We start from the raw sequence: 57,671 nt of genomic DNA on the forward strand, positions 1-57,671 counted from the left end.
CCTTGACTGGCGTGGTCAGGTCCAGGGTGTGCAGGGGCAGTTCATCGGCCAGTACCTGCCGGATCGCCTCGACCACCACCGGGTGGTTGTGGCCCAGCGCCAGGGTGCCGGCGCCGGCCAGGCAATCGATGAACTGCCGGCCTTCGACATCTTCCACATGGATGCCACGGGCGCGTTTGAGCGCCAGCGGAATGCGGCGCGGGTAACTGCGGGCGTTGGACTCCTGTTGCTGCTGGCGTTGCAGCAAGGGTGAATCGGTGAACTCGTACAAGACACGCGGCGTGTTGGCCGGCGGGACCTTGGCAAGGCAGGAAGCGGTGGGCATGGGTGAATCCTCGCAAGCAAGCGAAAGTGCGGGTGTTCGTCGCTTGGGAAACGCTTGAGTGCGGGGAGGATTTAGCGGTTATTACTGTATTTTACTCTGCCTGCGCCGGCCCTTTCGCGGGCTTGCCCGCTCCCACAGGGATCGCATGCATCTCAGACCCTGTGCAGTACCTGTGGGAGCGGGCAAGCCCGCGAAAGGGCCGGCACAGACAGTGAAGATTAGCTGGCCGAACGCGCCGGCACCTGCAACAACACCCGCAACCCGTCACTGCGGCTGTCAAACTTCAGGCTGCCAGCACAACGCTGCACGATCGCCTGCACGATCGCCAGCCCCAACCCGCAACCACCACTCTGCCCGTTACGCCAAAAGCGCTCGGTCAGATGCTCAAGGTCCGCCTCGGCAATCCCCGGGCCGTGGTCACGTACCATGAAGCCGACCTGGCCGTCAGCCATCTGCACCTCAAGCTCCACCGCCTCATCACCGCCATGGCGCAGGGCGTTGTCCAGCAGGTTGCGCAGCGCTGCCACCGCCAACGGTGCCGGCATGCCCAGGTAAATCTGCGTGGCCTCTTCCGGCAAGCGCAGCACGATGCGCCGGTTGTCGCCGCCACCGGCATCCTGCACCGCCTGGCGGGCCACCTGCTCGGCGCTGCACTGCACGCCATCCTCGAACGACAGGCTGCCCTCCACCCGCGCCAGCATCAACAACTGCTCCAGCGTGCGGTGCATGCGATCGGCGCCCTGCTCGGCATGCTCCAGCGCCTGCTCGCGTACGGCGCCATCGGTCATCCGCGCTACCTGCAGATGGGTCTTGATCGCCGTCAGCGGGCTGCGCAGTTCATGCGCGGCATCATCGGTCAGGCGCCGTTCACGCTCGATGGTCTGGGCAATGCGCAGGAACAGCTGGTTCTGGGTTTCCAGCAACGGTTGCAGTTCGCTGGGCATGCCCGCCACCTGCAGCGGCTCGACACTGTCCGCGCGCCGGCGGCGCAGGGCATCACGCATGCGGTTGAGCGGCTCCAGGCCTTTGCCCAGGCCGATCCACAACAACCCCAGGCTGCCAAGCAGGGCCATCAGCACCGGCGCCGAGGCCGCCAGCAGGATCGACTGGTTCAGCGCCTCGCGCTCCATGTGCCGGTCGGCGGTGGTAATGCGCACATCGCCATGGTTGTAGGTGAAGGTGCGCCACAGCGCGTCGTCGATGGTCTGGTCACGGAAACCGCTGCGCTCATCGTCCATGGCGCCATCGTGCTTGTGGTTGCTGGCAAGGATCTCGCCACGCAGGGAGCTGACCTGGCAGGCCATGCCATCCGGCACGCTGAACTGGTCGGCGGAAAAGTGCGCCTCCCCGCCCTTGGCGGTCAGCGGCTGCGGCAGCTGGTCGATCAACCCGGCGACCATGCGCGCCGAAGCCACCAGGCGCTGGTCGAGAGAGAACATCATCTGTTGGCGCAGGTCGCGCAGCATCCACGCCGCGGCCAGCACCCAGATGATCACGAAGGCACTGCCCAGGATCAGGCTCAGGCGTACCCGCAGGCTCATGGTGCAGCCCCCTCCGGCGCCTGCGCCGGGCCCAGGCGGTAACCCAGGCCGCGCACGGTCTCGACGATGCCATTGCCCAGCTTGCGCCGCAGATGGTGGATATGCACGTTCAGGGCATTGCTCTCGACTTCGTCGCTGAAGCCGTACACGCAGTCTTTGAGTTGCTCGCCGGACAACACTCGCCCCGGGTTCTGCAGCAGCGCCTGCAACAGGGCCTGTTCACGGCGCGACAGGTCGACCGGCTGCCCTGCCAGCGTTGCCTCGCAGCTACTCGGGTCGTAACGCAGCGGGCCGTGTTCGATCACGTTCACCGCCCGACCGGCCACCCGCCGCAGCAGGGTGTGCAGGCGTGCGGCCAGCTCGCGCAGGTCGAACGGCTTGAGCAGGTAGTCGTCGGCGCCGGCCTGCAGGCCATCGACCCGGTCGGTGACCGCGTCACGGGCGGTGAGCACCAGCACTGGCAGTGTCTCGCCTTTCTCGCGCAGGCGGCGCAATAGCTTCAGGCCGTCTTCGTCGGGCAGGCCAAGGTCGAGGATCATCACGTCGAATTGCGCTGCCTGCAGCATCGCCCGCGCATCGGCGGCGTTGCCCACCCGGTCCACGGTCAGGCCCTGGGCGGTAAGGCCGGCGCAGATGCCGGCGGCGATCAGGTCGTCGTCCTCGCAGAGCAGAACGTGCATGGTGGGGCTCCCGGAGTGGTCTCGCTGGCATTGCACTATGGGGGGATTAAGGGGGGATTATGGACCTATTGTGGGGTGGATTGGGGTGTTCGTCTTGGGGGTGGTGGCGAACACCAGGGCCTAAAGCAACCCCTGCGGCGTATCTACATCCAGCAACACCCCAGCATCCTCCACTTCAACCACCAAGCAACAATCCCGGTGCGCCCGCACCACCGCGCGCGCCCCTTCATCCCCGGCCAATTGCTCCAGTGCCGGCCAGAAATCGCGCCCGAAGATCACTGGATGCCCCTGCTTCCCCGCATGCCGCGGTAACACGATGCTCGATGTACTGGCGGCTTCCGCCAACTGACGCAAGCTTGCCGCTTCGATCCAGGGCATATCACCCAGCAAGATCGCCACCGCCTGCGCCTTGCTGTCAGCTAACGACCTGGCGCCGGCGGCCAGGCTGTGCCCCATGCCCGACGCTGCATCCGGGCTGACGATAATCCGGCAATCGGCAGGCAAGCCAAAATCCTCGCACCACTCGCCCGCGCGCAACACCACGCGCACATCATCGAATACTGCCCGAGCCCGTTCCACACTATGGGCCAGCAGGCTGCGACCATCAGCCAAGGTCGCCCGGCGCTTGTCGGCACCGAAACGCCGGCCGCTTCCTGCCGCCAGCACCAGCGCGACCACGCTCACAGCGCTACCCGACGCTTGATGGAGGTAGCACTGGCGCCCATTACACCTGTAAGGACAATCTCAGCAAGCATGGTCAGGCCAACGATTTTTCCGAATCATGAGCCAATGCAACCATTGCCATGTCGGCATGGCAAGCCCCATTGGCGATGACGCCAAGTGAGGCTGTCGCGGCTGGCCTGGCATCGCGTAGCGTTCCACAGCGCTGCCCTTTGCAGGAAGTGTTTAACCTTGGGTTAATCGACCCAAGCCAGCATGACACCTTTCAATGTGCTGCCAAGGCGAAGACATGCGCATCCTCCTGCTCTTCCTGACACTGCTGCTGGCCGGCCCGTTGCAGGCCAACCCGTTCGCTGTCAAACCCGACTTCCTGCCGGTCAACCAGGCCTTCGTGCTGACCCACGACCGCCAGGCCGATGGCCAGATACGCCTGTTCTTCCAGATCCAGCCAGGCTACTACCTGTATCAGAAACGCCTGAAATTCGACGGTCTGCCTGCCGAACACCACCCGCAACTGCCAGCCGCCCTCAACCATCACGACGAGTTCTTCGGCGACAGTGCGGTGTACCGCGACCAACTCGAACTGCTGCTTCCGGCCGATGCCCAGGGCCAGCTGCGCCTGGGCTGGCAGGGCTGTGCCGACGCTGGCTTGTGCTACCCGCCGCAAACCACGCTGATCGAGCTGGGTGGCAGTGTGGCGCCGGCGGCCGAACAAGCCAGTGATCAGGCATTGGCCAGCGACCTGCAACAAGGCCACCTGGCCTGGAGCCTGCTGGCGTTCTTCGGCCTGGGCCTGTTGCTGGCCTTTACCCCCTGCACGCTGCCGATGCTGCCGATCCTCGCCGGGCTGGTGCTGGGCAATGGCGCCAGTGCCCGGCGCGGCTGGGTGCTGGCGGGGGTCTATGTACTGAGCATGGCCCTGGTTTATGCCGCCCTCGGCGTGGTCGCCGCGCTGCTGGGTGCCAGCCTGCAGGCCTGGCTGCAGCAACCCTGGCTGCTGGGCAGCCTGGCGGGGCTGTTCGTGCTGCTGGCCCTGCCGATGTTCGGCGCCTTCGAACTGCAACTGCCTGCCGCCCTGCGTGACCGCCTGGACCGTGCCGGGCAAGGCACCCGTGGCGGCAACCTGTATGGCGCAGCACTGCTCGGCGCGCTGTCTGGCCTGCTGATGGGCCCGTGCATGACCGCGCCGTTGGCCGGCGCGTTGCTGTACATCGCCCAGAGCGGCGACGTGCTGCAGGGCGCGCTGGTGCTGTTCAGCCTCGGCTTGGGCATGGGCGTGCCGCTGCTGTTGTTGGTGACCCTGGGCAACCGCTACCTGCCCCGCCCGGGCGCCTGGATGAACCGGGTCAAGGGCGTGTTCGGCTTCGTGTTCCTGGGCATGGCGCTGTACACCGTACGCGGCCTGCTGCCCGCAGCCTTGCTGCTGGCCCTGAGCGGCGCCTTGCTGATCGCCCTGGCCTGGGCCGCCTGGCCAGCCCTGCAGCGGTTGCCGGCGTTGCGCGCAGTGCCGCTGCTGGGTGCCCTGTGGGGCGGCCTGCTGCTGGTGGGTGCTGCGGCCGGTGGCGACGACCTTTGGCAGCCGCTGCGCCCGTTCGCCGCTGGCGCGGCTGCGCCGGCCGCCGGCCTGCACGCCGAGGACGCCTTCGTCACCGTCAGCCGCCCCGAAGACCTGCAACGCGAACTGGATGCGGCCAAGGCCCGTGGCGAGTGGGTGATGCTCGACTACTATGCCGACTGGTGCGTGTCGTGCAAGGTCATGGAAAAACAGGTGTTCGCCCGCAGCGACGTGCAGGCCGGCCTGGCCGGCGTACACCTGCTGCGCCTGGACGTGACCGCCGACAGCCCGGCCAGCAAAGCCCTGCTGCAGCGCTACCAGGTTCCCGGCCCGCCCAGCATCATCTGGGTTGGCCCGGAAGGTGACGAACGCCGAGCGCGGCGCATCACCGGGGAAGTGGATGCGGCGGAGTTCCTGCAACACTGGGCCCAGACCAGGAGCCAAGGCTGATGCTGACCGTAACCCTCGGGCCACTGACCATGGCCCTCAACCACCTGCTGATGCTCACCGCCCTGGTGATCGCCAGCGTAGTCGGCTGGTGGGTCGCCCGGCGTGGCGGCGAGAGCCCGGAATCGGCCCTGTTCAACCTGTTCCTGATCGGCGTGCTGTGCGCCCGTGCCGGTTTCGTGCTGGCCTACTGGCCGATGTACCAGGACGACCCGCTACAGATCATCGATATCCGTGATGGCGGTTTCCTGTTCTGGTCGGGCCTGGCCGGTATCGTGCTCGGTGCCCTCTGGCAGGGCTGGCGCAACCCGGGCCTGCGCCGCCCGCTGGGTTGGGCGCTGTTCAGCGGCGCGCTGTTCTGGGGCCTGGCCAGCCTCGGTGGCCACCTGTACAGCAAAGGCACCGAGCTACCCGAACTGAGCCTGCGCAACGCCAGCGGCCAATCCGTAGCGTTGCACAGTTACCGCGGCAAACCGTTGGTGATCAACATCTGGGCCACCTGGTGCCCGCCCTGCCGACGCGAAATGCCGGTGCTGCAACAGGCGCAAAGCGCATACCCGCACGTGACCTTCCTGTTCGTCAACCAGGGCGAGACCCCGGAAAACGTCAGCACCTTCCTCGCCACCACCGGCCTGAGCCTGACCCACGTGCTGTTCGACGGCACCGGCCTGCTGGCCCAACGCGTCGGTTCCATGGCCCTGCCCACCACCCTTTTCTACGACGCCGACGGGCGGCTGATCGGCAGCCACCTCGGCGAGCTGTCCCGGGCCAGCCTGCGCCACGCCCTGGAGCCTTTCGACCGGGCCACCGCGCCCGCCCCTGCCGCACAAGGAAACTGACATGCGATTGACTGCACTGCTGCCCCTGTCCCTGGCCCTGCTGGCTGCCCCCGGCTTGCAGGCCGAAGAACTGCCCAAGGCGATTCAGCAACTGCAAGCCAAGGGCGCCGTGATCAAAGGCAGCTTCGACGCGCCCAATGGCCTGCGCGGGTATGCCGCCGAGTACCAGAATAACGGCCTGGCGCTGTACCTCACCCCTGACGGCAAGCATGTACTGGTCGGCAGCCTGTTCGACGAGCAGGGCAAGGACCTCAGTGCCGAGCCGCTGAAAAAGCTGGTATATGCGCCAATGAGCAAGGAAATCTGGGCGAAGATGGAGAAAACCGCCTGGATCGCCGACGGCAAGGACGATGCACCGCGCAAGGTGTACCTGTTCAGCGACCCCAACTGCCCGTACTGCAACATGTTCTGGGAGCAGGCGCGCCCGTGGGTGGAGTCGGGCAAGGTGCAGTTGCGCCATATCATGGTCGGCATCATCCGCGAGGACAGCCCGGGCAAGTCGGCGGCGCTGCTGGCGGCGCAAGACCCGGCCAAGGCGCTGCAGCAACATGAAAAGGCCGGCAAGGCCAGCACGCTGAAACCGCTGGAGCAGGTGCCGGAGGCGGTGCAGCAGAAGCTGGCAGCGAACATGGCGCTGATGGAAGAAATGGGCTTGCAGGCGACCCCGGCGATTTTCTATCAGGATGAACAGGGCAACCTGCAGAGCCAGCAAGGCGCGCCGCGGCCGGAGTTGCTTGGGAAGATTCTTGGCAAGCGCTGAAAGATGCGGCGTCTGCACCGGCCTCTTCGCGGGCTCGCCCGCTCCCACAGGTAATGCACCTGCCCTGAAGGCTGTGGTGATCCTGTGGGAGCGGGCGAGCCCGCGAAGCAGCCAGCTCGGTGCATGGCACCGGCTGCGCCGGTGTTCGCGGGTGAACCCGCTCCTACCGGGACGGTGCAGGCCTCATTTATTCAGATCACAGCCCCTCAAGCTCCGCCATCAGGTCACTGAGCCGGTCGACCTTGTCGTCATCCAGCACGCTGCCCTGCAGCCCCTGCACATACTCGGCCAGTTCCTCCACCGTGCTGCACTCGAACATCGCCCGCAGCGGCACGTTCAGCTGCAGCTGCTTCTGCACCCGCGAGGCGATCTGCGTGGCCAGCAGCGAATGCCCGCCCAGCTCGAAGAAGTTGTCGTGCACCCCCACCCGCTCGGCCTTGAGCACATCGGCCCAAATACCGGCCAGTACCTCTTCCAGCTCGTTGCGCGGCGCCTGGTAGGCCTGGCTGTGCTGGCCACCGATGTCGATCGCCGGCAGGGCCTTGCGATCAAGCTTGCCGTTGGCATTGTGCGGCAGGCTGTCGAACCAGCCCCAGTGCAGTGGGACCATGTACTCCGGCAACTCGGCACGCAGGCGTTGCTTAAGCTGCTCCAGCAACGCGGCGTCGGTAGCAACGCCCTGATGCGCCACCAGGTAACCCACCAGGTGCTTGCCATTGACGCCTTCCTGCACGCCAACGGCAGCGTCGCGGATTTCCGGCTGCTCGTGCAGGCGGGCTTCGATCTCGCCCAGTTCGATGCGGTAGCCGCGGATCTTCACCTGATGGTCGATGCGCCCGACATACTCCAGCACCCCGTCCGGGCGCTGACGCGCCAAGTCGCCGGTGCGGTACAGGCGTTCGCCCGGCGCGCCATGCGGATGGGGGATGAACGCCAGCGCCGTGCGCACCGGATCGCCGACATAGCCACGGCCCACGCCAGTGCCAGCCACGCACAGCTCGCCCACCGCACCCAGAGGCACCAGCATCTGTTCCTCGTCGAACAGGTACAGGCGGTTGTTGTCGGTCGGCGTGCCAATTGGCAGGTAGCTGCCACGGGTCGAGGCGGCATCGACGCGGAAGAACGCCACGTCATCCGAGCACTCCGCAGGGCCATAGGCGTTGACCAGGCCGATCTGCGGATAACGCTGCAGCCACTGCGCCGCCAGCTCCGGCGGCATGGCTTCGCCGGTCGGTAGCATCCAGCGCAGCCCGTCGAGCGCCTGATGGTCGTTGGCCAGCATGCCCTGGATCAGCGAGGGCACGCTTTCCAGCACAGTGATGCCGGTAGCCTGAACATGCGTCAGCAGGCCCTGCGGATCATGGGCGATGGCGTTCGGCACGATCTCCACCCTGGCGCCGAACAGCAGCGCTGCAAGGAACTGCCACACCGAAATATCGAAGCTTTGCGAGGCCGTCTGGGCGATCACGTCCTGCTCGCCGAGTGCCAGGTACGGCACCTTGCTCAGCTGGTTGTTGAGCATGCCGCGCTGCTCGACCATCACCCCCTTCGGCAGGCCGGTGGAGCCTGAGGTGTAGATCACATAAGCGAGGTTATCCGGCCCGCTGTGGATGCCTGGGTTGTGGCTGGCAACGGCACTGGCCTGGATGTCTTCCCAAACCAGCAACTGCGGCCGTGTCGCCAGCTCCAGCTCATCCAGCAACAGCTGCCCTTGCCCGGCGCAGGCCGCACTGCACACCAGCACCGGCGTGCGGCTGAGCTGGAGGATGCTTTGCAGGCGCGCCGCCGGCAGGCCCGGGTCCAGTGGCAGGTAGCCGGCGCCGGCCTTGAAGCTGCCGACGATCATGCCCAGCAACGGGAGCCCGCGTTCGGCCAGCAGTGCCACCGGCTGGTCAATGCTGACCCCGGCAGCCACCAGGGCATGGCCCAGGCGGTTGGCCGCCAGGTTCAGCCCGGCGTAGTCATAGGATGCTTCCAGGCAACGGGCCACAGTACGTTGCGGATGCGCGGCCACTTGTGCTTCGAACTGCGCGATGTAGCTCTGCTCCAGCGGATAAGACCGTTCGGTACGGTTGCAGTCTTCAAGCAGGAAGCGCTGTTCTTCGGTGCCGATCAACGGCAGTTCACCCACCTCTCCTTCAAAGCCCTGCACCAGCGCCAGCAGCAGGCGCTTGAACTCCGCCAGCAGGCGCTCGACGGTCGGGTAGTCGAAGTAGCGCTGGTCGAACGACAGGTGCAGGCCAAGGTCATCGCCCGGGTAGCACACCGCTGTCAGCGGGAAGTTGGTGTGGGTACGGCCCGAGTCGGAGCTGGCGTTCAGGTGCTGGGCATGGTCGAGCACGGCGGTTTCCACTGGCGCGTTCTCGAACACGAACAGGCTGTCGAACAGCGGCTGGCCCTTGGGCAGTTCGCTGCACTCCTGGATCGCCACCAGCGGCAGGTATTCGTACTCGCGCAGTTCCATGTTGCTTTGCAGCAGGCCCTGCAGCCATTGGCGTACGCTGCAGCACTCACCGGCAACCGGCAACTTCACGCGCAAGGCGACGCTTTTGATGAACAGGCCGACGGTACGCTGCATCTGCGGCATGCTCACCGGGCGCCCGGCCACGGTCACGCCGAAGGCCACGTCGCGGTCGCCGCTGTAGCGCGCCAATACCAGGGCCCAGGCCGCCTGGGCGAAGGTGTTGACGGTGAGCTGGTGGGCCTGGGCGAGTTCGCGCAGGCGCACACCGTCGCTCACCGCCAGGCGGGTATGGCAGTCGCCGACGACCATGCCGGTACCAGCATGGTCATGGCGCAGCGGGCGGTCGCTGGGGATGGCCGTGGCACGTTCGAAGCCGGCCAGGTTGGCCTGCCACCAGGCGCGCGCGTCGTCCAGGCCCTGGCGTTGCAGCCAGCCGATATAGTCGCGGTAGCGCGGTGGCACCGGCAGTTGGGCCTGACGGTTTTCGCCGAGTGCCTGGTAGATCTCGAAGAAGTCGTTCATCAACAACGAGCGGCACCAGGCATCGATGAGGATGTGGTGGTTGCTCATCATGAACCAGTAGCGCTGGTCGGCCACACGCACCAGGCGCAGGTGGAACGGCGCCTCGCGGAGCAGGGCGAAACCGGCCTCGCGTTCCTGCTTGTGCAGGGCCTGCAGGCGCTGCTCCTGGGCGTCGTCATCGAGGCCGCGCCAGTCCTGGTAGTCCACCGGTGTGTTGCCCGGCTTGTGGATGATCTGCAGCATCGCCTCGCCGGTGTTCCAGCTGAACGATGCGCGTAGCGCTTCGTGGCGCGCCACCACCGCCTGCCACGCCTGGGCAAAGCGTTCGGGGTCGAGCGCGCTGTTGATGCGGTAGCGGTCCTGCATGTAGTAGAGGCCGGTGCCCGGCTCCAGCAGGGTGTGTAACAGCATGCCCTCCTGCATCGGCGTCAGCGGGTAGACGTCCTCGATCTGCGCTGCCGGTACCGGCAGCGCGTCTATCTGCGCCTGGGTGAGGTGCGCCAGCGGGAAGTCCGACGGCGTGAAGCTGCCGTTGCCATCCGCCAGGCAATGCTCGACCAGCGCCAGCAGCTCCTGGCGATAGGCCTCGGCCAGGCGGGCGATGGTCCGCTCGTCGTAGCGCTCGGCACTGAAGGTCCAGCGCAGTTGCAGGGCACCGCCATACACCTGGCCATCGACACTCAGCCAGTTGGGCAACGGTGCATCGAGGTCGTGGGCCAGGCCGGCCGGAGCGTCCAACGGCTGGAACAGGGCTGTGCTGTCGAACTGCTGGTCGAACTGGCCCAGGTAGTTGAAAGTGATGCGCGCCTGCGGCAAGGCTGCCATCTGCTCGCGCCCGGCCTCATCCGCCAGGTAGCGCAACACACCGTAGCCCAGCCCTTTGTGTGGCACCTGGCGCAGCTGCTCCTTGATGCGCTTGATCGAACCCGCCCGCGCCGCGTCGTCCTCGCCTGGCAGCGGGCGCAGGCTCAGCGGGTAGGCGTTGGTGAACCAGCCGACGCTGCGGGTCAGGTCCATGTCTTCGAACAGCCCGTCACGGCCATGGCCTTCAAGCTGTACCAGCACTTCTTCGTCGCCGCTCCAGCGGCACAGGGCACGCGCCAGCGCGGTCAGCAGCAGGTCGTTGACCTGGGTGTGGTAGGCCGCCGGGGCCTGTTGCAGCAACTGCCGGGTCTGCGCGACATCCAGGCCGATGGCCAGGGTACCGGCGTGGCGATGCAGGTTGCCGCCCTGCGGGTGATCGCAGGGCAGTTCGCGGCGCACACCGCCCAACTGGCCTTGCCACCAGCCCAGTTCGTCGCGCAGCGAATCGCTGCCGGCATAGCTGGCCAGGCGTGCGGCCCAGTCGCCCATGGCGTGGGTCTTGGCCGGCAGCGGCTGGCCACGGTACAGCGCCTGCAGGTCTTCCAGCAACACGCGCCACGACACCCCATCGACCACCAGGTGATGGATCGCCAGCAACAGCCGCTGGCCGCCCTGCCCGTCATTTACCAGCAAGGCGCGCAACAGTGGGCCCTGTTCCAGGTCGAGACTGCGTTGCAGGTCGGTGTACAGCGCTTGGCAATCGGCGAAGTCGGCAACCGTGGCGGTCCACAGCAACTGCCCGGTGCCAGGCCGGGCATATTCGCCCTGCCAGCGGCCGTGGGCCTGACTGAAGTGCAGGCGCAGGCTGTCGTGGTGCTGCACCAGGCCGGCCAAGGCGCGCTCCAGTACCCCCTCATCCAGCGGCTTGCGCGCCTCCAGCAGAACAGCCTGGTTCCAGTGCTGCGGCTGTGGCACTTCACTGTCGAAGAACCAGTGCTGGATCGGCGTGAGGCCGGTCTGGCCCTGGCGCTGGCCCTGCTCGATGCTGCTGGCGGCTTCGCTGCGCTGAACGATGGCCGCCAGGGTCTGGATGGTCTGATGCTGGAACAGGTCGCGCGGGGTGAACTGCAAGCCGGCCTGACGGGCCCGGCTGACCACCTGGATCGACAGGATCGAGTCGCCGCCCAGTTCGAAGAAGTTATCCTGCACGCCAACCCGGGCCACGTTGAGCACGTCGCGCCAGATCTGCGCCAGTTGCGCTTCCACCTCGTTGCCAGGTGCCTGGTACTGCTGGCGCGCCTGCTCCAGGTCCGGCAGCGGCAGCGCACGGCGGTCGAGCTTGCCGTTGCCCATCAGCGGCAGGCTGTCGAGCAGCACCAGGTGCGCCGGCACCATGTAGTCCGGCAGGTGCTGGCGGGCATCGGCCTTCACCGCGTCGCGCAGCAGGCCCTGGGCCTCGCTGTCGGCAGTGGCCTGCCTGCACACCAGGTAACCCACCAGCTGTTTGCCGCCCGGCAGGTCGAGGGCCAGCACCACGGCCTCGTCGACATCGGCATGCGCCTGCAGGCGGCTTTCGATTTCGCCCAGTTCAATGCGGAAACCCCGAATCTTCACCTGCTGGTCGGCACGGCCGACGTACTCGACCAGGCCATCGCTGCCCAGGCGCACCAGGTCACCGGTGCGGTACAGGCGCCCGCCTTCGCTGCCGAACGGGTCGGCGACGAAGCGCTCGGCGCTGAGGCCCGGGCGGTCGTGGTAGCCCTGGGCCAGGCCGGCGCCGCCAACATACAGCTCGCCAATACCGCCTTGCGGCAACAAGGCCAGGTCTTCGTCGAGGATGTAGGCCGTGCGGCTGCCGATGACGCGGCCGATCGGTACGCTGCCCAGCTCCGCCGGTAGTGTCTGTGGTGCCAGGCAGGCCAGCGGCATGACCACGGTTTCGGTCGGCCCATAGGCGTTGAAGAATTGCTGCGGCGCGAAGGCCTGGCGGATGCGCTGCAGGTGTTCACCGGTCAGCGCTTCACCACCGGTAATGACCAGGCGCACGGGCAACTGCTCGCCCTGCCCGGCCAGGTACTGCGCCAACTGGCTACCGTAGCTAGGCGTGAAGCCGAGGATGCTCACCTGTTGCTTGCGCACCAGCTGGCAGATGTCTTCGGCGCCCCACTGCCCCTGGGCGCGCAGTACCACCCGGGCACCACACAGCAGCGGCACCCACAGGCGTTCGCTGGCGGCGTCGAAGTTGATCGAATAGAAGTGCAGCTCGCAGTCATCGCTGCGCATGCCGAACGCGGCGATCACCGCCTGGCAATGCATGGCGAACTCGCCGTGGCTGACTACCACGCCCTTGGGCTGGCCGGTGGAACCGGAGGTGTAGATCAGGTAGGCCTGATGCTGCGGCAGGTTGAGGTTGTCCAACGGCGCATCGCTGTAGGCCGACAGGCTGGCGCTGTCGTCCTCGAGGCTCCAGCACGCCACACCTTCGGGCAACTGCCCCAGGTTTTGCAGCAGCGCGCGCTGGCTGAGCAGCAGGCCGATGCGGCTGTCTTCGATCATGTAGCGCAGGCGGTCGAGCGGGTATTCGGGGTCGAGCGGCACGTAGGCGCCACCGGCCTTGAGGATGGCCAGCAGGCCGACGACCATTTCCAGCGAACGTTCCAGCGCCAGGCCCACACGCACCTGCGGGCCGACGCCACGCTCGCGCAGGGCGCGGGCCAGGCGGTTGGCCTGCTGGTCGAGTTCGGCATAGGTCATGTGCTGGCCGGCGAAGGTCAACGCGCCAGCGTGTGGCGTGCGCGCCGCCTGGGCAGCGAACAGGCCGTGCACGGTCTGGTCGTGCGCGAAAGCCTGCTCGCCCTGCAACTGGCCTGCCAGCACCTGCTGCTCGGCGCTGCTCAGCATCGGCAGCTCGCACAGGCGCTGCTGCGGGTTGTCGAGCAGGCCGGCCAGCAGGTGCTGCCAGTGCTCGGCCATGCGTGCAATGCGTGGTTCGTCGAACAGGTCACGGCTGTAAGTCAGGCAGCAACCCAGGCGGCCGTCGAGGTCGGTCACCTCCAGGTACAGGTCGAACTTGGTGGCGCTGGCGTCGTTGACCAGGTAATCCACCTGCATGCCGGCCAGCAGGCGGCTTTGCTGGAAGGCCCAGCGCTGCACGTTGCACATCACCTGGAACAGCGGGTTGTAGGCGCTGCTGCGCGGTGGCTGCAGGGCTTCTACCAGCTGGTCGAACGGCAGGTCCTGGTGCGACTGGCCTTCGATGGCAACCTGGCGCACCTGTTCCAGCAACTGTGCGGCGGTCATCTGGCCGTCCAGCTCGCAACGCAGCACCTGGGTGTTGAGGAACGCACCAATCAGGCCTTCGCTTTCCGGGCGGATGCGGTTGGCCACCGGCGCGCCAATGCGCAGGTCACGCTGGCCGCTGTAGCGATGCAGCAAGGCGGCCAGGGTGGCAGTCATGGTCATGAACAGGGTCAGGCCACGCTGGCTGTTGAACGCATGTACGCGAGCGACCAACGCCGGGTCGAGCTCGAAGCGGTACAGCTCGCCACGGTGGCTCTGCACGGCCGGGCGCGGGCGGTCCGCCGGCAATGCCAGCACCGGGTGCTCATCGCCCAGGCGATCCTTCCAATAGGCCAGCTGGCGCGCACCCTCGCCGCTTTCCAGCCATTGCCGTTGCCACACGCTGTAGTCCAGGTACTGCACCGGCAGCGGCGCCAGCGGCGATTCACGGTCATCGACGAAGGCCTCGTACAGCTCGCCCAGTTCGCGGGCGAAGATGTCCATGGCCCAGCCTTCGGTGACGATGTGGTGCAGGGTCAACACAAAGAAGTGCTCACGCTCTTCGGCTTTGACCAGACAGGCACGCAGCAACGGACCGCGCTCCAGGTCGAACGGCTGGTGCGCCTGGTCATCGGCCAGTTGGCGCAGGCGTTGTTGGCGAGCATCGGCGGGCAAGGCGCTGAAGTCTTGCCAGTCGAGGTGCAGGCTGCTGTCTTCGGCCACGCACTGGTACGGCACGCCATCAATGCTGGGAAAGGTGGTGCGCAAGGTTTCATGGCGCACCACCAGCGCCTGCAATGCGCGCTCGAAGGCATCCACATGCAGGGTGCCGCGCAGGCGCGCCATGCCGCCGACGTTGTACGCCGGGCTGTCCGGCTCCAGTTGCCAGAGGAACCACATGCGCTGCTGCGAGTACGACAGCGGCACTGCCTGACGGCGGTCGACGCGGACGATTGCGCCTTGCAGGTTCTGCTCGCCGGCCGCGCGGATACGCGCGATCTCGGCACAGAAGGCACCCAGCTCGCTGGCGTCGAACAGGGCCTTGAGCGGCAGCTCGACATCGCAGGCCTGACGCGTGCGCGACACAATCTGAGTGGCCAGCAGCGAGTGGCCGCCAAGGGCGAAGAAGTCATCCTGCAGGCCGATGCGCGGCAGGTTCAGCACCTCGCGCCAGATGGCGGCAACCTGCTGCTGCAACTCGGTTTGCGGCTCGACATGCTCACGCTGCTGCCACAGCGGGGCCGGCAATGCCTTGCGGTCGACCTTGCCGCTGGGGCCCAGTGGCATCTGCGCCAGCGGGATAAGTTGTGCCGGCACCATGTAGGCCGGCAGTTGTCCCGCCAGCACCGTCAGCAAGGCATCAGGCTGGGCACTGCCACTGTAATAGCCGACCAGTTGCGCACCGACGGTATCCTTGTGGATCAGCACCAGCGCCTGTTCGACCCCCGCTTGCGCCAGCAGGCAGGCCTGGACTTCCTCGGGTTCGACCCGGAAGCCACGCACCTTGACCTGCTGGTCGAGGCGACCAAGGTATTCCAGCGCCTCGGTCTGCACCTGCCAGCGGGCGCGGTCGCCACTGCGGTACAGGCGCTCGCCATTGCCGTCCGCACGGGGCACGAAACGCTCGGCGGTGAGCCCGGGGCGACCCAGGTAGCCACGGGCCAGGCCTGCGCCGCCGAGGTACAGTTCGCCCGGTACACCTGGGGCAGTCAGTTCCAGCTCGTCGTCCAGCACGCGGCACAGCACATTGCCCAGCGGGCGACCGATCGGCGAGCGCTCGCCATCGCTAGCCTGGCAGTGCCAGTGGGTTACGTTGATGGCGGTTTCGGTCGGGCCATAGCGGTTGTGCAGTTGCACCTGTGGCAGCACCTGCAGCACGCGGTCACGCAGCGTGGCGGACAGCGCTTCGCCACCGGAGAACAGCCGGCGCAGGCTGCTGCAGGCACCCGCCTGCGGCTCCTGGATGAATACCTGCAACAGCGGCGGCACGAAGTGCAGCGTGGTCACGCCATGGGCTTGCACCAACGCCGCGATGCGCTGTGGGTCACGGTGCTCGCCGGGGCCGGCGAGCACCAGCTTGCAGCCGGTCACCAGCGGCCAGAAGCATTCCCACACCGACACGTCGAAGCTGATCGGCGCCTTCTGCATCAGCACGTCGCTGTCGCCCAGCGCATAGGTGGCCTGCATCCATTGCAGGCGCTCGGCCAGTGCCGCGTGGGTATTGCCCACCCCCTTGGGCTGGCCGGTGGAGCCGGAGGTGTAGATCACATAGGCCAGGTTGTCGCCATGCAGGTGCAGGCGGGGGGCATGGCTCGGCCAGCTGTCCAGGTGCAACTGATCAAGGGCGATGGCGCTGACGCCCGCCACCTGTGGCAGCTTGCCCAGCAGGCTGCTGTGGCTCAGCAACAGGCCAGCCTTGCAGTCGGCGAGCATATAGGCCAGGCGCTCGGCCGGGTAATCGACGTCCAGCGGCACATAGGCACCGCCGGCCTTGAGAATGGCCAGCAGGCCGACCAACAGCTGCGGCGAACGCTCGACGGCAATGGCCACGCAGGTGTCGGGACCGACGCCTTTGTCACGCAGGTAGTGGGCCAGGCGGTTGGCTTGCTGGTGCAGCTCGGCATAATCCAGGCTGCCCCCCTCCCACACCAGAGCGGTGCGCTGCGGAGTCAGGCGTGCCTGGTCATTGAGCTGTTCGACCAGCAGGCGCTGCGGCGTCGCAGCCGGTGCCTCGCCCCAACTGAACAGTTGCATGCGGCCAGGCTCATCAAGCAATTGCACCTCGCCCAGCGCTAGCTGCGGCTCGGCGCACACTTGCTCGAGCAGGGCCAGCAGGTGCTGGGCCAGGCGCTTGACGGTGCCGGCATCGAACAGTTCGGCGGCATAGTCGAACGCGAGGCTCAGGCGGCCCTGGTGGTCTTCTTCACTGTGCAGTTGCAAGTCGAACTTGGCTTCGCGACTGTGCCACGGCAGCTCTTCGGCCAGCAGGCCCGGCAGGCGGCGCAGGGCAGACAGGTCACGCTGCTGGTGGTTGAACATGACCTGGAACAGGCCTTGCTCACGCGCCTCGGGCAAGGCTTCGAGCAGCTGTTCGAACGGCAGGTCCTGGTTGGCCTGAGCGTCCAGGGTGGCCTGGCGGACCTGGGCCAGCAGCTGAGCGAATGGCAGGCGGCCATCGAGTTGCGCACGCAGCACCTGGGTATTGATGAAGAAGCCGACCATCGCTTGGGTTTCCAGGCGCGGTCGGTTGGCGTTGGGCACGCCGACACGGATATCGGCCTGGCCGCTGTAGCGGTGCAACAGCGCCTGCCAGCCGGCCAGCAAGACCATGAACAGGCTGGCCTGCTGTTCGCGGGCCAGGCCCTTGAGTGCGTCGGTGAGCCTGGCCGGTACCTTGAGACTGAAGCGCGCGGCGCTGTAGGCGCGCTGGCTGGTGCGCGAGTGGTCGGTGCACAGGTCGAGCACCGGCAGTTCGCCACCCAGTCGCCCCTGCCAGTACTGCAACTGACGCTCGGCTTCGCCTGCGGCCAGCCACTGTCGCTGCCAGGTGCCGTAGTCGGCATAGCCCAGGGTCAGCGCTGCCAGGCTGGCCTCAAGGCCCTGGCAATGGGCGGCGTACAGTTTGGCGAATTCATCGAGCAGGATGTTCAGCGACCAACCGTCAGCGACGATATGGTGCAGGGTCACCCACAGCTGATGGTTTTCATCCTCCAGGCGCACCAGGGTCACCCGCAGCAGCGGCCCCTGGGTCAGGTTGAACGGTTGGCGGGCCTCGGTTTCCCGCTGGGCGGCGACCTGCTCGGCGGCCAGGCCTTCGAGGTCCAGGCGACGAAGGTTGAACGCCTGTTGCGGCAGGATGCGCTGCAGGGCCTGGCCGTTCTCTTCGGCAAACAGGGTACGCAGCGATTCGTGGCGAGCCACCAGCGCCTGGAAGGCCGCTTGCAGGGCACTTTCGTCCAGCTCACCGCGCAACTGCAGGCCGGCCGGAATGTTGTAGGCCGCCGACTGCGGGTCCAGCTGCCATAGCAGCCACAGGCGGTTTTGCGCCAGCGACTGGGGCAGTGCCTGGGTGCGTTCCAGGGTAGCGATGGCGCCGACCCGGCCACCGCCTTCGGCGATGATCGCGGCCACAGCCTTGGCGTAGTCAGCCAGTACCGGCGCCTCGAACAGGGTGCGCAGGCCCAGGTCGATGCCCAGCTCATCGGCCAGGCGTGCGGTGGCATGGGTGGCGGCGATGGAGTTGCCGCCCAGCAGCAAGAAGTGGTCGTCTGCCGCCACCGCTTCGACCTTGAGGCTGTCGCGCCACACAGCGGCGATGCGCGCCTGCAGTTCATCGCCGGCCGCACCCATGGCAACGGGCTCGCACACCTCAGGGAAGCGGGCATAGCAGTCCAGGCTGCCGTCGTCCATGCGCAAGCGGCACGCCGATCGCTGCAGCTTGCCGCTGGAGGTCTTGGGCAGCGCGCCCGGGTTCAGCAGCAGGACCACGGCCGGGGCCTGGCGGCAGGCGTCGGCGATCACCTGGCGCAGGGTCTTGATCAGGTCCTGGGGTTTGATCGCCTTCTGCACGTTGCGGCTGATTTCCACCGCCACGCCGATGCCCTCCTCGCCCTGGTGCTCAACGGCGAACACCGCCACCCGGCCTTTGCGCAGCACATCCACTTCGCGCTCGAGGGTTTTTTCCAGGTCCTGCGGGTACAGGTTCTGCCCACGCACGATCAGCATGTCCTTCAGGCGCCCGGTGACGAACATTTCGCCTTCGCGCATGAAGCCCAGGTCACCGGTACGCAGCCAGGTCTGGCCGTCCATCTCGACGAAGGTGCGGGCACTGGCTTCGGGGTTGCGCCAGTAACCCAAGGCGATGCTCGGGCCGCCGGCCCAGATCTCGCCCACCTGGTTGTCGCCCAGCACCTGCAGGCCTTGTGGTTCGACAATGCGCACGGCATGCCCGGGTTGCGGGTAGCCACAGCTCATCAGCACACTGCCCTTGCCAGGTTCCGCACGGTTGGCGGCGAAGGCTGCGGCGTCCAGCTCCAGCGCAGCGATGCCCTGGCCGCGGCGGCTGCCGCTGACGAACAGGGTCGCTTCGGCCAGGCCGTAGCTGGCGAAGAAGCTTTGTGGGTCGAAACCGCAAGCCTGGAACTTGTCGGCGAAGGCCGCCAGGCTGTCCTGGCGGATCGGCTCGGAACCGGAATAGGCCACCCGCCAGCGGCTGAGGTCGAGCCCGGCCAGCGAGGCCTCGCTGACCCGCTCGCTGCACAGCCGGTAGGCGAAGTCGGGGCCGCCGCTGATGGTGCCGCCGTATTCGCTGATGGCCTGCAACCAGCGCAGCGGCCGGGCCAGAAAGTAGCCCGGCGCCATCAACACACAGGGCACGCCGCTGAAGATCGGCTGCAGCAGGCCGCCGATCAGCCCCATGTCGTGGTACAGCGGCAACCAGCTGACGATCACGTCGTCGGGGTTGAGGTCGATGCCAAAGCCTTGGCGGATCAGTTGTTCGTTGGCCACCAGGTTGCCATGGCTGACCTGCACGCCCTTGGGCAGTGCGGTGGAGCCGGAGGTGTACTGCAGGAAGGCGATGTCACCCCCCTTGAGCGCGGGCTCGCGCCAGTTCGCCGCCAGCGCCGGGTCCAGGCCATCCACCGCCAGCAGCTCGGGGCCGTTGGCCGCCGTCAGGGCCTCCAGGCCCTGCAGGCTATCGTGCAGCGCCGCGACAGTCAGCAGCAGGCGCGGCTCGGCGTCGTCGATGATCGACAGCAGGCGCTGCTGATGGTGCTGACGCGCGGACTCCGGCGGGTAAGCCGGCACGGCGATCACGCCGGCATACAGGCAGCCGAAAAACGCCGCCACATAGTCTGGCCCGCTGGGGAACAACAGTACCGCACGATCACCGAAGCCGGTCCGGGCCTGCAAGGCAGCGGCGATGGTGCGTGCGCGCTGATCGAGGTCCCGGTAGCTGAGCACGGCCTGCTCGCCGGGCGCATCGGCCAGGAAGCGCAAGGCGACTTTGTCCGGGGTCTGCGCGGCGCGCTGCGCCAAGGCCTGGACCAGCGAGAGCGGGAGTTCGAAGGCGTCCGTCATGGGGTGTTCCTGCCAGTGTCTGGTTGGGTCGGGCCGGCTGCTGCGCGAACGTGGGTTGAGCGGCATGTGGCGGCCTGAGGTGTACACAGGGGAACGGATGGGCGGGGGGAGAAATTAGCGGGGTTGGGGGTTTTGGGTTGTGTGAAAGTTAGTGGGTTTATGCCTTGAGAGGTGTGGCGCCTGGCATGCACCCAGCCATCGCTGCGCCTTAGAACTGAAATCACATGAAACTAATTACATTTCGCATTTGACAACCATTATCATTCTGAATAGCTTGTCGCCCGTCGTAGGAAGCTTCCCAACTTCGGGGGCGTCCTTTCCCCTCTGTGACAAGGTGATTTCCATGGCGGAACAACTATCCACAAGTAAGTGCGATTCACCATTACTGCAGGCCTTCGTCGACAACCGCAACATCCTGGTCAAGATCGCCGCCCGCATCACCGGCTGCCGGTCGCGCGCCGAAGACGTGGTGCAGGACGCCTTTTTCCGGCTCAGCGCTGCCCCGCAGATCACCTCCTCTTTCAAGGCGCAACTGAGCTACCTGTTCCAGATCGTGCGCAACCTGGCCATCGACCACTACCGCAAGCAGGCCATGGAGTTGAAGTACTCCGGCAGCGAGGAAGAAGGCCTGAACGTGGTCGTGCAGAATGCCTCCCCCGAAGCCACCCACATCAACCTTGCGGCGCTGGATGACATTGCCGAGGCGCTGAACGAACTGCCCCAGCGCACCCGTTATGCCTTCGAGATGTACCGCCTGCATGGCGTGCCGCAGAAGGACATTGCCAAGGAGCTGGGGGTGTCGCCGACGCTGGTCAACTTCATGATCCGCGATGCGCTGGTGCATTGCCGCAAGATGGCCAGCCGGCAAGCCTGATCGAGCAGAGCCTGCTTCTTCGCGGGCACGCCCGCTCCCACAGGACAAGCACAGCCTTCAAAAGCCGAGGGGACCTGTGGGAGCGGGCGCGCCCGCGAAGAAGCCACCTCGATATCAAGCCAGTCTGCAACGCTCGAAAAACCGCTCCCGCCCCAGAATCATCAGCGCCGCGCGCTTGTGCGGGAAGTCGAACTCCTTGTCGCAGTGGAAGCACTGGTCGTGCATGTAGCCGATCATCTTGCCGTTGTCGGCACGCGGCTCGGCTACCACTCGCTGGGTACGTGGGTCATCCAGAAACAGGTAGTGCACCAGCGCCGATAACCAGCTGGCCACCTTGTGCGGCCCGCGGTGGCGCTCTTCGCCGACCAGCATGTGGATACCACGGTCGTAGTCATCAGCCGGGTAGAACGGCGCAATGCGGTCTTCCTTGGCCCAGTACGCCTCGAAGTAGGCAAACGGCTCATCATCAAAGCAACCGATCAGCGTCAGGGTATGCGGGTCGGCTTCCAGCTTGCCCAGGTATTCACGGTGCTGCGCAAGCGTGCCTCCCTCCTGCCAGAACGCTTCTACCCGCGGGTTGTTCTGCCAGCGGTTGAAGCGCTCCAGGTCGTGCTCGATCTCCAGGGTGCGCAGCGACACCCAGCTTCCCAGCCGCGCGTCGAAGCGCCGGTACACTTCACCACGGGGCTTGGGTGCGCGGCGCGGATGGCGCTTGTCGTTGCTGATGTGCATCTGCTGCGGGTACGCCCCGCTGGCCGATTCCCCCAGCCACGGCTGCGGCAACTGCCAGAACAGCGCCCGCTCGCACAGGTATTGGCCTGGCTGCTGGCCGGCCAGCAGCAGGCCACTGGTCAATGCCCGAGACAACGCCTGCGGCGGCACTTCGGGCAGGTACCAGGCCAGGCGCTGGCAGACCGTGTCGCGGGATAGCAACCAATAGCAGGCGGCCCACAAGGCCTGACAGGGGCGCTCGGGGCACAGCCGCTCAAGGTGGACCTGCAAGGGGGCGCCCAGCTCCAGGCGCAACTGGATCAGCGGACGGCCTTCGAGGGACAGGCTCAGCCAGCGGTCGCCCTCCTCGGCACTGAGGCTGCGCCAGCGTGGCACTGACTGGGGTTGCGAAGCGGCATCGAACGGCATGGACTTGACTCACGGCAATGAAGAAAAGGCTCACTGCTGAGAACGTTGCCGCCACGCCGGAATTTAGTTATGGGGTGCGGCCACCGTGATGCGGTAGGGCTCGAAGATGCGCGCCAGCTCGCCACTCTCGCGCAGGGCGCGCAGCAGCGCTGCGAACGACTGCTCGCCGATGGGTGCACCCGGGCGCAGCAAGGCGTAGTGGTGGTAGACCTGGTCAATGCGCTGCGAAGGCAACAACCGCTCCCGGCTGGCCGGATTGCGCGTCAGGAAATCGCTGAGGTAGGAACGCGTGACCAGGGCGATGTCGGCGCGGCCGGCCTGCACCATCAACAGGTTGCTGTCGTGGGAATAGGTCAGGGTCGCGTTGTAGGTCGTGCGCAGGTATTCCGGGTCGGGGTTGAAGCCGGCGAATGCATAGTGATAGCCGTTGAACAGTGCCAGGCGCTTGCCGCGCAGGTCGTCGAAGTAGCGCGGGTCACGACCGTCGGCCAGGCGGGCGACGAACACTTCGGCGTCTTCCAGGCCCATGTCCACGGTCTGGTGGGGAATCTGCTGCCAGCCCCATTGCGGGTTTTCGAAAATGGCCATGTCGGTACGGCCCTGCTGGAAGTCACCGAAACGCCGCTGGATGGACGTGGGTACCAGAACGAAGTGGTAGTGCTGCTGCATGCGGTTGAGCGCATCGACCAGCTGCGGCAGCAGGCCTGTGTCGGCGCCCTGCTCCGGGCGCACGGTGTAGGGCGGGAAATGCGCCGCGCCAATCTTCACCTCGACGGCACCAGCCGCCCATGACGGCGCCGCCAGCCAGAACACAGTCAGCAGCATCAGGGAAAACAGGGCCTTGAGGCCGGGTGCTGGAGTCAAGACGGACATTCATCACGGTTCATGCCTGGGTCCGCCTAAGCTAGGCGTTTTCCGGGCCGGACACAACTGCCGTTACGTGGCCCTTTGTGCCAAAGCCACGGGCAAATTGCCAGGGGGTGCCGGATGCCTGGAGTTTGGCTACGCTCTAGCAGGATCTGCAAGGGAGCCTGGTATGGGCCATTGGTTGGTGATCGACCTTGAAGCCACCACCGACAATGGTGGGTGGCCGGTCACAGAGATGGAAGTGATTGAAATCGGCGCAAGCCTGGTGACCCGCGAAGGCCGCGAGGTCGACCACTTCCAGCGCTTCGTGAAGCCCCGGCGGCGGCCGCAGCTGACCCCGTTCTGCCGTGAGCTGACCCACATCAGCCAGGCCAGCGTGGACAGTGCCGCGTCGTTCCGCGAGGTGTGGGCAAGCTTCGAGCGCTGGCTTGGGCACCATCGAGAGCAGCTTCAGGCCTGGGTCAGCTGGGGCGACTATGACCGCCAGCAACTGCACCAGGAATGGCAACAGCATGGCCTGGACAGCTTGTTGCGAACCCTGCCGCACATCAACCTCAAGCAACGCTTCGCCAAGGCCCGCCACCTGCAGCGCCCTGCTGGGCTCAATGGTGCACTGCAGCTGGCCGGCATGCACTTTTGCGGGCAGCAGCATCGGGCCCTGGAAGATGCGCGCAATACCGCGCGGCTGCTGCCGTTGAGCCTGCCGGCGGACGCTACCTGAAAGCAGATGACGGGGCCCGTGGCCTTGGGCATACTGGCCAGCCCTTTTTCATCCCCCTTTTCAGGAGTCGCCCATGTTCCAGGTCAACGAGTACTTCAACGGCACCGTCAAGTCGATCGCATTCGCGGGCGAAGAAGGCCCGGCCACTGTCGGTGTGATGGCCCCGGGCGAATACGAGTTCGGCACTGCCAAGCGCGAGATCATGCATGTGGTTTCGGGTGCGCTGACCGTGAAGCTGCCAGGTAGCGACAACTGGGAAACCTTCAAGGCGGGCGACAAGTTCAACGTGCCGGCTGACAGCAAGTTCCAGCTGCAGGTGAAGGTGGATACCGCTTACCTGTGCGAGTACCGCGACTAAGCGCTAGCCTGGTCCGGCCTCTTCGCGGGCTTGCCCGCTCCCACAGGTTCACTACAAGCTTGCGGGCCTGTGCAGTACCTGTGGGAGCGGGCAAGCCCGCGAAGAATCCAGCACTAATCCTTCAGGAATGCCGCAACCTTCTCAGCCGCCGCCTGCAAGTGCTGCTCATGGCTGACCCCCGAAGCCTTCAGCGGCTTCAGGTCATGGTCCCCTGCCACCAGCCAGCTCACCTCGATCGCCGGCGATAACGCGTACCCCGCCACCGCCTCGCGGTTACCCAGCGCATCCCGCTCGCCCTGCACGATCAACGTCGGTGTCTTCAATTCGGCCAGGTGCTCGACCCGTGGCTTCTCCGGCTTGCCCACCGCATAGAACGGATAGCCCAGGCACACCAGTGCATCCGCTTCCAGTTCATCGGCCAGCAGGCTGGCCATGCGCCCGCCCATGGACTTGCCACCCACCGCCAGCTTGCCCGCGACCAAAGGTCGCACCTGCCTGTACACCTCGCGCCAGCATTCCAGCAACACCTTCTGCGGGTTTGGCGGCCGCTTGCCGCCGGTAACCCTGCGCTCGGCCATGTACGGGAACTCGAAGCGCACTACCGCCACCCCAAGCGCCGCAAGCCTTTGCGCCATTTGCTCCATGAACCCGCTGTCCATCGGTGCACCTGCGCCGTGGGCCAGGATCAGGCAGCCCTTGTAGCCGTCCTTGCCCTGAACGTGCGGGGGATCGCAGCGCAAGCCTGGGACATTTCCGATCTTCGCCCATTGATCCCCGTCAATACCGGCACTTTGCCCATTAATCATGCTTGCCTCGCTGTAAAGCCTGCCAAATAACCGTGGATGGGAACCCATATGAACACAACCAGCAGTACCGCCTATAACTACAAGGTGGTCCGCCAATTCGCCATCATGACGGTGGTGTGGGGAATCGTCGGGATGGGGCTCGGCGTCTTCATCGCCGCCCAGCTCGCCTGGCCTTCCCTCAACTTCGACCTCCCCTGGACCAGCTTCGGCCGCCTGCGCCCCCTGCATACCAATGCGGTGATCTTCGCCTTCGGCGGCTGTGCGCTGTTCGCCACCTCCTATTATTCGGTGCAACGCACCTGTCAGACCACCCTGTTCGCACCGGGCCTGGCCGCGTTCACCTTCTGGGGCTGGCAACTGGTAATCCTGCTGGCGGCCATCAGCCTGCCGCTGGGCTACACCAGCTCCAAGGAGTACGCCGAACTGGAATGGCCGATCGACATCCTGATCACCATCGTCTGGGTGAGCTACGCCATCGTGTTCTTCGGCACGCTGATGAAACGCAACACCAAACACATCTACGTGGGTAACTGGTTCTTCGGCGGGTTCATCCTCACCGTGGCGATGCTGCACGTCGTCAACAACCTGGAACTGCCAGTCAGCATGACCAAGTCGTACTCGATCTATGCCGGCGCTACCGACGCCATGGTGCAGTGGTGGTACGGCCACAACGCGGTGGGCTTCTTCCTGACCGCAGGCTTCCTGGGGATGATGTATTACTACGTGCCCAAGCAGGCCGAACGCCCGGTGTATTCGTATCGCCTGTCGATCGTGCACTTCTGGGCACTGATCACCCTGTACATCTGGGCCGGCCCGCATCACCTGCACTACACCGCGCTGCCGGACTGGGCACAGTCGCTGGGCATGGTGATGTCGCTGATCCTGCTGGCACCCAGCTGGGGCGGCATGATCAACGGCATGATGACCCTCTCGGGGGCCTGGCACAAACTGCGTAGCGACCCGATCCTGCGCTTCCTGGTGGTGTCGCTGGCGTTCTACGGCATGTCCACCTTCGAAGGCCCGATGATGGCCATCAAGACGGTCAACGCGCTTTCCCACTACACCGACTGGACCATCGGCCATGTGCACGCCGGTGCCCTCGGCTGGGTTGCGATGATCTCGATCGGCGCGCTGTACCACACCATCCCGAAAGTGTTCGGCAAGGAGCGCATGTACAGCATCGGCCTGATCAACGCGCACTTCTGGCTGGCCACCATCGGCACCGTACTGTACATCGCCTCGATGTGGGTCAACGGCATCGCCCAGGGCCTTATGTGGCGCGCGGTCAACAGCGACGGCACGCTCACCTATTCGTTCGTGGAAACCCTGGTGGCCAGCCACCCAGGCTTCATCGTGCGCTTCGTTGGCGGTGCGATCTTCCTCAGCGGCATGTTCCTGATGGCCTGGAACACCTGGCGCACCGTGCGTTCGCCGGCGCTCGATGTCGCCCCTGCGAACGCCCAGCTGGCTTGAGGAGACCTGCCTGATGAAACATGAAGTCATCGAGAAAAACGTCGGCCTGCTGGCGCTGCTGATGGTGTTCGCTGTCAGTATCGGCGGCCTGACCCAGATCGTCCCGCTGTTCTTCCAGGACGTCACCAACAAACCGGTCGAAGGCATGAAGCCCTACACCGCGCTGCAGCTGGAAGGCCGTGATATCTATATCCGCGAAGGCTGCGTAGGCTGCCATTCGCAGATGATCCGCCCGTTCCGTGCCGAAACCGAACGCTACGGCCACTACTCGGTAGCCGGTGAAAGCGTGTGGGACCACCCCTTCCTGTGGGGCTCCAAGCGCACCGGGCCGGACCTGGCCCGGGTCGGTGGCCGCTACTCGGACGACTGGCACCGTGCGCACCTGTACAACCCGCGCAACGTGGTGCCGGAGTCGAAGATGCCGTCGTACCCGTGGCTGGTCGCCCAGCAGGTCGACAATAGCCACACCGATACCAAGATGCGCACCCTGCGCACTCTGGGCGTGCCGTATACCGACGACGACATCGCCGGGGCCCGCGACGCGGTCAAGGGCAAGACCGAGATGGACGCCCTGGTCGCCTACCTGCAGGTGCTCGGCACCGCGATCAAGAACAAGAGGTGAGTGCGATGGAAATCGACATCGGCATGATCCGCGGCCTGGGTACCCTGGTGGTGATGATCGCCTTCATCGGGCTCACCCTGTGGGTATTCAACCGCCGCCGCGACCATGATTTCGCCGAAGCGCGCCTGCTGCCCTTCGTCGACGACCGCCTGCCCTCTGCCGGACAGGAACCTGCTGCAAAAAGGAGTAACGGGCAATGACCACCTTCTGGAGTACGTACATCTGCGTACTGACCATCGGTAGCCTGATTGGCCTGACCTGGCTGTTGCTCGCCACCCGCAAGGGCCAGGGCAACACCACCGACCAGACCATGGGCCACAGCTTCGACGGCATCGAGGAATACGACAACCCGCTGCCCAAGTGGTGGTTCTGGCTGTTCGTCGGCACCCTGGTATTCGCGGTCGGCTACCTGATCCTCTACCCGGGCCTGGGCAACTGGAAGGGCATCCTGCCGGGCTATGAAAACGGCTGGACCGGCGCCAACGAATGGCAGAAGGAAATGGACAAGGCCGACGCGAAATTCGGCCCGATCTTCGCCAGGTACGCCGCCATGCCCGTGGAAGAAGTGGCCAAGGACCCGCAAGCACTGAAGATGGGCAGCCGCCTGTTCGCCTCCAACTGCTCGGTGTGCCACGGCTCGGATGCCAAGGGTGCCTATGGCTTCCCCAACCTCACCGACAAGGACTGGCGCTGGGGCGGCGAAGCGGAAACCATCAAGGCTTCGATCATGAACGGTCGTCACGGCGTGATGCCGGCCTGGGCTGAAGTGATCGGCGAGCAGGGCGTGGCCGATGTGGCCGCGTTCGTGCTCACCGACCTTGCAGGCCGCAGCCTGCCTGAAGGGGTCAAGGCCGACGCGGCCAAGGGCAAGGATATCTTCGCCGGCAACTGCGTGGCCTGCCACGGCCCCGAAGGCAAGGGCACTCCAGCCATGGGCGCGCCAGACCTGACCCACCCGCAGGCGTTCATCTACGGGTCGAGCTTTGCCCAGCTGCAGCAGACCATTCGTTATGGCCGCCAGGGTCAGATGCCGGCGCAGGCCGAGATCCAGGGCAACGACAAGGTGCACCTGTTGGCCGCGTATGTGTATAGCCTGTCGCAGGATCAAGCTTCGCCAGACCTGACAGCCAAGTAACACCCATTCGCGGGCTCGCCCGCTCCCACAGGTCAACCACAGATTTCAAGTATTGTGGTGAACCTGTGGGAGCGGGCAAGCCCGCGAAGGGCTGCAAAGCAGCCCCTCCCCCGCTCTACCCCTCCTTGCACCCCCTCCGAACACAACTAAGCTTGTTGCCTCAGTGGGCCTCGCTCCGAAAGGACCGAAGCAGACGCGGCGCGTAGCCTGTCGCCGTCCCGATAAAAAGCTTGACCGATCGATCAGAAAAAGACGAAAAACGGTACACATTACAAATATTTATTTGTGTACAATCGTCCAGACCCGATCGCTGCGGGACATCAGTGAACGGGCTCGGGCACGGGTCGGCGTACCAAAGTTGCGTTGCGGTAACCTCGGTGGTTATCAATACTGGCGCCGATTTTTCGACCAACAAGAACATCAAAACCGTGGAACCTTAGCAATGAGCACAGCAATCAGTCCGACTGCTTATAACTATAAGGTCGTCCGCCAGTTCGCCATCATGACGGTGGTCTGGGGGATCCTTGGCATGGGCCTCGGCGTCTTCATCGCCTCGCAGCTGGTATGGCCGCAACTGAACCTGGACCTGCCCTGGACCAGCTTCGGCCGCCTGCGTCCGCTGCACACCAACCTGGTGATCTTCGCCTTCGGGGGCTGTGCGCTGTTCGGCACCAGCTACTACGTGGTGCAGCGCACCTGCCAGACCCGGCTGATCTCCGACAGCATGGCCGCCTTCACCTTCTGGGGTTGGCAGGCGGTAATCGTCGGCGCGCTGATCACCCTGCCGATGGGCTACACCACCACCAAGGAATACGCCGAGCTCGAGTGGCCGCTGGCGATCCTGCTGGCCATCGTCTGGGTCACCTACGGGCTGGTGTTCTTCGGCACCATCGTCAAGCGCAAGACCAAGCACATCTATGTCGGCAACTGGTTCTACGGAGCCTTCATCGTGGTTACCGCGATGCTGCACATCGTCAACCACATCTCCCTGCCGGTAAGCCTGTTCAAGTCGTACTCGGCCTACTCCGGCGCCACCGACGCGATGATCCAGTGGTGGTACGGCCACAACGCCGTGGGCTTCTTCCTCACTACCGGCTTCCTGGGGATGATGTACTACTTCGTACCCAAGCAGGCCGAGCGCCCGATCTACTCGTATCGCCTGTCGATCGTGCACTTCTGGGCACTGATCACCCTGTACATCTGGGCCGGCCCGCACCACCTGCACTACACCGCCCTGCCCGACTGGGCACAGTCGCTGGGCATGGTGATGTCGATCATCCTGCTGGCACCCAGCTGGGGCGGCATGATCAACGGCATGATGACCCTCTCCGGTGCCTGGCACAAACTGCGCACAGACCCGATCCTGCGCTTCCTGGTGGTGTCGCTGGCGTTCTACGGCATGTCCACCTTCGAAGGCCCGATGATGGCGATCAAGACCGTGAACTCGCTGTCGCACTACACCGACTGGACCATCGGCCACGTCCACGCCGGTGCCCTCGGCTGGGTGGCGATGATCTCGATCGGCGCCGTGTACCACATGATCCCGCGCCTGTATGGCCGCGAGCAGATGCACAGCGTCGGCCTGATCAACGCGCACTTCTGGCTGGCCACCATCGGTACCGTGCTGTACATCGCCTCGATGTGGGTAAACGGCATCACCCAGGGCCTGATGTGGCGCGCCATCAACGATGACGGCACCCTCACCTACTCCTTCGTCGAAGCCCTGCAGGCCAGCCACCCTGGCTATATCGTCCGCGCCCTGGGCGGTGCGTTCTTCGCCAGCGGCATGCTGCTGATGGCCTACAACGTGTTCCGTACCGTACGTGCCGCCAACCCGGCACAGGCCGAGGAAGCCGCCAAGATCATCGTCGTGGGAGCGCACTGATGAAGCATGAAGCCGTCGAGAAGAACATAGGCCTGCTGGCCTTCTTCATGGTCATCGCCGTGAGCGTCGGTGGCCTGACCCAGATCGTCCCGCTGTTTTTCCAGGACGTCACCAACAAGCCCGTGGAGGGCATGAAGCCGCGCACCGCGCTGGAACTGGAAGGCCGCGATATCTACATCCGCGAAGGCTGCGTGGGCTGCCACTCGCAGATGATCCGCCCGTTCCGTGCCGAAACCGAACGCTACGGCCATTACTCGGTGGCCGGCGAGAGCGTGTGGGACCACCCGTTCCTGTGGGGCTCCAAGCGCACCGGGCCAGACCTGGCCCGGGTTGGTGGCCGCTACTCCGATGACTGGCACCGTGCGCACCTGTACAACCCGCGCAACGTGGTACCGGAATCGAAGATGCCGTCGTACCCGTGGCTGGTCGAGCACAAGCTCGACGGCCAGGACACCGCGAAGAAGATGGAAGTGCTGCGCACCCTCGGCGTGCCGTACACCGACGCCGACATCGCCGGGGCCCGCGACGCGGTCAAGGGCAAGACCGAAATGGACGCCATCGTCGCGTACCTGCAGGGTCTTGGCACCATCATCAAGAGCAAACGGTGACGCTGATGGATATCGGGATGATTCGCGGTCTGGGCACCGTCGTGGTGATGGTGGCCTTCGTGGGCCTGGCGCTGTGGGTGTTCAACCCACGGCGCAAGAAGGACTTCGACGAAGCGACCCAACTGCCTTTCGCGGATGACCCCGCAGCCTGCCGCCACGTCGAGCAAGAGCACGAAAAAGCTTCTGGGAGCAAAAAACAATGACAACCTTCTGGAGTCTGTACGTTACCGTCCTGACCCTGGGCACCATCTTCTCGTTGACCTGGCTGCTGCTGTCGACCCGCAAGGGCCAGCGCGAAGAGGTCACCGACGAAACCGTCGGGCATGCCTTCGATGGCATCGAGGAGTACGACAACCCGCTGCCTAAATGGTGGTTCTGGCTGTTCGTCGGCACCATCGTCTTCGCCCTCGGCTACCTGGTGCTGTACCCGGGCCTGGGCAACTGGAAAGGCGTCCTGCCGGGCTACGCGTACCTGGATAACGACAAGCAGACCGAGTTCTCCAACGGCCAACCGGGCTGGACCGGTGTGCATGAGTGGGAAAAGGAAATGGCCAAGGCCGACGCCCGCTTCGGGCCGATCTTCGCCAAGTTCGCCGCCATGCCTATCGAGGAAGTGGCCAAGGACCCGCAGGCACTGAAAATGGGCGCGCGGCTGTTCGCCTCGAACTGCTCGGTGTGCCACGGCTCCGACGCCAAGGGTGCCTTCGGCTTCCCCAACCTGACCGACAACGACTGGCGCTGGGGTGGCGAGCCGGACACCATCAAGACCACCATCATGGGCGGCCGCCACGGCGTGATGCCGGCCTGGGCCGAGGTGATCGGTGATCAGGGTGTGGCTGACGTGGCGGCGTTCGTGGTCAGCAAGCTGGATGGCCGTACGCTGCCGGAAGGCGCGAAGGCCGATGCCGAGAACGGGCAGAAGATCTTTGCCGCCAACTGCGTGGCCTGCCACGGACCTGAGGGCAAGGGTACGCCAGCCATGGGCGCGCCGAACCTGACCCACCCGCAGGCATTCATCTACGGTTCGAGCTTTGCCCAGTTGCAGCAGACCATTCGTTATGGTCGCCAGGGGCAGATGCCGGCCCAGGAACAGCTGCAGGGGAATGACAAGGTGCACTTGCTGGCTGCATATGTGTACAGCCTGTCGCAGCAGGCTGAGCCGGCCAAGGCCGAGTAAGCAGGCCCGGCCTCTTCGCGGGCTTGCCCGCTCCCACAGGGACTACACCCACCTCAAGACTGGTGAGGAACCTGTGGGAGCGGGCAAGCCCGCGAAGAGGCCGGTACAGCCTTGCATTTGTTGCAGGCCCCATGACCTGGATCAATTGACACCCGCCATAACACGATTCACGCCACGAACCCAACGCGACTAAAGGTCGCAGCGCGACCCCATACTGCCATCAGCGGCGTATCATGGGCCGCAGAGCGCTAGCAGATTGCGCGAGACTGCGGCCGGCACGCACTGGCTGCGGCGTTTCTCCACTGCCGTGGGACTTGATGATGAGCAAGCAAATTCCGGTACATGACGTCACCCCGCCTGCCAACAAAGGGAAGGATTCCGTCGACCTCTACGCCTCCCGGGAGAAGATCTACACACGCGCCTTCACCGGCTTGTTCCGACGCTTGCGCATGGTCGGCGGGGCGGTGCTGTTCCTGCTGTATTTCGGCACCGTGTGGTTGAACTGGGGCGGCCACCAGGCCGTGTGGTGGAACCTGCCCGAACGCAAGTTCTACATCTTCGGTGCCACCATCTGGCCGCAAGATTTCATCCTGCTGTCGGGCATCCTCATCGTCGCCGCCTTCGGCCTGTTCTTCATCACTGTGTTCGCCGGCCGGGTGTGGTGTGGCTACACCTGTCCACAAAGTGTGTGGACATGGATTTTCATGTGGTGCGAAAAAATCACCGAAGGCGACCGCAACCAGCGCATGAAGCTCGACAAAGCTCCCATGAGCGGCAACAAGTTCCTGCGCAAGTTCGCCAAGCACAGCCTGTGGCTGCTGATCGGTTTCGTCACCGGCATGACCTTCGTCGGCTATTTCTCGCCGATCCGCGAACTGGCCACCGAATTCTTCACAGGCCAAGCCGACGGCTGGGCCTACTTCTGGGTCGGCTTCTTCACCCTCGCCACCTACGGCAACGCCGGTTGGCTGCGCGAGCAGGTATGCGTGTACATGTGCCCCTACGCGCGCTTCCAGAGCGTGATGTTCGACAAGGACACGCTGATCGTTTCCTACGACCCGCGTCGTGGCGAAACCCGCGGCCCGCGTAAAAAGGACATGGACTACAAGGCCGCAGGCCTGGGCGACTGCATCGACTGCACCATGTGCGTGCAGGTCTGCCCCACCGGCATCGACATCCGTGACGGCCTGCAGATCGAGTGTATCGGCTGCGCCGCATGCATCGACGCCTGTGACAACATCATGGACAAGATGAACTACCCCAAAGGGCTGATCAGCTACACCACCGAGCACAACCTGTCCGGGCAGAAGACCCACCTGCTGCGCCCGCGCCTGATCGGCTATGCCGTGGTGCTGCTGGTGATGATGGTCGGTCTGGCCACCGCCTTCGCTACCCGTTCACTGGTCGGCTTCGACGTCAGCAAGGACCGCGTGCTGTACCGCGAGAACGCCCAGGGCCGGATCGAGAACGTGTACAGCCTGAAGGTGATGAACAAGGACCAGCGTGACCACGTCTACGTGCTGGACGCCACCGGCCTGCCGGACCTGAAGCTTGAGGGCCAGCGCGAGATCCGCGTGGACGCTGGCGATATCGTCAGCCTGCCGGTGCAATTGTCGATCGCGCCCGAGAAACTGCCGTCGACCACCAACGAAATCACCTTCATCCTCAAGAGCGCCGATGACAGCGACGCCCAGGTTGAAGCCAAGAGCCGCTTCATCGGCCCACAGATCCGCTAAGAGAGATAACCCACAATGCCTGCCACCGCCGCCAGCCCTTGGTACAAACACCTCTGGCCCTGGATCATCATCGGCATCCTCGCCACCTCGGTGTGCCTGAGCCTGACCATGGTCAGCATCGCCGTGCACAACCCGGACAACCTGGTGAACGACAACTACTACGAGGCTGGCAAGGGCATCAACCGCTCGCTGGACCGTGAACTGCTGGCACAGACGCTGGGCCTGAAGGCCGGCGTGCACCTGGATGAGCTGACCGGCGAAGTCGATGTGCGCCTGGCCGGCAACAGCGACCCGCAGAGCCTGGAACTGAACCTGATTTCGCCCACCCAGCCGGAGAAAGACCGCAAGGTGCTGCTGAGCCGGGTCGAGGCCGGGCGCTATGTGGGGCAGTTGGAGGACAAGGTTGACGGGCGTCGTTTCGTTGAATTGCTGGGTAGTGAAGGTGGCCAGGTATGGCGCTTGTTCGAGGAAGAGAAGGTCGAGCATGGTGTGACCTTGCAGTTGGGTGACGAAGCTTTGCAAGGTGCCGAGCACCAGCAGTAGCGACACCGCAAACCCCTGTGGGAGCGGGCATGCCCGCGAATGCGACAGCTCAGGCAAAGGTGTTTTCAGGCCTGACGCTTTCGCGGGCATGCCCGCTCCCACAGGGTTTCCTATGTGCCTGAGCAGTGCTTGCCTTATGACCCAGCCCACCCCCTGCTACCACTGCGCCCTGCCCGTCCCCGCCGGCAGCCGCTTCACCGCCGTGGTTCTCGGCCAGCCTCGGCAGTTCTGCTGCCCCGGCTGCCAGGCGGTGGCCGAGTCGATCGTCGCCGGCGGCCTCGAGCACTACTACCAGCACCGTAGCGACAACAGTGCCAACCCCGAGGCCCTGCCCAGGCAGCTACAGGACGAACTGGCCCTGTATGACCGCAGCGACGTGCAACAGACCTTCGTCCGCCACCAGGGCGAACTGGCCGAAACCACCCTGCTGCTCGAAGGCATCAGCTGCGCCGCCTGCGGCTGGCTGATCGAAAAGCACCTGCGCAACCTGCCCGGCGTCGCCGAAGCGCGCCTGAACCTGTCCAACCACCGTCTGCTGCTGAACTGGGACGACAAGCAACTGCCGCTCTCGCGCCTGCTCGCCGAGCTGCGCCAGATCGGCTACGCCGCCCACCCCTATCAGCCCGACCAGGCCGCCGAGCAACTGGCCCGGGAAAACCGCAGCGCCTTGCGCCGCCTGGGCGTGGCAGGGCTGCTGTGGTTCCAGGCGATGATGGCAACCATGGCTACCTGGCCGGAATTCAACATCGACCTGTCACCCGAACTGCACACCATCCTGCGCTGGGTGGCGCTGTTCCTGACAATCCCCATTGTGTTCTACAGCTGCGCACCCTTCTTCAAGGGCGCGGCACGCGACCTGCGCACCCGCCACCTGACCATGGACGTTTCGGTGTCGCTGGCCATTGGCCTGGCCTTCGGCGCCGGTATCTGGACCGCCATCACCGGCAGCGGCGAGCTGTATTTCGACACCGTGGGCATGTTCGCGCTGTTCCTGCTCACCGGCCGCTACCTGGAGCGCCGTGCCCGCGAACGCACCGCCGCGGCCACGGCGCAGCTGGTAAACCTGCTACCGGCCTCGTGCCTGCGCCTGGACGCCGTCGGCCACAGCGAACGCATCCTGCTCAGCGAACTGCAGTGTGGTGACACGGTACAGGTGCTGCCAGGCGCGGTAATACCCGCCGACGGGCGCATCGTCGAAGGCCGCTCCAGCATCGATGAATCGCTGCTGACCGGTGAATACCTGCCGCAACCGCGGCAGGTCGGCGAGCGGGTTACCGGCGGCACCCTGAATGTCGAAAGCACCCTGAACGTGCAGGTCGAAGCCCTCGGCCACGACTCGCGGTTGTCGGCCATCGTCCGCCTGCTGGAACGCGCCCAGACCGAAAAACCGCGCCTGGCCGAAATCGCCGACCGCGCCTCGCAGTGGTTCCTGCTGTTCTCGCTGCTGGCCGCCGCGGCCATCGGCCTGTGGTGGTGGTACCTGGACCCGGCGCGGGCGTTCTGGATCGTATTGGCCATGCTGGTAGCGACCTGCCCTTGCGCGCTGTCCCTGGCTACGCCAACGGCGCTGACTGCAGCCACCGGCACCTTGCACAAGCTCGGCCTGCTGGTAACCCGTGGCCATGTGCTGGAAGGCCTGAACCAGATCGACACGGTGATTTTCGACAAGACCGGCACGCTGACCGAAGGCCGCCTGACCTTGCGCAGCATCCGCCCGCTCGGCAGCCTGCCCGCCGACCGCTGCCTGGCCTTGGCTGCGGCACTGGAGAACCGCTCCGAACACCCCATCGCCCGCGCCTTCGGCCGCACCGCCACGCCTGCTGACGATGTGCAGACCGTACCGGGCCTGGGCCTGGAAGGGCTGGTCGAAGGCCAGCACCTGCGCATAGGCCAGGCCACCTTCGTCTGTGCCCTGAGCGGCGCGGAAGTCCCCGGCGTGCCGGAGCCACGCGGCCAGTGGCTGCTGCTGGGCGACGGCCAGGGCCCGCTGGCCTGGTTCGGCCTGGACGACCGCCTGCGCGACGACGCCCCTGCACTGCTGGCAGCCTGCAAGGCCCGTGGCTGGCGCACGCTGCTGCTGTCGGGCGACAGCTCGCCGATGGTTGCCGAAGTGGCCGCGCAACTGGGTATCGACCAGGCCATCGGTGGCCTGCGCCCGGACGACAAACTGGACCGGCTGAAGGCGCTGCAGGCGGCCGGGCGCAAGGTGCTGATGCTGGGCGACGGGGTCAACGACGTGCCGGTGCTGGCCGCCGCCGACATCAGCATCGCCATGGGCAGCGCCACCGACCTGGCCAAGACCAGTGCCGACGCCGTGCTGCTGTCCAACCGCCTGCAGGCGCTGGTACAGGCCTTCGCACTGGCCCGCCGCACCCACCGCAACATCCTCGAGAACCTGCTGTGGGCGACCCTGTATAATGGCCTGATGTTGCCGTTCGCCGCACTTGGCTGGATCACCCCGGTTTGGGCAGCCATCGGCATGTCGGTCAGTTCGCTGATCGTGGTACTCAACGCCCTGCGCCTGACCCGCCTGCCTCTGGCATCGGGCTTGCCAGCGAACCAAGCGCCCCTGCCCGGGAGGAAGTCGCCATGCCCGCCCTCTATGTCATGATTCCCGCGGCGCTGCTGCTGGTCGGCGTGGCCGTGTACATCTTCTTCTGGGCAGTGGACAGCGGCCAGTACGACGATCTGGATAGCCCTGCCCACAGCATCCTGTTCGACGACCAGGACCCGCGCCACCAGGCGGCGGTGAAGCCTGACGACAGCCAGGCCGACACTGACAAGGAACCCCCACCCCGTGCCTGATCTGCTGCCCCTGCTGGGCTCTGCGATGATCCTCGGCCTGCTCGGCGGCGGCCACTGCCTGGGCATGTGCGGCGGCCTGATGGGTGCGCTGACCCTGGCCATACCACCCGAACAACGTGGCCGGCGCTTGCGCCTGCTGCTGGCGTACAACCTGGGGCGTATTCTCAGTTATGCCTGTGCCGGCCTGCTGCTGGGCCTGGCCGGCTGGGCCGTGGCCAGCAGCCCGGCGGCGCTGGCACTGCGGGTGGTGGCGGCGCTGCTGTTGATCGCCATGGGGCTATACCTGGCCGGCTGGTGGAGCGGGCTGACCCGCATCGAGGCGCTGGGCCGGGGGCTGTGGCGGTATATCCAGCCAGTGGCTTCACGCTTGCTGCCGGTGTCCAGCCTGCCCCGCGCATTGCTGCTGGGGGCGCTGTGGGGGTGGTTGCCCTGCGGGTTGGTGTACAGCACCTTGCTGTGGGCGGCCAGCCAGGGTAATGCCGGGTACAGCGCGGCGCTGATGCTGGCGTTCGGGGTGGGGACATGGCCGGTGTTGCTGGCTACCGGATTAGCCGCGGAGCGGGTAAACATTTTGTTGAGACGCCGCAGTGTGCGGGTGGCTGGCGGTGTGCTGGTGATGCTTTTTGGCATCTGGACCCTGCCCGGGCCGCATCAGCACTGGTTGATGGGGCATTAATGGGGCCGCTCTGCGGCCCTTCGCGGGCATGCCCGCTCCCACAGGGCCATGCGTATACCCTGCGAAGGCTCGCAGAGCAGCCCTGATGCCCTTGATACAAATCAACACAGATTCCTACAGACGGCCATAGACTCAGGGGCACTGCTGCTCTTTCCGGGGACCGCCCTCATGCTCGACGACATTCGTTGGGATACCGACCTGATCCGCCGCTACGACCTGGCCGGGCCACGCTACACCTCCTACCCGACCGCCGTGCAACTGCACAGCGAAGTGGGCTCGTTCGACCTGCTGCACGCCCTGCGCGAGAGCCGTCGGGCCGTGCGCCCGCTGTCGCTGTACGTGCACGTGCCGTTCTGCGCCAACATCTGCTACTACTGCGCCTGCAACAAGGTCATCACCAAGGACCGCGGCCGTGCCGCGCCCTACCTGAAGCGCCTGGAGCAGGAAATCCAGCTGATCGCCTGCCACCTCGACTCCAGACAACGTGTTGAACAGCTGCATTTCGGCGGCGGCACACCGACCTTCCTCAGCCATGTGGAGTTGCGCCAGCTGATGGCCACCCTGCGCCAGCACTTCCACCTGCTGGACGACGACTCCGGCGACTATGGCATCGAGATCGACCCGCGCGAAGCCGACTGGTCGACCATGGGCCTGCTCCGCGAGCTGGGCTTCAACCGGGTCAGCCTGGGCGTGCAGGACCTCGACCCGACCGTACAGCGCGCGGTCAACCGCCTGCAGAGCCTGGAACAGACCCGAACCCTGATCGAAGCCGCGCGCACCCTGCAGTTCCGCTCGATCAACCTCGACCTGATCTACGGCCTGCCCAAGCAAACCCCGGAAGGCTTTGCCCGCACCGTCGAAGAAGTGATCCGCCTGCAACCCGACCGCCTGTCGGTGTTCAACTATGCCCACCTGCCCGAGCGCTTCATGCCGCAACGGCGTATCGACAGCAGCGACCTGCCCAGTGCGGCCGCCAAACTGGAGATGCTGCACGCCACCATCGACCAGCTGACCGCAGCTGGCTACCGCTACATCGGCATGGACCACTTCGCCCTGCCCGACGACGAGCTGGCCATCGCCCAGGAAGAAGGCACCCTGCAGCGCAACTTCCAAGGCTACACCACCCATGGGCACTGCGACCTGATCGGCCTGGGCGTGTCGGCCATCAGCCAGATCGGCGACTTGTACTGCCAGAACAGCAGCGACCTCAACAGCTACCAGGACAGCCTGTCCAACGCCCAGCTGGCGACCCAGCGCGGCCTGCTGTGCAACCACGACGATCGCATACGCCGGGCGGTGATCCAGCAGCTGATCTGCCATTTCGAGCTGGATTTCGAGCCGATCGAACAGGCCTTCAGCATCGATTTTCGTGGCTACTTCAATGACCTCTGGCCAGAACTACTGACCTTGCAGCGCGACGGCCTGATCCGCCTGGACGACAAAGGTATCCGCATCCTGCCGGCCGGCCGCCTGCTGGCGCGCTCGGTGTGCATGGTATTCGACGCCTACCTGGCAATGCACAACCGCCAGCGCTTTTCGCGAGTGATCTGATACCGGGTCATTCAACCGCATGGACAAGTTTCCTTGCCAGGCACACCATGGGCACAGCGAAGGCCCCGGCGCACCCGCCGGGGCCAGTCCAGTTCGCACCACAACAGCGCACGCTGGCCTACAACCTACGCCGTGAGTTACCCTTACGTCTTATGTGTGCTTTCCCACAAGGATCGAATGAAAATGTCCGAGCCAGTCAAACTGCGCCCACACAACCAGGCCCATTGCAAGGACTGCAGCCTGGCCCCCCTGTGCCTGCCCCTGTCACTTAACCTGGAAGACATGGATGCACTGGACGAAATCGTCAAGCGTGGGCGACCGCTGAAAAAAGGCGAGTTCCTGTTCCGCCAGGGTGACAATTTCGGCTCGGTCTACGCAGTGCGTTCCGGCGCCCTGAAAACCTTCAGCCTCAGCGACAGCGGCGAAGAGCAGATCACCGGCTTCCACCTGCCCAGCGAGCTGGTCGGCCTGTCGGGCATGGACACCGAGGCTTATCCGGTGTCGGCCCAGGCCCAGGAAACCACTTCGGTGTGCGAGATCCCGTTCGAGCGCCTTGACGAACTGTCGGTGCAGCTGCCGCAGCTACGCCGCCAGCTGATGCGAGTAATGAGCCGGGAAATCCGCGACGATCAGCAAATGATGCTGCTGCTGTCGAAAAAAACCGCCGACGAGCGTATTGCCACCTTCCTGGTCAACCTGTCGGCGCGCTTCCGCGCCCGAGGCTATTCGGCCAACCAGTTCCGCCTGAGCATGTCGCGCAACGAAATCGGCAACTACCTGGGCCTGGCGGTGGAAACCGTGTCGCGGGTGTTCACCCGCTTCCAGCAGAATGGCCTGATTCGTGCCGAAGGCAAGGAAGTGCACATTCTCGACCCGATCCAGCTATGCGCGCTGGCCGGTGGTGCAATGGAGGCCTGAGGCCGGCGTTTAGCGGGTATACTTGGCCATTCGTTTTCCCAGGATACCCGCAACAATGCACAGCGACGCCTTCGACCTCAAAGCCTTGATTCGCCCGGTAGTGGACTTCCCCAAACCGGGTGTGATCTTCCGCGATATCACCCCGCTGTTCCAGTCACCGCGCGGGCTGCGCTATGTGGCCGACCAGTTCATCGAGCGCTATGTCGAAGCCGAGTTCAGCCACATCGGCGCCATGGATGCGCGGGGCTTTCTGATTGGCTCGATCATCGCCCACCAGCTGAACAAGCCACTGATCCTGTTCCGCAAGCAGGGCAAGCTGCCGGCTGACGTGCTGAGCGAAGGTTACCAGACCGAGTACGGCGAAGCCTTCCTGGAAGTGCATGCCGACAGCCTGTGCGAAGGGGATTCGGTGTTGATCTTCGATGACTTGATTGCTACTGGCGGTACGCTGCTGGCAGCGGCCAACCTGGTGCGTCGAACCGGGGCACAGGTGTTCGAGGCGGCGGCGATCATCGATCTGCCGGAACTGGACGGGTCGCGCCGATTGCAGGCGGCCGGGGTACCGACGTTCTGCCTGACCGAGTTTTCTCTTAGCGAGTACTGAGTTGGGTTTTGGGGCTGCTTTGCGGCCCCTACAATTCTGAATCAGAGCGAAATCGGCCGCCGCCCTGCAAACGCATGGGCCAAGGTCCCACCATCCACCAGCTCCAGCTCGCCCCCCAGCGGCACACCATGGGCGATCCGCGACGCCACCAGCCCCTTCTCGCTCAGCAACTGGGCAATGTAATGCGCCGTCGCCTCCCCTTCCACCGTCGGGTTGGTCGCCAGGATCACCTCGGTGAAGGTGCCCTGCTCCTCGATCCGCGCCATCAGCTGCGGAATCCCGATCGCCTCCGGCCCCAGCCCGTCCAGTGGTGACAAGTGGCCCTTGAGCACGAAGTACCGGCCACGGTAACCGGTCTGCTCCACCGCATATACATCGGTCGGCCCCTCGACCACGCACAACTGGGTGTCGTCACGGCGCGTGTCGGCGCATTGCGGGCACAGTTCCTGCTCGGTCAGGGTGCGGCACTGGCGGCAATGCCCAACCCCTTCCATGGCCTGGGTCAAGGCCTGGGCCAGGCGCAGGCCACCACTGCGGTCACGCTCGAGCAGTTGCAGGGCCATGCGCTGGGCGGTTTTCTGGCCGACACCTGGCAGGATGCGCAGGCCGTCGATCAGTTGGCGGATGAGGGGGCTGAAGCTCATGGGAAAGGCCTGACAAATCAATAAGAGGCGGTTTATACCCAGCGGGGGCGGTGGCGTCAAATCAGCCTTGCGCGCACAAAAAAACCGCCGCTGAACATCAGCGGCGGTTTTCGGTAACGCAAATGCCCTTAGAACGGCATCTTGAAGCCCGGCGGCAGTTGCATGCCGGCGGTCATGCTGCCCATTTTGTCCTGGCTGTTCTGCTCGACCTTGCGCACGGCGTCGTTCAGCGCCGCTGCGATCAGGTCTTCCAGCACTTCCTTGTCGTCTTCATCAGTCGACATCAGGCTCTGGTCGATGCTGACACGCTTGACGTCGTGACGACCGGTCATCACCACGCTCACCAGGCCGCCACCGGACTGGCCGGTAACTTCGGCGCTGGCCAGCTCTTCCTGCATCTTCTGCATCTTTTCCTGCATCTGCTGGGCCTGCTTCATCAGGCCGGCCATGCCACCTTTCATCATGGGGGTATACCTCGATTGGGTCATGTGATGCGGCCCGGCACCTGGCCAGCCGCATGGTTATCCGTTACTGGCCCTGGTTAACCAGGGCTTCTACAGGCTCAATAGTATCCTGCCGCACCTTGGCACCGAACAGCTTGATCATCTGCTGGATCAACGGATCCTGCTCGATCGACACCACGGCCTCGTGCTGGCGCTCTCTACGCTTGCGCGCCGCGGCCTGGGCCGGGGTTTCCTGCTCGGGCAGGATCAGCTCGATACGCAGGTTCAGCGTGCGCCCCAGGTGCTGGTTGAGCGCTTCGTTCAGGCGCCGCTGCTGGGTGGCGTTGAACAGCGCACCCTGGCCAGGGTCCAGATGCAGCAGCCAGTCGTCGCCCTCAGCGGCAATCAACGTACAGTTTGCCGCGATGTTGCCTGTCATCCCGGATACAGGCAACTGTGGGAATAATTCCAGCCATTGCAAGGCCAGGCCAGTAGCGGGCTTGGCCGCTGGCAACGGTTCGGCTACCGGCTTGGGCGCGTCTTCCTGGACGTGTTCGGCCAGTTCGTCCAGGTAGCTGAAGCCGACCGGGTCGCTTTCGCCACCGTAATAGTCTTCGTCCAGCGGCGGCTCGTCGTCGCGGTCCATTCCTACGGCGGCATAGGCAGATGGGTCGAACGGCGGCTCATCATCGTGCGCCGGGGCGGCAGGCACGGGCGCAGGCGCTGGTTTCGGCGCAGGCGCAGGTACGGGCTCGGCCACTACCGGTGCAGGCGCTGCAGCGGGCTCTTCCCATGGCAGGTCAACCACCTCTGCCACCGGTTCCGGCTCTGGTTCGGGTTCGCTGACCGGGGCAGGTTCAGCTGCCACTACAGGCTGGACAACCGGCTGTGGCGCTGGCTCGACCGGCGCGGGCGCCTGTGGCGCGACAACCGGTGCAGCAGGTTCCACTGCAGCAGCGACGGGCGACGCCACGGCAACCGCCGGCGCTGCCACCGGTGTTGCAGGATCAGCTGTGGCCTGGCTGATCCCCACTGGCTTTAGTACCGGCTTCGGCGCGTCGTCGGTGTCGGCCGGGCGGAACGCCAGCATGCGCAACAGGACCATTTCGAAGCCGCCACGCGGGTCCGGCGCCAGGGGCAGGTCACGGCGGCCAATCAGGCCCATCTGGTAATAGAACTGCACGTCCTCGGCCGGCAATGCCGAGGCCAGCGCCAGCACCCGGTCGCGATCGCCTTGGCCGTTGTCCACCGCTTCCGGCAGCGCCTGGGCAATTGCCACGCGGTGCAGCACATTGAGCATCTCGGCCAGCACGCCAGCCCAGTCCGGCCCTTGCTCGGCCAGGTTGCGCACGGCTTCCAGCAAGGCCCGGGCATCGCCATCCAGCAGCGCCTGCAGCACACCATAGACCTGGCCATGGTCGAGGCTGCCGAGCATGGCCCGCACATCGGCGGCCAGCACCTTGCCTTCGCCAAAGGCGATGGCCTGGTCAGTCAGGCTCATGGCGTCGCGCATCGAGCCATCCGCCGCGCGGCCCAGCAGCCACAGGGCATCAGGCTCGAACGGCACGTTTTCGGCAGCCAGTACGTGGCTGAGGTGCTCGACCACCCGCTCCGGGCTCATGTTCTTCAGCGAGAATTGCAGGCAGCGCGACAGAATGGTAGCTGGCAGTTTCTGCGGGTCGGTGGTGGCGAGGATGAACTTGACGTAGGGTGGCGGCTCTTCCAGCGTCTTGAGCAAGGCGTTGAACGAGTGGGTCGAGAGCATGTGCACTTCGTCGATCAGGTAGACCTTGAAGCGCCCACGGCTCGGCGCGTACTGCACGTTATCGAGCAGTTCGCGGGTGTCCTCGACCTTGGTGCGGCTGGCGGCGTCGATCTCGATCAGGTCGACGAAACGGCCCTCGTCGATTTCCCGGCACACCGAGCAAGTGCCGCACGGCGTGGAAGTAATGCCGGTTTCGCAGTTCAGGCACTTGGCGATGATACGGGCGATGGTGGTCTTGCCCACGCCACGGGTACCGGTGAACAGGTAGGCATGGTGCAGGCGCTGGTTGTCCAAGGCGTTGATCAAGGCCTTGAGCACATGGGCCTGGCCGACCATTTCGCGGAACGAGCGCGGACGCCATTTACGTGCAAGAACCTGATAACTCATCGAAAAACCATCGTAGCCTGATCGAGCGGAAGATCGCTAATGCTAGCGGAGCGGGGGCAAAATTGCACCCTGCGCCGCTCGGCTAAGCTATGAAACTGTACGCTGTCCAGGGAGGATAAGCCTTGCGAAGATTACTGGCCTTGCTGTTGCTCTGGACCTCGCAGGGCATGGCCGAACAGCCGGTGCTGCGCTTTTCCGTGGCCGAGAGCTGGAGCATGCCGTTGGTGCGCATCGAAGGTGACCGGCCGGTTGAAGGCCTGCTGTACGACCTGACCCAGGCGCTAGCCAAAGAGGTGGGCGCACGCCCTGTGTACCATGTGATGGCCCGCCTGCGCCTGCAGGAGGCCATGGACCACGGAGATATCGACGTGCGCTGCTATGTCAGCAGTCAGTGGTTCGATGATCCTCCGAGGCAATTTGTCTGGAGCATTCCATTGATTCGCCAGCGCGACCTGCTGGTAGGCCGCCCGGGCGACAGCCCCCTGCTATCTCCGCAACAACTGCCACCCCAGGCGATCGGCACGGTGCTGGGCTATACCTATTCGACCCTGCAGCCTTTGCTTGACCAGGGTCGACTGCACCGTGAAGACAGCCGCAACCAGTTGCTGGTGCTACAGAAGCTGCAGGCCGGGCGGTATCGGCATGCGGTAAGCAACCAGTTGTCGTTGCAGTGGTTCAACCAGGGCTTGCCGACGGAGCAGCGCTTGCACGCGCTGGCGGTGCTGGAGGAACAGGACCTGGGGTGCATGGTGCGCAACGACCCGGCGATACCGGCACAGGAAGTGTTGCGGGCACTGGTGCGGATGAAGCAGTCGGGGGAAATCGAGCGAATGGTGCAGCGCTATGGGGGCCCGGGCTATCCGGCCACTATGTCTGTGGTTCGCCCCTGATTACCTGGCATACCGGCAGCAAGTGCAAATAACTCATTGAATTAGCAGGGACCCTGTGGGAGCGGGCAAGCCCGCGAAGGGCCGCAAAGCGGCCCCAATTTGCTTAACCGACCGACATCAGGGCAGCCCGAGAACACCGGCAAAGCCGGTGCCATCCACCGAGTTGCCGTCTTCGCGGGCATGCCCGCTCCCACAGGATTTTGCGGTGCTCTCATAATATCTATCGCAAGCTCAACATCACTGGCCTTTGCGCTCAAACGCCAGACTGACAGCATCCGCCTGCCCCCAGGCAATCTGCATGGCCCGCAACCCATGCTCCAGCAACTGCCGCGTCTCCTCGTCCTGGATACGCTCCAGCGCCCGCCGGCTGTCGCTATAAGCAAACATCAGATAGTGGGTGACATTCATCAACGCGAACTCCATCGGCACGATGCCTTCGTGGATGGCGCAGGAAAGGGATTTACCTTGGGGAAGCTCGAAGACGTGGGGTGGATCGGGGACTAGCTTTTTCATGACAGCTCCGTGTTGGCTGTGTTGTCCCTTTCTGCTTCCACACATCAGGGTGGCAACTGTACACGGAGTGGAAGACCAGGCACACGGTAGACCCGGCAGGTACGAATACCTCCCGTGCACAGCCGCCATAAAGGACAACTGTCCCGTGTGCCGCCCAGGCTTCCACACCCGATCGCTGAACCGACAGCGACCGCAAAAGCCTAGTGGGCGAGGTTTACTGGGACAATCAGACGGGAGTCGACGGAGTTCGTAGGATAATTCGTCGCACTTATCTGTCCCGTAGGAGTTTTCTCAGGCTGATGTCAGATCCATCTAAAAACTCACCGTGCCTGCAATCACCAACGCCATCACAGGCATCATGCACTTAGTCAACTCGACCTGAGCTTTCATTCATCCAGCCACAAGGAATCGCAAATGCGCCGTGCCACCCAAGCTCCCACTGAAAACATACAGAGCGAAGCCGAAATGCTCGCCGATGAGATACGCAGACTCCGAGAATCTTCCCCTTGGGAGGCTTTGATCCCGTTCAGCATCGGTGCAGGGTTTGCCTTGGTACTGCTGATTGCAGGCGTGCTGATCATGCGCTCACTCTAACCCCCGGCCCTAGGCCAGCAGAGCCGCACTCAAGTACAACCCCACACCAAACACGAAATGCGTAGCCAGGCTCTTCAGGCAGTTACGCGCAGGCGTCGGTGTCCTTGACGCAAAGAACCCCGCCCCCATCACCGGCTGCATGAAGCACAACGGCGCCACGACCGTAACCACACCCACCGCCACCGCAGGCAACAAAGTAGGCGCCAGCAACCACCCCTCCTCCACAAACCCAACCAGCAGCATCGCGAACAGCACGCCGATGGCGTAGTGAATCCCCCACCCCAACGCCAGCTCATGGCGAACCGGCTCGGCCTTGGCAATCGCCTGGTGCCGCACACGCCCGTGCAGCAAATGCCCCGCCCAACGCCCGACCATGGCGAAGTTCAGCGTGGCGACACCCAACCGCCTCAGCAGCAGCCCCCACAGGTCCATCACCATCGTGGCACCGATACCAATTGGCAAGGCAGCTGAAAACATCGCAGTAATCGTCATTGAACAAGCCCTCGAAGATTGACGGTCATCACCATGCCGCGCAGCATAGAAGTTGAAGTCAACTTCAAGTCAAGGGCCCGAAATGGACATTGCCGACGTCGCCAAACGCACAGGCGTACCTGCCTCGACGCTGCGTTACTACGAGAAGAAAGGTTTGCTCAAATCGCTCGCCGGGCACGGCCAGCGTCGGCAGTTTGCAGCCGATGTAGCAGACCGGTTGGCGCTGATCGCCCTGGGCCAGGCTGCGGGGTTTTCACTGGATGAAGTAGGGGCGATGCTGGTGGACCTGCAGGTCGACCGACAGATGCTGATGGCCAAGGCCGACGAACTGGATGCGCGGATCAAGCGCTTGCAGGCAATGAGCAAGGGCTTGCGACATGCGGCGCAGTGCCCGGAGGAAGATCATTTGGCATGCCCTAAATTCCAGCGGCTGATGAAGCTATCAGCGGCAGGAGCATTGGGCGAGAAGCAGGGCAGAACGAAGGCTTTCGCTGCAGATTGAGGTTTTCCGATCCCGGAAATGGAGGCGGCCCCACCAGCCACACCCCGGCACTCGATGTTCCCGCTATGGCTGCTCCCTTCCGGGCCTGACCAGGTTAACGGGTAATCAATGCGGGGGGACCGATGGGGCCACCACTACAAGGCTCGCTGAGCAGCGAGTGGCGCCATTGTACCGGTCTTGGGGGCAGATACAACCTCTGGAGGAGAAAAAGTCATCATTTCTCAATGACTTGTCCGGGTTGAGGGGGCAAGGGGCTGCCAACTCGCGGGTGAACCCGCTCCTGCAGGGGTAGCGCTGACAGCAAGACCAGCACAGGACCTGTGGGAGCGGGCGCGCCCGCGAAGCAGGCAACGCGGTGGATGGCACCGGCTTTGCCGGTGATCGCCGGCAAGCCAGCTCCCACAAGGACCGTGCAAGCCGCAGGACCTGGCCTTGGCCTTTTAGACAGCGATGCCCTGCTCGCCCAGGAAGGTGACGAAGGCATCTTCATCGAGTACCTTCACACCCAACTCACTGGCCTTGGCCAGCTTGGAGCCCGCCCCCGGCCCCGCCACCACGCAGTGGGTCTTGCCGGAAACCGAACCAGCCACCTTGGCCCCAAGGCTTTCCAGCTTGTCCTTGGCGATGTCGCGGCTCATGCGCTCCAGGGTCCCGGTCAGCACCCACGTCTGGCCGGCCAGCGGCAAGCCTTCGGCTACCTTCTTCTCGCTGCTCCAGTGCATGCCAAACGCCAGCAACTGCGCTTCAATGTCCCGCGCCAGCTTCTGGTTCGCTTCATCCTTGAAGAACTCGCGCACCGCGTCAGCCTGCTTGGCCGCCAGGGCCTGGCGCAGGTCGATGCCGTCGGCGGCAATGATCTTGTCCAGGCTGTCGAGCCTGGCCACCAGCTTCTCGGCACCAGTGGGGCCGACCGAGGCGATGTCGAGCTTGGCGATCATGCCGGCCAGGGTGGTGCTGGCGGCGAATTCTGCAGCCAGCTCGCCTTCGTCCTGCAATTGCATGCCGCTATCGAGCAGCTGCTGGATAACCTTCTGGTTATGCTCGTCTTCAAAGAAGTTGTGGATCTCGTAGGCAACCTCCAAGCCGATGTCCGGCAGGTAGGTGAGCACCTGCGGCAGCGCCTGCTGCACGCGCGCCAGGCTACCCAGCGAGCGGGCCAGCACCTTGGCGGTCTCCTCGCCTACGTCCGGGATGCCCAGGGCGTAGATGAAGCGCGCCAGGCTCGGGCGCTTGCTGGCTTCGATAGCATCCAGCAGCTTCTTGCTGGACACTTCGGCAAAGCCTTCCAGGCCGACGATCTGCTCGAACTCCAGCTTGTACAGGTCCGCCGGCGAGCCGATCAGGCCTTCGTCCACCAGCTGCTCGACACTCTTCTCGCCCAGGCCATCGATGTCCATGGCGCGGCGCGACACGTAGTGGATGATCGCCTGCTTGAGCTGGGCGCCACAGGCCAGGCGGCCGACGCAGCGGTACACCGCGCCCTCGCTGGTGGTTTCCTTGCCCTTGCTGCGCTTGACCAGCTGGGTACGCTCGACCTGCGAGCCGCATACCGGGCATTCGCTTGGCACCTGCACCGGGCGCGCATCCTCCGGGCGGCGCTCCAGCACTACCTGCATCACCTGCGGAATCACGTCACCGGCGCGGCGGATGATCACCGTATCGCCAATGCGCAGGCCCAGGCGGGCGATTTCGTCCATGTTGTGCAGGGTGGCGTTGGACACAGTCACACCGGCCACCTTGACCGGTTTCAGGCGTGCCACGGGCGTGACCGCACCGGTGCGGCCGACCTGGAACTCGACATCCAGCACCTCGGTCAGCTCTTCCATGGCCGGGAACTTGTGGGCAATCGCCCAGCGTGGTTCACGGGCGCGGAAGCCCAGTTCGCGCTGGGCGGCCAGGCTGTTGACCTTGAACACCACGCCGTCGATTTCGTAGGGCAGGCTGTTGCGCCGCTCGCCGATGTCGCGATAGTAGGCCAGGCATTCTTCAATGCCAGCGGCATGCTTGAGTTCGCGGCTGATCGGCAAGCCCCAGACCTTGAGCTGTTCGAGGATGCCAATGTGGCTGTCACCGATGCTCGCGGACACCTGACCGACGCCATAGCAACAGAACTCCAGCGGGCGGCTGGCGGTGATTTTGGAATCCAGCTGACGCAAGCTGCCGGCTGCGGCGTTGCGCGGGTTGGCGAAGGTCTTGCCGCCGGCTTCAGCCTGGGCGGCATTGAGCCGGTCGAAACCGGCCTTGCTCATGTACACCTCACCGCGCACCTCCAGCACTGCCGGCCAGCCCTCGCCCTGCAGCTTGAGCGGGATGCTGCGCACGGTACGCACGTTGACACTGATGTCTTCACCGGTGGTGCCGTCGCCACGGGTGGCGCCCTGCACCAGCTGGCCGTCGCGGTACAGCAAGCTTACCGCCAGGCCGTCGAGCTTGGGCTCGCAGCTGTAGTCGACCGCACCCGGCTGATCGAGCCCGTCGACCACGCGACGACCGAATTCACGCAGGTCGGCTTCATCGAAGGCGTTGCCCAGGCTGAGCATGGGCACTTCGTGGCGCACCTGGCTGAACGCGGCCAAGGCTGCACCACCCACGCGCTGGGTGGGCGAGTCCGGGGTTACCAGGTGCGGGTATTCGGCTTCCAGCGCCTTGAGCTCGTTGAACAGGCGGTCGTATTCGGCATCGGGCACGCTGGGCTCGTCGAGCACGTAATAGCGGTAGTTGTGCTGGTCGAGCTCGGCACGCAGTTCGTGGATACGGGTTTCGGCGGTCATGGGATTGTCTTCTCTTGCAAAGCAAAAGAGCAGCCTGGGGGTGGTGCCGGGGGTTTGAGGTATTTATCGCCTGTGCCGGCCTATTCGCGGGCTTGCCCGCTCCCACTGGGACACCACGAGCCTCAAGGGCAGTGATGTACCTGTGGGAGCGGGCAAGCCCGCGAAGAGGCCGGCACAGACAACTACAACACCCGAACCGACCAGCACGCCCTCAGGCTGCTCTTTCGTCTGGATCTGTCAGCGCTTCTGGGTCAGCGCACGGCGCTCGAACTCGACGATGCGCTGGCGGTAGTGCTCGATGGTCTGGGCGGTCAGCACGCTGCGCTGGTCGTCCTTGAGTTCACCGTTCAGTTCGTGGGCCAGCTTGCGCGCCGCGGCCACCATCACGTCGAAGGCCTGCTTCGGATGACGCGGGCCCGGCAGGCCGAGGAAGAAGCTCACCGCGCGGGTGCTGAAGTGGTCGATGTCGTCAAGGTCGAACACGCCAGGCTTGACGGCATTGGCCATGGAGAACAGCACTTCGCCGTGGCCGGCCATGCTCTCGTGACGGTGGAAGATGTCCATTTCGCCGAAGCGCAGGCCGCTTTCCAGAATGTTCTGCAGCAGCGCCGGGCCCTTGAAACCGCCCTCGTCGCGGGAGATCACGCTGATCACCAGCACTTCTTCGGCCGGCGGCAACTCCTTGACGCTGCTGCTGGCAGGCGCCGCACCGTTGCTGCGGGTATTTTCCGCGGCAAAGTCGTCATCGCTGTCGGCAAACAGGTCGGGTTCGCGTGGATCGGCGCTCAGGTTCAGGTCACCCTGCTGCGCATCTGCAGCAGCGGTGGCACGCTTGCCGCGCTTGTTGGCCTTGGCCGGTTTGGGCTCGCGCTCGCGATCACGCGCAGAAGCGCTGAGCGACGGCAGGTCGCTTTCGTCCAGCTCAGGCTCCTTGTGGGTATCCAGCACGCGCGACGGGCCAAGCACTTCGGCGTTGCCCTCTTCGTCCGGCAGGTTGGAATAACTGCGATCCAGACGGAATTTCAACTTGCCTTTCCCGCCGCGCATGCGGCGCCAGCCGTCGAAAAGAATCCCGGCAATGACAATGATGCCGATGACGATCAGCCACTCGCGCAGACCGATTTCCATGTAATCCCGTGCCTCTATAAAAATATGCTTGAAAACAAAGGGTTCAAAGCCCTTTAACACGTGGCGCCAACTCTATGTTCTGACAGGCGTTTTACCCACGCAAAAAACGAGTGACATTAAGCTAGCACGACCAAAGACAACTTTACACCGTCTGTCGCACATGGCGGGGGCATTTCGCTACAGAATATGCCCTTATCGTCGAGCATCAGGCGTCGACCATGGCCATGGCCTCCTCCACATCGACGGCAACCAGCCGTGAACAACCCGGTTCATGCATGGTCACCCCCATCAATTGATCCGCCATCTCCATGGCAATCTTGTTATGGGTGATGTAGATGAACTGCACGCTTTCACTCATTTCCTTGACCAAACGGGCATAACGCCCGACGTTGGCATCGTCCAGCGGCGCGTCGACCTCGTCGAGCATGCAGAACGGTGCGGGGTTCAACTTGAAGATGGCAAACACCAGCGCCAATGCGGTCAGTGCCTTCTCGCCGCCGGACAGCAGATGGATGGTGCTGTTCTTCTTGCCCGGTGGTCGCGCCATGATCGTCACCCCTGTATCGAGTAGATCTTCGCCCGTCAGTTCCAGATAAGCGCAGCCACCACCGAAAACTTTTGGGAAAAGTGCCTGTAATCCGGCATTTATCTGATCAAAGGTATCCTTGAAGCGGTTGCGGGTTTCCTTGTCGATCTTGCGAATGACGTTTTCCAGGGTCTCCAGGGCTTCGACCAGGTCGGCGTCCTGGGCGTCCAGGTAGCGCTTGCGCTCGGACTGCTGCTCGTACTCTTCGATGGCCGCCAGGTTGATCGCCCCCAGGCGCTGGATACGCGCCTCGAGCTGCTCCAGCTCCTGTTCCGTACCCTGCTCGCTGGCCTCGGCCTCGAGAGTGGCCAGCACGCCTTGCAGGTCATAGCCATCGGCCAGCAACTGTTCCTGCAAGGTCTTGCGCCGCACATCCAGGCCCTGGCACTCCAGGCGCAGTTGCTCCAGCTGGCCGCGCAGCAACTGGGCCTGCTGCTCGGCCTGGGTGCGGCGTTTCTCGGCATCACGCAGTTCGCGGTCGGCTTCGTCCATGTGCAGGCGGGCCTGGCGCATTTCCTCGTCGACGCTCATGCGCCGCTCCAGCAGCTCTTCCAGCTTCAGGCGCAGTTCTTCCTGCGGGGCCTCGCCTTCTTCCAGGTTCAGGCTCAGTTGCTCCTGGCGCTCGGTCAGGCGCGCGGCCTGCTGTTCCAGGCGCTCGAGGGCCTGCCGAGTGGAGTCGTGCTGGGCGCGCAGCGAGCCCAGGCGCACAGCCAGCTGGTGGGCGTGGTCCTTGTGCTGGCGGGCCTCCTGGCGCACGCGATCGAGGCTCTCGCGCAGGGTGTCGCGGCGGGCCATCAATTGCTCGCGCTGCTCGGTGTCCTGGGCCATAAGTTCCAGGGCTTCCTGCAGCAGCAAGCGGGCTTCGCCCAGTTGCTCGTGCTCCAGGGTACGCTGCTCTTCCAGTTCGGCCAGCTCCTCCTGCAGGCGTCGGCGGCGCAGCTCGACCTGCTCGGCACGCGCACGGCTGGCCGACAGGCTGGCTTTCAACTCGCCATGCAGGCGGTTTTCTTCCTGAGTACGACGGCGCAACTGTTCACGCTCTTCTTCCAGGTCCAGCTGCTGCTCGCGCAGGGCCTGCAGGTGCTGCTCCAACTGCTCCAGCGCCGCTTCCTGCTGCCGTTGCTCCTGGCCCAGGCGCTCGATCTCCTGGCCACGGGCCAGCATGCCGCCTTCGGCTTCGCCGCCACGACGCACCCGCAGGAAGTGGCGGCCAACCCAGTAGCCATCGCGGCTGACCAGACTCTGGCCGTCGTTGAGCGACGCCCGCTGTGCCAGCGCCTGGGCCAGGCTTTCCACGGGCTTGACCTGGCCCAGCCACGGCGCCAGGTCGACACGGCCTTCGACCTTTTCCAGCAGGCTTCCGGGCAGCGACGAGCCGCCACCACTGACCACCAGCAAGCGCAACTCGCCCTGCTCCAGGCCAGCAAAATCGAGGTTGTCGAGGTTGTCCACCAGCACAGCCTGCAGATCAGCGCCGAGCACGGTTTCTACCGCAAGCTCCCAGCCCGGCTCTACCCGCAACCCTTCAGCCAGGCGCGGCTGTTGCTCCAGGCCTTGGCCCTGCAGCCAGTCCGCAGCCCCTGCGCCCGGCTCCAGGGCGGCCTGCTGCAAGGCTTCGAGCGAGGCCAGGCGGCCGCCCAGGCGTTGCAGGTCGCCCTGCGCCTGCTGTTGAGCCTGGGTGGCCTGTTGCAGTTGCTCACGTGCGCTTTCCAGGCGCTGGACCACCTGCTCTTCAGACAACTGCAACTCTTCCAGCGACATTTCGCTGCTGGCCAGCTGCTCGGCCAGTTCGAGCATGGCCGCATCCTGCGGGTCGCTGCCTAGCAACTCGCGCTCTTCGCCCAGCTTGCGCTGGCGCTCGGCCTGGCGCTCCAGGCTGGCTTCCAGCTGCTGCAGGCGCGCCTGCTGCACTTCGGCCTGGCGGCGCGGCTCGGCGGAACGGCTGTTGAAGCTGTCCCACTGTTCCTGCCAGCCATGCATGCCCAGCTCGGCCTCTTCAAGGGCGGCGGCAGCTTCTTCGGCAGCGGCCAGGGTCATTTCCTGCTCGGGTTCGAGCATGGCCAGCTCTTCACCCAGGGTAGCCAGCAGGGTTCGGTCGTGGCCCAGGTGCGATTCGGTCTCCAGGCGCGTGCGCTCGGCTTCCTTGAAGTCATCCTGCAACTGGCGCAGGCGCTGCTGGCCATGCTGGATGCTCTGCTCGACCCGGGCGATATCACCGGCCACCGAGTAGAAGCGGCCCTGCACCTGGTTGAAGCGTTCGGACAACTCGTGATGGCCGTCGCGCAGGCGTTCGATGCTGGCGTCGGCATTGCGCTGCTCGGCCACCAGCGCCTCATGAGACACATCCTGCTCGCCGATTACCACCTCGCGCTGGCGCACCCGTTCGTCCAGATCACGCCAGCGCAACGCCGACAGGCGCGCTTTCAACTGGCGTTCATGGGCCTTGTATTCACGGTACTTTTCGGCTGCCTGGGCCTGGCGATGCAGGCGCTCCAGCTGGCGCTCCAGCTCTTCGCGCAGGTCGGTCAGGCGCGCCAGGTTTTCCTGGGTTCGGCGAATGCGGCTCTCGGTTTCACGACGGCGTTCCTTGTACTTGGAAATGCCGGCGGCTTCCTCGATGAAGTTGCGCAGTTCCTCGGGCTTGGCCTCGATCAGTTTGGAAATCATGCCCTGTTCGATGATCGAGTAGCTGCGCGGCCCCAGGCCGGTGCCGAGGAAGATGTCGGTGATATCGCGCCGACGGCACTTGGTACCGTTGAGGTAGTAGCTGTTCTGCCCGTCGCGGGTGACCTTGCGGCGGATCGAGATCTCGGCGTAGGCAGCATATTCGCCGACCAACGTGGTTTCGCTGTTGTCGAACACCAGTTCGATGCTGGCCTGGCTTACCGGCTTGCGGCCGCTGGAGCCGTTGAAGATGACGTCGGTCATCGACTCGCCGCGCAGGTTCTTCGCCGAACTTTCGCCCATCACCCAGCGTACGGCGTCGATGATGTTGGACTTGCCACAGCCATTGGGGCCGACCACGGCCGCCATGTTGCTGGGGAAGTTGACCGTGGTCGGGTCGACGAACGACTTGAACCCGGCCAGGCGAATGCACTTCAGGCGCATCGGTCAGCCTCGGGCCAATGCCGCCAGCACCAGTTCGCAGCTGCGCTGGCCATAGGCGGTGAGCACCTCGCGAATGCGCGGCAGGTCACGGGCGACCACGGCGTCGAGCAGGCGGGCGAACAGGTCCAGATAGTCGATCATGCTGGCCTGGCGCTGGTCCAGCGACAGGTAGTAGGCGCGGCTCATGGCCGGCTGCAGGTTTTCAACGGTTTCCTGCAGGAACGGGTTGTCGGCGAACGGATACGCCGCCCGCATGACCGCAAAGCTGTCGGCGACGAAAGCCTTGATGTCCAGCTGGTCATGGGCCCGCTGCAGGCGCTGCTGGATGTCCAGGAAGGGGCGCAGGTCGGCATCGGTGCGCCATTTTTGCGCAACCGCGTTACCCAGCAGGATGTAGAACTCGCTCATCAGGGCACACAGGCTGCGCACACTGCGCTCGTCGAGTTCGGTCACGTGGGCACCCCGGCGCGGCAGGATCGCCACCAGGTGGCGACGCTCGAGGATCAGCAGCGCCTCGCGCACCGAGCCACGGCTGACGTTGAGTGCCTGGGTGACCTTCTGCTCCTGGATACGCTCGCCTGGCGCCAGTTCGCCACGGATGATGCGTTCGGCCAGGTAATCGGCAATCTGCTCGGAGAGGCTGTCCGGGGCCTTGAACGTCATGGTTTTCCTTCAAAATCATTGAACTGGGCACAAGTGGCGGATTGTAGCGTACTTGCCCGGTAATCGCGCAGAGGGGCCTGGCGGTTTATTTGACCTGCAAGACAACCAGGCACCCGGCGCGATCTATGCTTGGGATATGGGCAATGTGCGCGGCCGGGCTTGTACATGAGCAATTTCTTGACCTTTGAGTCAGAAAAATATTGACCTGCTGGACAGCTCTTGCTTAGAGTCCGCCCAACAACAATAAAACCATTGCGAGGCCATCCCCGTGATCCAGTTTCTCGTCAACCAGGAGCTGCGTAATGAGCACGCCCTGGACCCGAACATGACGGTGCTGCAGTACCTGCGTGAGCACCTGGGCAAACCTGGCACCAAGGAGGGCTGCGCCAGCGGTGACTGCGGCGCGTGCACCGTGGTGGTCGGCGAACTGACCCAGGACGACCAGGGCAACGACAGCCTGCGCTACCGCAGCCTCAACTCGTGCCTGACCTTCGTTTCGTCGCTGCACGGCAAGCAACTGATCAGCGTCGAGGGGCTCAAGCACCAGGGCCAGCTGCACAGCGTGCAACAGGCCATGGCCGATTGCCATGGCTCACAGTGCGGCTTCTGCACGCCAGGCTTCGTCATGTCGCTGTTTGCCCTGCAGAAGAACAGCAGCGGCCCTGATCTGCACCAGGCCCAGGAAGCCCTGGCCGGCAACCTGTGCCGTTGCACCGGCTACCGGCCGATCCTCGATGCCGCCGAGCAGAGCTGCCGCCAGCCCTGCCGCGACCAGTTCGATGCCCAGCAGGCGCAGACCATAAGCCGCCTCAAGGCCATTGCACCCACCCAGACCGGCGAACTGAACAGCGGCGACAAGCGCTGCCTGGTGCCGCTGACCGTGGCCGACCTGGCCGACCTGTACAGCTCGCACCCCGAAGCGCGGCTGCTGGCCGGCGGTACCGACCTGGCCCTGGAAGTCACGCAGTTCCACAAGACCTTACCGGTGATGATCTACGTCGGCCACGTGGCCGAGCTCAAGCGCATCGAGAAAACCGCCAGCCATCTGGAAATCGGCGCCGCCACCCCGCTCACCGATTGCTACGGCGCACTGAACGAGGAATACCCGGACTTCGGCGCCCTGCTGCACCGCTTCGCCTCGCTGCAGATCCGCAACCAGGGCACCCTCGGCGGCAATATCGGCAACGCTTCGCCAATCGGCGACTCGCCCCCCCTGCTGATTGCCCTGGATGCGCAGATCGTCCTGCGCCAGGGCGAGCGCCAGCGGGTGATGCCGCTGGAAGACTACTTCATCGACTACCGCATCACTGCCCGCCAGGACAGCGAGTTCATCGAGAAGATCATTGTGCCGCGCGCCACCAGCGACTGGGCGTTCCGCGCCTATAAAGTGTCCAAGCGCCTGGACGATGACATTTCAGCCGTATGCGGTGCTTTCAACCTCAGCATCGAAGACGGCGTGGTCAGCGGTGTGCGCATCGCCTTCGGCGGCATGGCGGCGATCCCCAAGCGGGCCCGTGCCTGCGAAGCAGCGCTGCGCGGCAAGCCGTGGAACCAGGCTGCCATCGAGCGGGCCTGCCAGGCCCTGGCCGAGGACTTCACCCCGCTCAGCGACTTCCGCGCCAGCAAGGAATACCGCCTGCTGACCGCGCAGAACCTGCTGCGCAAGTACTTCATCGAACAGCAAACGCCGCACATCGAGACCCGGGTGACCGCTTATGTCTAACCATCACGTAGCCAAGAGCCAGGCCGAGATGGCCGAACTGTTCAGCCAGGACCTGACCACCGGGGTCGGCCGCAGCGTCAAGCACGACAGTGCTGACAAGCATGTGTCCGGTGAGGCCATATATATCGATGACCGCCTGGAATTCCCCAACCAGCTGCACGTCTATGCCCGCACCGCTGACCGCGCCCATGCGCGCATCCTGCGCATCGACACCACGCCGTGCTATGCCTTCGAGGGTGTGCGCATCGCCATCACCCACGAAGACATCCCTGGCCTCAAGGACATCGGCCCGGTGGTGGCCGGCGACCCGCTGCTGGCCATCGACAAGGTTGAGTTCTTCGGCCAGCCGGTGCTCGCCGTGGCCGCCCGCGACCTCGACACCGCACGCCGTGCGGCCATGGCCGCCATCGTCGAGTATGAAGACCTGGAGCCTGTGCTGGATGTGGTAGAGGCGTTCCGCAAGAAGCACTTCGTACTCGACAGCCACACCCACCAGCGTGGCGATTCCGCTGCAGCCCTGGCCAGTGCCCCGCACCGCATCCAGGGCACCCTGCACATCGGTGGCCAGGAGCACTTCTACCTGGAAACGCAGATTTCCTCGGTGATGCCCACCGAAGACGGCGGCATGATCGTCTACTGCTCCACGCAAAACCCTACCGAAGTGCAGAAGCTGGTCGCTGAAGTCCTTGATGTACCCATGAACAAGGTGGTGCTGGACATGCGCCGCATGGGCGGCGGCTTTGGCGGCAAGGAAACCCAGGCCGCCAGCCCGGCGTGCCTGTGCGCGGTAGTAGCGCGCCTGACCGGCCAGCCGACCAAGATGCGCCTGCCGCGGGTCGAAGACATGACCATGACCGGCAAGCGCCACCCGTTCTATGTCGAGTACGACGTGGGCTTCGACGATGACGGGCGCCTGCACGGCATCAACTTCGACCTGGCCGGCAACTGCGGCTATTCCCCCGACCTGTCCGGCTCGATCGTCGAC

The 57,671-nt window shown here is 64.8% G+C and carries 44 protein-coding genes and 1 other RNA gene (2 of these 45 only partly in view); 27 read left to right on the plus strand and 18 right to left on the minus strand.

What is annotated here, in order from left to right; genetic code table 11:
* The 4 genes from CAF70_RS14570 to CAF70_RS14590 form a co-directional block, all read right to left on the minus strand.
* Window positions 1-325, minus strand: the 5' end (the start) of a protein-coding gene (locus CAF70_RS14570; RefSeq protein ID WP_085625422.1) for an aspartate aminotransferase family protein. Its footprint begins 1,067 nt before the window's first position; only the first 325 of its 1,392 coding nucleotides appear in the window; it begins with the start codon at window positions 323-325; the stop codon falls past the left edge of the window.
* A 218-nt stretch (window positions 326-543) separates the two neighbouring features.
* Window positions 544-1,866 (minus strand): ATP-binding protein, encoded by a 1,323-nt coding sequence (locus CAF70_RS14580; protein ID WP_085625423.1) that lies wholly within the window; start codon window positions 1,864-1,866, stop codon window positions 544-546.
* Window positions 1,863-2,546 (minus strand): response regulator transcription factor, encoded by a 684-nt coding sequence (locus tag CAF70_RS14585; protein WP_085625424.1) that lies wholly within the window; start codon window positions 2,544-2,546, stop codon window positions 1,863-1,865. Before CAF70_RS14585 ends, CAF70_RS14580 begins: the two co-directional genes overlap by 4 nt.
* 120 nt (window positions 2,547-2,666) lie before the next feature.
* On the minus strand, window positions 2,667-3,230 hold the full coding sequence (locus CAF70_RS14590; RefSeq protein ID WP_085625425.1) for an NTP transferase domain-containing protein: 564 nt from the start codon (window positions 3,228-3,230) through the stop codon (window positions 2,667-2,669).
* A 286-nt stretch (window positions 3,231-3,516) separates the two neighbouring features.
* Between CAF70_RS14590 and dsbD the strand changes: the two genes are divergently transcribed.
* The 3 genes from dsbD to dsbG are packed head-to-tail and all read left to right on the plus strand — an operon-like array spanning window position 3,517 to window position 6,828.
* Window positions 3,517-5,232, plus strand: coding sequence for a protein-disulfide reductase DsbD (gene dsbD / locus CAF70_RS14595; RefSeq protein ID WP_085625490.1), 1,716 nt, complete (start codon window positions 3,517-3,519; stop codon window positions 5,230-5,232).
* On the plus strand, window positions 5,232-6,068 hold the full coding sequence (locus CAF70_RS14600; RefSeq protein WP_085625426.1) for a TlpA disulfide reductase family protein: 837 nt from the start codon (window positions 5,232-5,234) through the stop codon (window positions 6,066-6,068). Before dsbD ends, CAF70_RS14600 begins: the two co-directional genes overlap by 1 nt.
* A 1-nt stretch (window position 6,069) precedes the next feature.
* Window positions 6,070-6,828, plus strand: a complete 759-nt coding sequence (gene dsbG, locus CAF70_RS14605; RefSeq protein ID WP_085625427.1) for a thiol:disulfide interchange protein DsbG — start codon at window positions 6,070-6,072, stop codon at window positions 6,826-6,828.
* A 196-nt stretch (window positions 6,829-7,024) separates the two neighbouring features.
* Here the strand turns inward: dsbG and CAF70_RS14615 are convergent, their stop codons facing one another.
* Window positions 7,025-19,978, minus strand: a complete 12,954-nt coding sequence (locus CAF70_RS14615; protein ID WP_085625429.1) for a non-ribosomal peptide synthetase — start codon at window positions 19,976-19,978, stop codon at window positions 7,025-7,027.
* 343 nt (window positions 19,979-20,321) lie between these two features.
* Between CAF70_RS14615 and CAF70_RS14620 the strand changes: the two genes are divergently transcribed.
* Window positions 20,322-20,852, plus strand: coding sequence for an RNA polymerase factor sigma-70 (locus CAF70_RS14620; RefSeq protein WP_085625430.1), 531 nt, complete (start codon window positions 20,322-20,324; stop codon window positions 20,850-20,852).
* Between the two features lie 114 nt (window positions 20,853-20,966).
* Here the strand turns inward: CAF70_RS14620 and CAF70_RS14625 are convergent, their stop codons facing one another.
* Complete coding sequence (locus tag CAF70_RS14625) at window positions 20,967-21,992, minus strand: GNAT family N-acetyltransferase (protein ID WP_085625431.1); 1,026 nt, start codon at window positions 21,990-21,992, stop codon at window positions 20,967-20,969.
* A 63-nt stretch (window positions 21,993-22,055) separates the two neighbouring features.
* On the minus strand, window positions 22,056-22,856 hold the full coding sequence (locus tag CAF70_RS14630; RefSeq protein WP_085625491.1) for an ABC transporter substrate-binding protein: 801 nt from the start codon (window positions 22,854-22,856) through the stop codon (window positions 22,056-22,058).
* Window positions 22,857-23,028: 172 nt separating this feature from the next.
* Between CAF70_RS14630 and CAF70_RS14635 the strand changes: the two genes are divergently transcribed.
* Entirely contained in the window at window positions 23,029-23,580 is a 552-nt protein-coding gene (locus tag CAF70_RS14635; RefSeq protein WP_085625432.1) for an exonuclease domain-containing protein, read from the plus strand.
* A 73-nt stretch (window positions 23,581-23,653) separates the two neighbouring features.
* Complete coding sequence (locus CAF70_RS14640; RefSeq protein WP_003259920.1) at window positions 23,654-23,938, plus strand: pyrimidine/purine nucleoside phosphorylase; 285 nt, start codon at window positions 23,654-23,656, stop codon at window positions 23,936-23,938.
* 113 nt (window positions 23,939-24,051) lie between these two features.
* Here CAF70_RS14640 and CAF70_RS14645 read toward each other — a convergent pair whose 3' ends face one another.
* Window positions 24,052-24,744 carry an alpha/beta family hydrolase gene (locus CAF70_RS14645; protein WP_085625433.1) on the minus strand — a complete coding sequence of 231 codons (693 nt, stop codon included), beginning with the start codon at window positions 24,742-24,744 and terminating at the stop codon, window positions 24,052-24,054.
* Window positions 24,745-24,792: 48 nt separating this feature from the next.
* Between CAF70_RS14645 and ccoN (CAF70_RS14650) the strand changes: the two genes are divergently transcribed.
* The 16 genes from ccoN (CAF70_RS14650) (at window position 24,793) to CAF70_RS14730 (ending at window position 40,477) form a co-directional block, all read left to right on the plus strand.
* Window positions 24,793-26,217: a cytochrome-c oxidase, cbb3-type subunit I gene (gene ccoN, locus CAF70_RS14650; protein ID WP_085625434.1), complete on the plus strand. Its 1,425-nt coding sequence runs from the start codon at window positions 24,793-24,795 to the stop codon at window positions 26,215-26,217.
* A gap of 13 nt (window positions 26,218-26,230) precedes the next feature.
* Entirely contained in the window at window positions 26,231-26,839 is a 609-nt protein-coding gene (gene ccoO, locus CAF70_RS14655; protein ID WP_013973492.1) for a cytochrome-c oxidase, cbb3-type subunit II, read from the plus strand.
* 5 nt (window positions 26,840-26,844) lie between these two features.
* The gene (locus CAF70_RS14660) at window positions 26,845-27,039 is read left to right on the plus strand and encodes a CcoQ/FixQ family Cbb3-type cytochrome c oxidase assembly chaperone (protein WP_085625435.1); all 195 of its coding nucleotides are present in this window, start codon (window positions 26,845-26,847) and stop codon (window positions 27,037-27,039) included.
* A complete protein-coding gene (gene ccoP / locus CAF70_RS14665; protein ID WP_085625436.1) occupies window positions 27,036-27,974 on the plus strand; it encodes a cytochrome-c oxidase, cbb3-type subunit III in 939 nt (312 codons plus the stop codon). The genes CAF70_RS14660 and ccoP (CAF70_RS14665) overlap by 4 nt, the downstream gene beginning before the upstream one ends.
* 442 nt (window positions 27,975-28,416) lie before the next feature.
* A complete protein-coding gene (gene ccoN, locus CAF70_RS14675) occupies window positions 28,417-29,859 on the plus strand; it encodes a cytochrome-c oxidase, cbb3-type subunit I (RefSeq protein ID WP_085625437.1) in 1,443 nt (480 codons plus the stop codon).
* Window positions 29,859-30,467, plus strand: coding sequence for a cytochrome-c oxidase, cbb3-type subunit II (gene ccoO, locus CAF70_RS14680; protein ID WP_085625438.1), 609 nt, complete (start codon window positions 29,859-29,861; stop codon window positions 30,465-30,467). Before ccoN (CAF70_RS14675) ends, ccoO (CAF70_RS14680) begins: the two co-directional genes overlap by 1 nt.
* Before the next feature lie 5 nt (window positions 30,468-30,472).
* Window positions 30,473-30,670 (plus strand): cbb3-type cytochrome c oxidase subunit 3, encoded by a 198-nt coding sequence (locus CAF70_RS14685; protein WP_085625492.1) that lies wholly within the window; start codon window positions 30,473-30,475, stop codon window positions 30,668-30,670.
* Window positions 30,667-31,644, plus strand: a complete 978-nt coding sequence (gene ccoP / locus CAF70_RS14690; RefSeq protein ID WP_085625439.1) for a cytochrome-c oxidase, cbb3-type subunit III — start codon at window positions 30,667-30,669, stop codon at window positions 31,642-31,644. The genes CAF70_RS14685 and ccoP (CAF70_RS14690) overlap by 4 nt, the downstream gene beginning before the upstream one ends.
* Before the next feature lie 320 nt (window positions 31,645-31,964).
* Window positions 31,965-33,380: a cytochrome c oxidase accessory protein CcoG gene (gene ccoG / locus CAF70_RS14695; protein ID WP_085625440.1), complete on the plus strand. Its 1,416-nt coding sequence runs from the start codon at window positions 31,965-31,967 to the stop codon at window positions 33,378-33,380.
* Between the two features lie 15 nt (window positions 33,381-33,395).
* Window positions 33,396-33,923: a FixH family protein gene (locus CAF70_RS14700; RefSeq protein WP_085592831.1), complete on the plus strand. Its 528-nt coding sequence runs from the start codon at window positions 33,396-33,398 to the stop codon at window positions 33,921-33,923.
* Window positions 33,924-34,059: 136 nt separating this feature from the next.
* The gene (locus tag CAF70_RS14705; RefSeq protein WP_085625441.1) at window positions 34,060-36,534 is read left to right on the plus strand and encodes a heavy metal translocating P-type ATPase; all 2,475 of its coding nucleotides are present in this window, start codon (window positions 34,060-34,062) and stop codon (window positions 36,532-36,534) included.
* Window positions 36,513-36,728, plus strand: a complete 216-nt coding sequence (ccoS, locus tag CAF70_RS14710) for a cbb3-type cytochrome oxidase assembly protein CcoS (RefSeq protein WP_085625442.1) — start codon at window positions 36,513-36,515, stop codon at window positions 36,726-36,728. The genes CAF70_RS14705 and ccoS overlap by 22 nt, the downstream gene beginning before the upstream one ends.
* Entirely contained in the window at window positions 36,721-37,404 is a 684-nt protein-coding gene (locus CAF70_RS14715) for a sulfite exporter TauE/SafE family protein (RefSeq protein ID WP_085625443.1), read from the plus strand. The genes ccoS and CAF70_RS14715 overlap by 8 nt, the downstream gene beginning before the upstream one ends.
* A 168-nt stretch (window positions 37,405-37,572) precedes the next feature.
* Window positions 37,573-38,955: an oxygen-independent coproporphyrinogen III oxidase gene (hemN, locus tag CAF70_RS14720; RefSeq protein ID WP_085625444.1), complete on the plus strand. Its 1,383-nt coding sequence runs from the start codon at window positions 37,573-37,575 to the stop codon at window positions 38,953-38,955.
* A 183-nt stretch (window positions 38,956-39,138) separates the two neighbouring features.
* Window positions 39,139-39,873, plus strand: a complete 735-nt coding sequence (gene fnrA / locus CAF70_RS14725) for a Crp/Fnr family transcriptional regulator FnrA (protein WP_015271145.1) — start codon at window positions 39,139-39,141, stop codon at window positions 39,871-39,873.
* Between the two features lie 55 nt (window positions 39,874-39,928).
* Window positions 39,929-40,477 (plus strand): adenine phosphoribosyltransferase, encoded by a 549-nt coding sequence (locus tag CAF70_RS14730; protein WP_009683910.1) that lies wholly within the window; start codon window positions 39,929-39,931, stop codon window positions 40,475-40,477.
* A gap of 41 nt (window positions 40,478-40,518) precedes the next feature.
* Here CAF70_RS14730 and recR read toward each other — a convergent pair whose 3' ends face one another.
* The 3 genes from recR to dnaX all read right to left on the minus strand — a co-directional run bounded on the left by recR (window position 40,519) and on the right by dnaX (window position 43,716).
* Window positions 40,519-41,121, minus strand: coding sequence for a recombination mediator RecR (recR, locus tag CAF70_RS14735; protein ID WP_025754785.1), 603 nt, complete (start codon window positions 41,119-41,121; stop codon window positions 40,519-40,521).
* Between the two features lie 128 nt (window positions 41,122-41,249).
* A complete protein-coding gene (locus CAF70_RS14740; RefSeq protein ID WP_085625445.1) occupies window positions 41,250-41,585 on the minus strand; it encodes a YbaB/EbfC family nucleoid-associated protein in 336 nt (111 codons plus the stop codon).
* A 64-nt stretch (window positions 41,586-41,649) separates the two neighbouring features.
* The gene (dnaX, locus tag CAF70_RS14745) at window positions 41,650-43,716 is read right to left on the minus strand and encodes a DNA polymerase III subunit gamma/tau (protein ID WP_085625446.1); all 2,067 of its coding nucleotides are present in this window, start codon (window positions 43,714-43,716) and stop codon (window positions 41,650-41,652) included.
* 122 nt (window positions 43,717-43,838) lie between these two features.
* On the opposite strand from dnaX, the gene CAF70_RS14750 reads away from it, so the two are divergent.
* Window positions 43,839-44,606, plus strand: coding sequence for an ABC transporter substrate-binding protein (locus CAF70_RS14750; RefSeq protein WP_085625447.1), 768 nt, complete (start codon window positions 43,839-43,841; stop codon window positions 44,604-44,606).
* Window positions 44,607-44,843: 237 nt separating this feature from the next.
* On the opposite strand, the gene CAF70_RS14760 is transcribed toward CAF70_RS14750, so the two are convergent.
* Entirely contained in the window at window positions 44,844-45,119 is a 276-nt protein-coding gene (locus CAF70_RS14760) for a hypothetical protein (RefSeq protein ID WP_085625449.1), read from the minus strand.
* A gap of 414 nt (window positions 45,120-45,533) precedes the next feature.
* Between CAF70_RS14760 and CAF70_RS14765 the strand changes: the two genes are divergently transcribed.
* A complete protein-coding gene (locus tag CAF70_RS14765) occupies window positions 45,534-45,713 on the plus strand; it encodes a hypothetical protein (protein ID WP_085625450.1) in 180 nt (59 codons plus the stop codon).
* A 9-nt stretch (window positions 45,714-45,722) separates the two neighbouring features.
* Here CAF70_RS14765 and CAF70_RS14770 read toward each other — a convergent pair whose 3' ends face one another.
* On the minus strand, window positions 45,723-46,205 hold the full coding sequence (locus CAF70_RS14770) for a DUF2938 domain-containing protein (protein ID WP_085625451.1): 483 nt from the start codon (window positions 46,203-46,205) through the stop codon (window positions 45,723-45,725).
* A gap of 82 nt (window positions 46,206-46,287) precedes the next feature.
* On the opposite strand from CAF70_RS14770, the gene CAF70_RS14775 reads away from it, so the two are divergent.
* Window positions 46,288-46,707, plus strand: a complete 420-nt coding sequence (locus CAF70_RS14775) for a helix-turn-helix domain-containing protein (protein ID WP_085625452.1) — start codon at window positions 46,288-46,290, stop codon at window positions 46,705-46,707.
* A gap of 28 nt (window positions 46,708-46,735) precedes the next feature.
* Here CAF70_RS14775 and ffs read toward each other — a convergent pair.
* The 5 genes from ffs to CAF70_RS14805 all read right to left on the minus strand — a co-directional run bounded on the left by ffs (window position 46,736) and on the right by CAF70_RS14805 (window position 54,963).
* Window positions 46,736-46,832, minus strand: an RNA gene (gene ffs, locus CAF70_RS14780) — signal recognition particle sRNA small type.
* A 315-nt stretch (window positions 46,833-47,147) separates the two neighbouring features.
* Entirely contained in the window at window positions 47,148-49,478 is a 2,331-nt protein-coding gene (gene ligA / locus CAF70_RS14785) for an NAD-dependent DNA ligase LigA (protein WP_085625453.1), read from the minus strand.
* A gap of 237 nt (window positions 49,479-49,715) precedes the next feature.
* Complete coding sequence (gene zipA / locus CAF70_RS14795) at window positions 49,716-50,606, minus strand: cell division protein ZipA (protein ID WP_085625454.1); 891 nt, start codon at window positions 50,604-50,606, stop codon at window positions 49,716-49,718.
* A gap of 205 nt (window positions 50,607-50,811) precedes the next feature.
* The gene (gene smc / locus CAF70_RS14800; protein WP_085625455.1) at window positions 50,812-54,300 is read right to left on the minus strand and encodes a chromosome segregation protein SMC; all 3,489 of its coding nucleotides are present in this window, start codon (window positions 54,298-54,300) and stop codon (window positions 50,812-50,814) included.
* Window positions 54,301-54,303: 3 nt separating this feature from the next.
* Window positions 54,304-54,963 carry a GntR family transcriptional regulator gene (locus tag CAF70_RS14805; RefSeq protein ID WP_085625456.1) on the minus strand — a complete coding sequence of 220 codons (660 nt, stop codon included), beginning with the start codon at window positions 54,961-54,963 and terminating at the stop codon, window positions 54,304-54,306.
* 268 nt (window positions 54,964-55,231) lie between these two features.
* On the opposite strand from CAF70_RS14805, the gene xdhA reads away from it, so the two are divergent.
* Window positions 55,232-56,686 carry a xanthine dehydrogenase small subunit gene (gene xdhA, locus CAF70_RS14810; RefSeq protein ID WP_085625457.1) on the plus strand — a complete coding sequence of 485 codons (1,455 nt, stop codon included), beginning with the start codon at window positions 55,232-55,234 and terminating at the stop codon, window positions 56,684-56,686.
* Window positions 56,679-57,671: the 5' end (the start) of a xanthine dehydrogenase molybdopterin binding subunit gene (xdhB, locus tag CAF70_RS14815; protein ID WP_085625458.1), read on the plus strand. The gene runs 1,407 nt beyond the window's last position; only the first 993 of its 2,400 coding nucleotides appear in the window; its start codon is at window positions 56,679-56,681; the stop codon falls past the right edge of the window. The genes xdhA and xdhB overlap by 8 nt, the downstream gene beginning before the upstream one ends.

This window comes from Pseudomonas sp. B19(2017) (assembly GCF_002113165.1).
In the GTDB taxonomy this organism is placed as follows: domain Bacteria; phylum Pseudomonadota; class Gammaproteobacteria; order Pseudomonadales; family Pseudomonadaceae; genus Aquipseudomonas.

Coding starts and splice junctions, on each gene's coding strand:
- ccoS (WP_085625442.1), top strand. CDS start 36,513: ATGCCCGCCCTCTATGTCATGATTCCCGCGGCGCTGCTGCTGGTCGGC.
- CAF70_RS14770 (WP_085625451.1), bottom strand. CDS start 46,205: ATGACGATTACTGCGATGTTTTCAGCTGCCTTGCCAATTGGTATCGGT.
- ccoN (WP_085625434.1), top strand. CDS start 24,793: ATGAACACAACCAGCAGTACCGCCTATAACTACAAGGTGGTCCGCCAA.
- dsbD (WP_085625490.1), top strand. CDS start 3,517: ATGCGCATCCTCCTGCTCTTCCTGACACTGCTGCTGGCCGGCCCGTTG.
- CAF70_RS14730 (WP_009683910.1), top strand. CDS start 39,929: ATGCACAGCGACGCCTTCGACCTCAAAGCCTTGATTCGCCCGGTAGTG.
- CAF70_RS14765 (WP_085625450.1), top strand. CDS start 45,534: ATGCGCCGTGCCACCCAAGCTCCCACTGAAAACATACAGAGCGAAGCC.
- ccoP (WP_085625439.1), top strand. CDS start 30,667: ATGACAACCTTCTGGAGTCTGTACGTTACCGTCCTGACCCTGGGCACC.
- CAF70_RS14625 (WP_085625431.1), bottom strand. CDS start 21,992: ATGCCGTTCGATGCCGCTTCGCAACCCCAGTCAGTGCCACGCTGGCGC.
- ccoO (WP_085625438.1), top strand. CDS start 29,859: ATGAAGCATGAAGCCGTCGAGAAGAACATAGGCCTGCTGGCCTTCTTC.
- CAF70_RS14585 (WP_085625424.1), bottom strand. CDS start 2,546: ATGCACGTTCTGCTCTGCGAGGACGACGACCTGATCGCCGCCGGCATC.
- ligA (WP_085625453.1), bottom strand. CDS start 49,478: ATGACCGCCGAAACCCGTATCCACGAACTGCGTGCCGAGCTCGACCAG.
- dsbG (WP_085625427.1), top strand. CDS start 6,070: ATGCGATTGACTGCACTGCTGCCCCTGTCCCTGGCCCTGCTGGCTGCC.
- dnaX (WP_085625446.1), bottom strand. CDS start 43,716: ATGAGTTATCAGGTTCTTGCACGTAAATGGCGTCCGCGCTCGTTCCGC.
- CAF70_RS14640 (WP_003259920.1), top strand. CDS start 23,654: ATGTTCCAGGTCAACGAGTACTTCAACGGCACCGTCAAGTCGATCGCA.
- CAF70_RS14740 (WP_085625445.1), bottom strand. CDS start 41,585: ATGATGAAAGGTGGCATGGCCGGCCTGATGAAGCAGGCCCAGCAGATG.
- ccoP (WP_085625436.1), top strand. CDS start 27,036: ATGACCACCTTCTGGAGTACGTACATCTGCGTACTGACCATCGGTAGC.
- hemN (WP_085625444.1), top strand. CDS start 37,573: ATGCTCGACGACATTCGTTGGGATACCGACCTGATCCGCCGCTACGAC.
- CAF70_RS14660 (WP_085625435.1), top strand. CDS start 26,845: ATGGAAATCGACATCGGCATGATCCGCGGCCTGGGTACCCTGGTGGTG.
- CAF70_RS14645 (WP_085625433.1), bottom strand. CDS start 24,744: ATGATTAATGGGCAAAGTGCCGGTATTGACGGGGATCAATGGGCGAAG.
- CAF70_RS14635 (WP_085625432.1), top strand. CDS start 23,029: ATGGGCCATTGGTTGGTGATCGACCTTGAAGCCACCACCGACAATGGT.
- zipA (WP_085625454.1), bottom strand. CDS start 50,606: ATGGAAATCGGTCTGCGCGAGTGGCTGATCGTCATCGGCATCATTGTC.
- CAF70_RS14705 (WP_085625441.1), top strand. CDS start 34,060: ATGACCCAGCCCACCCCCTGCTACCACTGCGCCCTGCCCGTCCCCGCC.
- ccoN (WP_085625437.1), top strand. CDS start 28,417: ATGAGCACAGCAATCAGTCCGACTGCTTATAACTATAAGGTCGTCCGC.
- smc (WP_085625455.1), bottom strand. CDS start 54,300: ATGCGCCTGAAGTGCATTCGCCTGGCCGGGTTCAAGTCGTTCGTCGAC.
- CAF70_RS14775 (WP_085625452.1), top strand. CDS start 46,288: ATGGACATTGCCGACGTCGCCAAACGCACAGGCGTACCTGCCTCGACG.
- ccoG (WP_085625440.1), top strand. CDS start 31,965: ATGAGCAAGCAAATTCCGGTACATGACGTCACCCCGCCTGCCAACAAA.
- CAF70_RS14805 (WP_085625456.1), bottom strand. CDS start 54,963: ATGACGTTCAAGGCCCCGGACAGCCTCTCCGAGCAGATTGCCGATTAC.
- CAF70_RS14615 (WP_085625429.1), bottom strand. CDS start 19,978: ATGACGGACGCCTTCGAACTCCCGCTCTCGCTGGTCCAGGCCTTGGCG.
- CAF70_RS14600 (WP_085625426.1), top strand. CDS start 5,232: ATGCTGACCGTAACCCTCGGGCCACTGACCATGGCCCTCAACCACCTG.
- recR (WP_025754785.1), bottom strand. CDS start 41,121: ATGAGCTTCAGCCCCCTCATCCGCCAACTGATCGACGGCCTGCGCATC.
- CAF70_RS14760 (WP_085625449.1), bottom strand. CDS start 45,119: ATGAAAAAGCTAGTCCCCGATCCACCCCACGTCTTCGAGCTTCCCCAA.
- CAF70_RS14620 (WP_085625430.1), top strand. CDS start 20,322: ATGGCGGAACAACTATCCACAAGTAAGTGCGATTCACCATTACTGCAG.
- CAF70_RS14580 (WP_085625423.1), bottom strand. CDS start 1,866: ATGAGCCTGCGGGTACGCCTGAGCCTGATCCTGGGCAGTGCCTTCGTG.
- fnrA (WP_015271145.1), top strand. CDS start 39,139: ATGTCCGAGCCAGTCAAACTGCGCCCACACAACCAGGCCCATTGCAAG.
- CAF70_RS14700 (WP_085592831.1), top strand. CDS start 33,396: ATGCCTGCCACCGCCGCCAGCCCTTGGTACAAACACCTCTGGCCCTGG.
- ccoO (WP_013973492.1), top strand. CDS start 26,231: ATGAAACATGAAGTCATCGAGAAAAACGTCGGCCTGCTGGCGCTGCTG.
- CAF70_RS14685 (WP_085625492.1), top strand. CDS start 30,473: ATGGATATCGGGATGATTCGCGGTCTGGGCACCGTCGTGGTGATGGTG.